The 40,592-nt window shown below is 66.0% G+C and carries 35 protein-coding genes and 1 tRNA gene; 10 read left to right on the plus strand and 26 right to left on the minus strand.

Annotation, left to right across the window (positions count from 1 at the left end; genetic code table 11):
- The 4 genes from EGK63_RS15445 to rpsL form a co-directional block, all read right to left on the minus strand.
- The coding region (locus EGK63_RS15445; RefSeq protein ID WP_125902212.1) for an elongation factor Tu at positions 1-737 on the minus strand (737 nt) is incomplete at its 3' end.
- Positions 738-847: 110 nt separating this feature from the next.
- The gene (gene fusA / locus EGK63_RS15450) at positions 848-2,926 is read right to left on the minus strand and encodes an elongation factor G (protein WP_125902213.1); all 2,079 of its coding nucleotides are present in this window, start codon (positions 2,924-2,926) and stop codon (positions 848-850) included.
- 135 nt (positions 2,927-3,061) lie between these two features.
- The gene (rpsG, locus tag EGK63_RS15455) at positions 3,062-3,535 is read right to left on the minus strand and encodes a 30S ribosomal protein S7 (protein WP_087140773.1); all 474 of its coding nucleotides are present in this window, start codon (positions 3,533-3,535) and stop codon (positions 3,062-3,064) included.
- Between the two features lie 63 nt (positions 3,536-3,598).
- The gene (gene rpsL / locus EGK63_RS15460) at positions 3,599-3,973 is read right to left on the minus strand and encodes a 30S ribosomal protein S12 (protein ID WP_003165508.1); all 375 of its coding nucleotides are present in this window, start codon (positions 3,971-3,973) and stop codon (positions 3,599-3,601) included.
- 371 nt (positions 3,974-4,344) lie between these two features.
- Here rpsL and EGK63_RS15465 point away from each other — a divergent pair, with 371 nt between their 5' ends.
- Positions 4,345-5,196 (plus strand): hypothetical protein, encoded by an 852-nt coding sequence (locus EGK63_RS15465; protein WP_125902214.1) that lies wholly within the window; start codon positions 4,345-4,347, stop codon positions 5,194-5,196.
- Between the two features lie 153 nt (positions 5,197-5,349).
- Here the strand turns inward: EGK63_RS15465 and rpoC are convergent, their stop codons facing one another.
- On the minus strand, positions 5,350-9,543 hold the full coding sequence (gene rpoC / locus EGK63_RS15470; RefSeq protein WP_125902215.1) for a DNA-directed RNA polymerase subunit beta': 4,194 nt from the start codon (positions 9,541-9,543) through the stop codon (positions 5,350-5,352).
- A 99-nt stretch (positions 9,544-9,642) separates the two neighbouring features.
- Complete coding sequence (gene rpoB / locus EGK63_RS15475; RefSeq protein WP_125902216.1) at positions 9,643-13,758, minus strand: DNA-directed RNA polymerase subunit beta; 4,116 nt, start codon at positions 13,756-13,758, stop codon at positions 9,643-9,645.
- 321 nt (positions 13,759-14,079) lie between these two features.
- Here rpoB and EGK63_RS15480 point away from each other — a divergent pair, with 321 nt between their 5' ends.
- From EGK63_RS15480 to EGK63_RS15490, 3 genes are all read left to right on the plus strand, one after another.
- The gene (locus EGK63_RS15480) at positions 14,080-14,595 is read left to right on the plus strand and encodes an FKBP-type peptidyl-prolyl cis-trans isomerase (protein WP_125902217.1); all 516 of its coding nucleotides are present in this window, start codon (positions 14,080-14,082) and stop codon (positions 14,593-14,595) included.
- A gap of 297 nt (positions 14,596-14,892) precedes the next feature.
- On the plus strand, positions 14,893-16,836 hold the full coding sequence (locus EGK63_RS15485) for a M61 family metallopeptidase (RefSeq protein WP_125902218.1): 1,944 nt from the start codon (positions 14,893-14,895) through the stop codon (positions 16,834-16,836).
- A gap of 81 nt (positions 16,837-16,917) precedes the next feature.
- Positions 16,918-18,915 carry a M61 family metallopeptidase gene (locus EGK63_RS15490; protein WP_125902219.1) on the plus strand — a complete coding sequence of 666 codons (1,998 nt, stop codon included), beginning with the start codon at positions 16,918-16,920 and terminating at the stop codon, positions 18,913-18,915.
- 158 nt (positions 18,916-19,073) lie between these two features.
- Here the strand turns inward: EGK63_RS15490 and rplL are convergent, their stop codons facing one another.
- The 7 genes from rplL to EGK63_RS15525 all read right to left on the minus strand — a co-directional run bounded on the left by rplL (position 19,074) and on the right by EGK63_RS15525 (position 23,531).
- Positions 19,074-19,454: a 50S ribosomal protein L7/L12 gene (rplL, locus tag EGK63_RS15495; protein WP_125902220.1), complete on the minus strand. Its 381-nt coding sequence runs from the start codon at positions 19,452-19,454 to the stop codon at positions 19,074-19,076.
- A 55-nt stretch (positions 19,455-19,509) separates the two neighbouring features.
- On the minus strand, positions 19,510-20,025 hold the full coding sequence (gene rplJ, locus EGK63_RS15500; protein WP_125902221.1) for a 50S ribosomal protein L10: 516 nt from the start codon (positions 20,023-20,025) through the stop codon (positions 19,510-19,512).
- Between the two features lie 295 nt (positions 20,026-20,320).
- Complete coding sequence (locus EGK63_RS15505; protein WP_165906634.1) at positions 20,321-20,875, minus strand: DUF2059 domain-containing protein; 555 nt, start codon at positions 20,873-20,875, stop codon at positions 20,321-20,323.
- A gap of 63 nt (positions 20,876-20,938) precedes the next feature.
- The gene (locus EGK63_RS15510; RefSeq protein ID WP_125902223.1) at positions 20,939-21,385 is read right to left on the minus strand and encodes an NUDIX hydrolase; all 447 of its coding nucleotides are present in this window, start codon (positions 21,383-21,385) and stop codon (positions 20,939-20,941) included.
- Entirely contained in the window at positions 21,385-22,386 is a 1,002-nt protein-coding gene (locus EGK63_RS15515) for an inorganic phosphate transporter (protein WP_087139256.1), read from the minus strand. The genes EGK63_RS15510 and EGK63_RS15515 overlap by 1 nt, the downstream gene beginning before the upstream one ends.
- Before the next feature lie 6 nt (positions 22,387-22,392).
- Positions 22,393-23,049 carry a DUF47 domain-containing protein gene (locus tag EGK63_RS15520; protein ID WP_125902224.1) on the minus strand — a complete coding sequence of 219 codons (657 nt, stop codon included), beginning with the start codon at positions 23,047-23,049 and terminating at the stop codon, positions 22,393-22,395.
- Between the two features lie 95 nt (positions 23,050-23,144).
- On the minus strand, positions 23,145-23,531 hold the full coding sequence (locus EGK63_RS15525) for a helix-turn-helix domain-containing protein (RefSeq protein WP_207896405.1): 387 nt from the start codon (positions 23,529-23,531) through the stop codon (positions 23,145-23,147).
- Between the two features lie 93 nt (positions 23,532-23,624).
- Here EGK63_RS15525 and EGK63_RS15530 point away from each other — a divergent pair, with 93 nt between their 5' ends.
- On the plus strand, positions 23,625-24,236 hold the full coding sequence (locus EGK63_RS15530) for an NAD(P)-dependent oxidoreductase (RefSeq protein WP_125902226.1): 612 nt from the start codon (positions 23,625-23,627) through the stop codon (positions 24,234-24,236).
- Between the two features lie 106 nt (positions 24,237-24,342).
- Here EGK63_RS15530 and rplA read toward each other — a convergent pair whose 3' ends face one another.
- From rplA to EGK63_RS15560, 6 genes are all read right to left on the minus strand, one after another.
- Positions 24,343-25,032: a 50S ribosomal protein L1 gene (gene rplA, locus EGK63_RS15535; RefSeq protein ID WP_087139260.1), complete on the minus strand. Its 690-nt coding sequence runs from the start codon at positions 25,030-25,032 to the stop codon at positions 24,343-24,345.
- Positions 25,033-25,035: 3 nt separating this feature from the next.
- Positions 25,036-25,467, minus strand: a complete 432-nt coding sequence (gene rplK, locus EGK63_RS15540; RefSeq protein WP_003165488.1) for a 50S ribosomal protein L11 — start codon at positions 25,465-25,467, stop codon at positions 25,036-25,038.
- Between the two features lie 257 nt (positions 25,468-25,724).
- On the minus strand, positions 25,725-26,300 hold the full coding sequence (gene nusG / locus EGK63_RS15545; protein WP_003165489.1) for a transcription termination/antitermination protein NusG: 576 nt from the start codon (positions 26,298-26,300) through the stop codon (positions 25,725-25,727).
- A 13-nt stretch (positions 26,301-26,313) separates the two neighbouring features.
- A complete protein-coding gene (gene secE / locus EGK63_RS15550) occupies positions 26,314-26,613 on the minus strand; it encodes a preprotein translocase subunit SecE (RefSeq protein WP_165906635.1) in 300 nt (99 codons plus the stop codon).
- A 70-nt stretch (positions 26,614-26,683) separates the two neighbouring features.
- Positions 26,684-26,759: transfer RNA gene (locus EGK63_RS15555), tRNA-Trp, on the minus strand.
- A 138-nt stretch (positions 26,760-26,897) separates the two neighbouring features.
- On the minus strand, positions 26,898-27,428 hold the full coding sequence (locus EGK63_RS15560) for a pyridoxamine 5'-phosphate oxidase family protein (protein ID WP_125902228.1): 531 nt from the start codon (positions 27,426-27,428) through the stop codon (positions 26,898-26,900).
- 102 nt (positions 27,429-27,530) lie between these two features.
- Between EGK63_RS15560 and EGK63_RS15565 the strand changes: the two genes are divergently transcribed.
- Entirely contained in the window at positions 27,531-27,956 is a 426-nt protein-coding gene (locus EGK63_RS15565; protein ID WP_125902229.1) for a hypothetical protein, read from the plus strand.
- Between the two features lie 59 nt (positions 27,957-28,015).
- Positions 28,016-28,756 carry a Crp/Fnr family transcriptional regulator gene (locus tag EGK63_RS15570; RefSeq protein ID WP_125902230.1) on the plus strand — a complete coding sequence of 247 codons (741 nt, stop codon included), beginning with the start codon at positions 28,016-28,018 and terminating at the stop codon, positions 28,754-28,756.
- 61 nt (positions 28,757-28,817) lie between these two features.
- On the opposite strand, the gene EGK63_RS15575 is transcribed toward EGK63_RS15570, so the two are convergent.
- The 4 genes from EGK63_RS15575 to EGK63_RS15590 all read right to left on the minus strand — a co-directional run bounded on the left by EGK63_RS15575 (position 28,818) and on the right by EGK63_RS15590 (position 32,543).
- Positions 28,818-29,471, minus strand: coding sequence for an OmpW family protein (locus EGK63_RS15575; protein WP_243637727.1), 654 nt, complete (start codon positions 29,469-29,471; stop codon positions 28,818-28,820).
- A 190-nt stretch (positions 29,472-29,661) separates the two neighbouring features.
- Positions 29,662-29,781, minus strand: a complete 120-nt coding sequence (gene cydX / locus EGK63_RS15580; protein ID WP_024355286.1) for a cytochrome bd-I oxidase subunit CydX — start codon at positions 29,779-29,781, stop codon at positions 29,662-29,664.
- A gap of 22 nt (positions 29,782-29,803) precedes the next feature.
- Positions 29,804-30,952, minus strand: coding sequence for a cytochrome d ubiquinol oxidase subunit II (gene cydB, locus EGK63_RS15585; protein WP_125902232.1), 1,149 nt, complete (start codon positions 30,950-30,952; stop codon positions 29,804-29,806).
- Positions 30,953-30,977: 25 nt separating this feature from the next.
- The gene (locus EGK63_RS15590) at positions 30,978-32,543 is read right to left on the minus strand and encodes a cytochrome ubiquinol oxidase subunit I (protein WP_125902237.1); all 1,566 of its coding nucleotides are present in this window, start codon (positions 32,541-32,543) and stop codon (positions 30,978-30,980) included.
- Between the two features lie 241 nt (positions 32,544-32,784).
- On the opposite strand from EGK63_RS15590, the gene cydD reads away from it, so the two are divergent.
- From cydD to EGK63_RS15605, 3 genes are all read left to right on the plus strand, one after another.
- Positions 32,785-34,428: a thiol reductant ABC exporter subunit CydD gene (cydD, locus tag EGK63_RS15595; protein WP_165906636.1), complete on the plus strand. Its 1,644-nt coding sequence runs from the start codon at positions 32,785-32,787 to the stop codon at positions 34,426-34,428.
- Entirely contained in the window at positions 34,425-36,089 is a 1,665-nt protein-coding gene (locus EGK63_RS15600; RefSeq protein WP_243637728.1) for an amino acid ABC transporter ATP-binding/permease protein, read from the plus strand. The genes cydD and EGK63_RS15600 overlap by 4 nt, the downstream gene beginning before the upstream one ends.
- 193 nt (positions 36,090-36,282) lie before the next feature.
- A complete protein-coding gene (locus EGK63_RS15605) occupies positions 36,283-36,654 on the plus strand; it encodes a hypothetical protein (protein WP_125902235.1) in 372 nt (123 codons plus the stop codon).
- Between the two features lie 23 nt (positions 36,655-36,677).
- Here EGK63_RS15605 and EGK63_RS15610 read toward each other — a convergent pair whose 3' ends face one another.
- From EGK63_RS15610 to EGK63_RS15620, 3 genes are all read right to left on the minus strand, one after another.
- Complete coding sequence (locus EGK63_RS15610) at positions 36,678-37,991, minus strand: hemolysin family protein (protein ID WP_207896406.1); 1,314 nt, start codon at positions 37,989-37,991, stop codon at positions 36,678-36,680.
- A gap of 125 nt (positions 37,992-38,116) precedes the next feature.
- Positions 38,117-39,709 (minus strand): PAS domain-containing hybrid sensor histidine kinase/response regulator, encoded by a 1,593-nt coding sequence (locus tag EGK63_RS15615; RefSeq protein WP_125902236.1) that lies wholly within the window; start codon positions 39,707-39,709, stop codon positions 38,117-38,119.
- Positions 39,710-40,061: 352 nt separating this feature from the next.
- Positions 40,062-40,592: EF-Tu/IF-2/RF-3 family GTPase (locus EGK63_RS15620; protein WP_243637729.1), on the minus strand; the 531-nt coding region annotated here is incomplete at its 5' end.

The raw sequence follows: 40,592 nt of genomic DNA on the forward strand, positions 1-40,592 counted from the left end.
TCGACTTCTTCACCGACCTTGACGATGCCGCGCTCGACGCGACCGGTCACCACGGTGCCGCGGCCCGAGATCGAGAACACGTCTTCCACCGGCATCAGGAACGGCAGGTCGATCGGACGCTCCGGCTGCGGGATGTAGTCGTCAACGGCCTGCATCAGCGCCAGAACGGCTTCTTCGCCGATCTTCGGATCGCGGCCTTCGACGGCGGCCAGGGCCGAACCCTTCACCACCGGGATGTCGTCGCCCGGGAACTGGTACGAGCTCAGCAGCTCGCGCACTTCCATCTCGACCAGCTCCAGCAGCTCCTCGTCGTCGACCATGTCGACCTTGTTCAGGAACACCACCAGCGCCGGAACGCCGACCTGACGCGACAGCAGGATGTGCTCGCGGGTCTGCGGCATCGGGCCGTCAGCGGCCGAGCAAACCAGGATCGCGCCGTCCATCTGAGCCGCGCCCGTGATCATGTTCTTCACGTAGTCGGCGTGGCCCGGGCAGTCCACGTGCGCGTAGTGACGGTTGGCCGTCTCATACTCGACGTGCGACGTGTTGATCGTGATGCCGCGCGCTTTTTCTTCCGGCGCGTTGTCGATGTCGGCGTAGTTCATCGCCTTGCCGCCGCCGGCCTTCGCCAGCGTCATCGAGATCGCCGCCGTCAGCGTCGTCTTGCCGTGGTCAACGTGACCGATCGTGCCGATGTTCACGTGCGGCTTCGTGCGTTCGAACTTTTCCTTGGCCATTCTCTAGCTCCTGGTGTCCCCAAACTGGGGTCCAAATGGGTTTGGGGATAGGTGGGGCGATTTGTGGTCAAACCGCCCCGTTTTCAAGTGGGTCCGTCAGAAAGACGGACTTAGGCGTACTTCTTGATCACTTCGTCGGCGACGTGTTGCGGCACCGATTCATAATGGTCGTACTGCATGGTGAACTGGGCGCGGCCCTGCGACATGCCGCGCAGCGTGTTCACGTAGCCGAACATGTTGGCCAGCGGCACGAAGGCGTTCACGACGACGGCGTTGCCCCGCATGTCCTGCCCCTGGATCATGCCGCGACGGCCGTTCAGGTCGCCGATGATCGAACCCAGGTACTCTTCCGGGGTCACGACCTCGACGGCCATGATCGGCTCGAGCAGCTTCGGTCCGCCCTTTTCCTTCAGTTCGCGGAACGCGGCGCGCGACGCGATTTCGAAGGCCAGGACCGAGGAGTCGACGTCGTGGAAGGCTCCGTCGATCAGCGTCGCCTTGACGTCGATCACCGGGAAGCCGGCCAGCAGGCCGTTGTCCTTGGCCGACTTCAGGCCCTTTTCGACGCCCGGGATGTATTCCTTGGGCACTGCGCCGCCGACGATGGCCGACTCGAAGACGAAGTCCGAACCCGGCTCGCCCGGCTCGAACACCAGCTTCACGCGGGCGAACTGACCCGTGCCGCCGGTCTGCTTCTTGTGGGTGTAGTCGATCTCGACCTTGCGGCTGATCGATTCACGATAGGCCACCTGCGGCGCGCCGATGGTCGCTTCGACCTTGTAGGTGCGCTTCAGGATGTCGATCTTGATGTCCAGGTGCAGCTCGCCCATGCCCTTCAGGATCGTCTGGCCCGACTCGTGGTCGGTCGAGACGGTGAAGGACGGATCTTCCGAAGCCAGCTTGGCCAGGGCGACGCCCAGCTTCTCCTGGTCGGCCTTGGTCTTGGGCTCGACGGCGATCTCGATGACCGGCGCCGGGAATTCCATCTTCTCGAGGATGACCGGCGACTTCAGCGGGTCGCACAGGGTGTCGCCCGTGCGGGTTTCCTTCAGGCCGGCCAAGGCGACGATGTCGCCGGCGTAGGCTTCCTTGATGTCCTCGCGGTTGTTCGAGTGCATCTGCAGCATGCGGCCGACGCGCTCACGCTTGTCGCGCGACGAGTTCAGCAGCGACTGACCGGTCTCCATCTTGCCCGAGTACAGGCGGCAGAAGGTGATCGAGCCGACGAAGGGGTCGTCCATAATCTTGAACGCCAGAACCGACAGGGGCTCTTCGTCCGAAGCCTTGCGGACGACCGGCTCTTCGGTCTTGAAGTCGATGCCCGGCGTCGGCGGGATGTCCACCGGCGACGGCAGATAGTCGACGACGGCGTCGAGCAGGGGCTGCACGCCCTTGTTCTTGAAGGCCGAGCCGGCGAGGATCGGGTAGAAGGCGCCGGTGATCACGGCCTTACGGATGCAGCGCTTCAGCACTTCAACCGAGGGCTCGTTGCCTTCCAGGTAGGCTTCCATGGCCTCGTCGTCGATCTCGACGGCGTTGTCGACCAGGTACTGGCGAGCGGCGGCCGCGGCGTCGGCCATGTCAGCCGGGATGTCGCGCACGTCGGCCGAGGCGCCGACTTGGTCGGTTTCCCAAACCAGGGCCTTCATCTCGACCAGATCGACCACGCCCTTCAGGTTCGATTCCGAACCGATCGGCAGTTGGATCGGCACAGCCTTGGCGCCCAGGCGGTCGCGGATCGACTCGACCGACTTCTCGAAGTCGGCGCCGATCTTGTCCATCTTGTTGACGAAGACGATGCGCGGCACGCGGTACTTGTCGGCCTGGCGCCAGACGGTTTCCGTCTGCGGCTCGACGCCGGCGTTGCCGTCCAGCACCGTCACGGCGCCGTCGAGCACGCGCAGCGAACGCTCGACTTCAATGGTGAAGTCCACGTGGCCGGGGGTGTCGATGATGTTCAGGCGCTTTTCGCGCCAGAAAGCGGTCGTCGCGGCCGACGTAATCGTGATGCCGCGTTCCTGCTCCTGGTCCATCCAGTCCATGGTGGACGCGCCGTCGTGCGTCTCGCCCATTTTGTGGTTCTTGCCGGTGTAGAACAGGATCCGCTCGGTCGTCGTCGTCTTGCCCGCGTCGATGTGGGCCATGATGCCGAAGTTGCGGTAGTCTTCGATTTTATGTGTGCGGGGCATTGAAGTTGCCTTCCGGGAGCTTCGCGGACGCGGCGAGCGCCCTGGGGTGTCGGATATGACGGCGCGGGCGATTCCGAAAAAACGCCCGCGCCAGATCGTCTTAAATAGCCGCCGCCATTGGCGGTTTTAAGACGCTTACCAGCGGTAGTGGCTGAAGGCGCGGTTGGCTTCGGCCATCTTGTGGGTGTCTTCGCGCTTCTTGACCGCGGTGCCGCGGTTGTTCGAGGCGTCCAGCAGCTCGGCGGCCAGCTTTTCCGTCATGGTGTTTTCGCCGCGGTTGCGCGCGGCGTTGACCAGCCAGCGGATGGCCAGGGCGCGACGACGGTCCGGACGGACTTCGACCGGCACCTGGTAGGTGGCGCCGCCGACGCGGCGCGAGCGGACTTCGACCGACGGGGCGACGTTTTCCAGGGCGGCGTGGAAGGTCTCGACCGCAGTCTGCTCCTTCTTCTTGTCCGCCAGGATGTCGAAGGCGCCGTAAACGATGTTTTCGGCGACGGCCTTCTTACCTTCGTACATGACGTAGTTCATGAACTTGGTGACGATCAGATCGCCGAACTTGGGATCCGGCAGAACTTCACGCTTCTGGGCGCGGTGACGACGCGACATGGGTTATTCCTTCTCGGGCCCGACTGACGTCGGGGAAATCTCTGAAACGTAGGCCGGGGCCGATTACTTCGGACGCTTGGCGCCGTAGTGCGAACGACGCTGCTTGCGGTCCTTGACGCCTTGCGTATCGAGCACGCCGCGCAGGATGTGGTAACGCACGCCGGGCAAGTCCTTCACGCGGCCGCCGCGGATCAGCACGACCGAGTGCTCCTGCAGGTTGTGACCTTCGCCGGGGATGTAGCAAACGGCTTCGACGCCGTTCTTGGCCAGGCGGACCTTGGCGACCTTACGCAGAGCCGAGTTCGGCTTCTTCGGGGTCGTGGTGTACACGCGGGTGCAGACGCCGCGGCGCTGGGGCGAACCCTCCAGGGCCGGAACCTTGTTGCGGACCGGCTTCGGCTTGCGGGGCTTGCGGATCAGCTGGTTGATCGTGGGCATTCGAATTCGTCTCTTTTCGATGTGGAGGCGTGTGTCTTTCGACCGGAGCGCCTCATGAGCCTTCTTTTGAACGAGACCGAAGCCCCGCCCGGGTGTTATCGAGCCGAGGTCACGACGCCCAAACAGAAAAACCGGAACGCGCGCTTCGGGCGTTCCGGCGGGACACAGCCCGTCCGTTCAATTGTCACGATCTCAGCGAGCGGCGAGCCGCCCACGTCTCGAAAGTGCGCGGCTTCTACGCTCGATCCGTTAACAGGTCAAGGGATTCGCGCACGGCGCGCTTCGCCGCACGTTGTTCGCCTTCTTGATCCCTCGCCCACATATCGCCACGCTTGCAAAGCCATGTTCTGCTCCAGGGATGGGGACGTCGCATGACCGTCGTGGTGCTGGACAAATTGGGCGGGCGCGGCAAGGGGGCACGCCATCGACGCGCGGCGACGGCCGGAGCTTCGCTGCTGATCCACGGCCTGCTGCTGGCTCCTCTCGCCTTTTACGCCGTCAAGCCGCCGCCCCGTCTGGGGTCGGATACGCCGCCCGTCGTCTATCTGGACATCGAACCTCGCCCCCTCCTGCCGGACGAACGGCCTCGGCAGACCGTCGTCGTAACCCAGCCCTCGCCTCAGGCGCGGGCGCGGGGCGCTAACAGCACAAGCCAGGCCCAGGCCCCTGCGCCTTCCACGCCGGATCGTCCGACGCCGCCTGCGCCACGCATCGCAAGGACTACGCCCGACGCCGCCTCCTCCGCTTCAGCCGACCCGATCGCCGATCCCTGGCGCGTGACGACGGAAACTCAGGCGGCCGCCACGGCGCGCGCTCTGCGCACGTCGCCTGTCGGCTGCCGCTCCCCCGAAATGCTGACCCGCGCCGAGCGCGTAATCTGCGACGAGCGTTTCAATGAACGGGCGGCGGAGGCTGCAGCACGGCGCCCCATCACCGGCACGGGCGATCCTGATCGAGACACGCGGTTCGCCCGAGAAGGCGCAGCCGCCCTGCGCCGCTATGAAGCCAAACGTCGTCCGCTCAGCGGGGGCGTCGGCGTGCTGGCGCCTCAGGACTGTCCCGGCTCCAACTTCGGCACGGGCTGCGCGGGCGCCCACCTGGATTCCTCGATGCAGATGGACTCCAACCGCAACGTCCAAACCCACCGCGACGGCGCCCCGGCCTCGGGCCGCCCGATGACGCCCGGCGCCGCCGGACCCCGAGAGCCGATGCGGCCGCAGTAGACGCGGCTCCTTCTTTCCACAAAGGGAGAGGGAAGCGAAAGCTCAGTAGAGGCGCATAACCGGCCTCAAGTAGCGCGAAGCGCGATAGGCCACAGAAAAGGGCGGCGCCTTTCGACGCCGCCCTCTTCAGTCTTCGCAGGTCCGAGACCCGGATCAGTCGGCCGACTGCTCCAGCTCCAGGGCCAGATCCGCGGGAAGCGGCTCAACCGCATCTTCGCGGGCCTGGGTCAGCTCAGCATCACGCTCGTTGGCGATCTTCTGCAGGCTGCGCAGGTAAGAGCCCGTACCGGCAGGGATCAGACGACCCACGATCACGTTCTCCTTCAGGCCTTCCAGCATGTCCTTCTTGCCGTGGACCGAAGCCTCGGTGAGGACGCGCGTGGTTTCCTGGAAGGACGCCGCCGAGATGAAGCTGCGGGTCTGCAGCGACGCCTTGGTGATGCCCAGCAGGACCGGCTGCGTGACAGCCAGACGGCCGCCGCGCTTCTCAACCTTGGCGTTTTCCAGAGCCGCTTCAGCCACTTCGACCGTGTCGCCACGGATCAGGGTGGTTTCGCCGGAGTCGATGACCTCGACCTTCTGCAGCATCTGACGGACGATGACTTCGATGTGCTTGTCGTTGATCGGCACGCCCTGCAGTCGGTAGACCTCCTGCACTTCGTTCACCAGATACTCGGCCAGCGCCTCGACGCCCTGGATGCGCAGCAGGTCGTGCGGATCCGGGTTGCCGTCGATGATGTAGTCGCCCTTCTGGATCAGATCGCCGTCGTGGACGGAGATGTGCTTGCCCTTCGGGATCAGGAACTCGACCGCTTCGCCCTGGTTGCCGTCTGCATCGACTTCCGGGGTGATCTTGATGCGGCGCTTGTTCTTGTAGTCGCGACCGAATTCGACGCGGCCGTCCATCTCAGCGATGACCGCGCAGTCCTTCGGACGACGGGCTTCGAACAGTTCGGCCACGCGCGGCAGACCGCCGGTGATGTCGCGGGTCTTGGCGCCTTCGGTCGGGATACGAGCGACGATGTCGCCCGGCTTGACCTCGTCGCCGTTCGCCACCGACAGGATGGCGCCCACGGGCAGCAGGTAACGCGCGTCAGAACCGCTCGACAGCTTGGCGTAGCTGTCGCCCTGGGTCACGCCGACGGCCGGACGCAGGTCCGAACCGCGCGGGCTGGCGCGCCAGTCCGACACGACGCGCTGGGCGATGCCGGTGGCCTCGTCGGTCTCTTCCTTGACCGACAGACCGTCGACCAGGTCTTCGAAGCGCACCACGCCGCCGACTTCCGTCAGGATCGGGGTGGTGTAGGGATCCCACTCGGCCAGGCGCTGGTTCTTGACCACCTCGCCGCCGTCCTTGACGCGCAGGCGCGCGCCGTAAGGCACCTTGTAGGATTCGCGGTCCTTGCCGTCGACGGTCACAGTGACCACGACGTTGCGGCTCATGGACACCGGATCGCCGTGGGCGGCGATAACGGTCGGGCCGACCACCTTGATGACGCCGGCGTTGGTCGCCTCGAAGAACGAGGTTTCCGCCACCTGGGCCGTACCGCCGATGTGGAAGGTACGCATCGTCAGCTGGGTGCCCGGCTCGCCGATCGACTGGGCGGCGATGACGCCGACCGCTTCGCCGATGTTGACGTTGGTGCCGCGCGCCAGGTCACGGCCGTAGCACATGCCGCAGATGCCGGCGTCGGCTTCACACGTCAGGGCCGAACGGACCTTGATGGACTGGACGCCGACCTTGTCGATCAGCTCGACTTCCTCTTCCTGCAGATAGGTGTCCGCAGGGAACAGGACTTCGCCGCCCGGCTCCTTGATGTCTTCGGCCGCATAGCGACCCAGGACGCGTTGGCCCAGCGAGACCAGCACGTCGCCGCCTTCGACCACGGCGCGCAGGGTGATGCCGCGCGTCGAGCCGCAGTCTTCCTCGGTGACGATGGAGTCCTGCGCCACGTCCACCAGACGACGGGTCAGGTAGCCCGAGTTGGCGGTCTTCAGCGCGGTGTCGGCCAGACCCTTACGGGCGCCGTGGGTGGAGTTGAAGTATTCAAGGACGGTCAGGCCTTCCTTGAAGTTCGAGATGATCGGCGTCTCGATGATCTCGCCCGAGGGCTTGGCCATCAGGCCGCGCATGCCGCCCAGCTGCTTCATCTGAGCCTGCGAGCCACGAGCGCCCGAGTTGGCCATCATGAAGACCGAGTTGATGTCGGGCTCCTGGCCCTTGATGAGGACGCGGGGCTGGGCGATTTCGCCCATCATCTCGTCGGCGATCTTGTCCGTGGCCTTGGCCCAGGCGTCGACGACCTTGTTATACTTCTCGCCCTTGGTGATGAGGCCGTCAGCATATTGCTGCTCGTACTCTTCGACCTGGGTGCGGGTTTCGTTGACCAGCTGTTCCTTCTTGGCCGGGATGACGATGTCGTCCTTGCCCACCGAGATGCCGGCCTTGGCCGCTTCGCGGAAGCCCATCTGCATCATCTGGTCGGCGAAGATGACCGTCGCCTTCTGACCGCAGTGACGGTAGACCTGATCGATCAGGTTGCCGATTTCCTTTTTGGTCAGGTTCTTCTCGAGCAGACGGTAGCCGATGTTCGGGTTCAGCGGCAGCAGAGCGCCCAGCTTCATCCGGCCCGGCGTGGTGTCGATCACCTTGGTCACGACTTCACCGTCCGAGTTCATCTCGGTCCAGCGCGCCTTGATCTTGGTGTGCAGCTTGACGACCTGGGCGTCCAGGGCCGCGTCGATCTCGCCCATGTTGGCGAACAGCTTGCCCTCGCCCGGCTGGTTCTCCTTGACCAGCGACAGGTAGTACAGGCCCAGGACGATGTCCTGCGACGGCACGATGATCGGCTTGCCGTTGGCGGGCGACAGGATGTTGTTCGTCGACATCATCAGCACGCGCGCTTCCAGCTGGGCCTCGAGGCTCAGCGGGACGTGCACGGCCATCTGGTCGCCGTCGAAGTCAGCGTTGAACGCCGTACAGACCAGCGGGTGCAGGCGGATGGCCTTGCCCTCGATCAGCTTGGGCTCGAACGCCTGGATGCCCAGACGGTGAAGCGTCGGCGCGCGGTTCAGCAGAACCGGGTGCTCGCGGATGACCTCGTCCAGGATGTCCCAGACGGCGGGCTGCTCGCGCTCGACCATGCGCTTGGACTGCTTGACGGTGCCCGACAGGCCCTTGGCGTCCAGACGCGCGTAGATGAACGGCTTGAACAGCTCCAGCGCCATCTTCTTGGGCAGGCCGCACTCGTGCAGCTTCAGCTCGGGGCCCACGGTGATGACCGAACGGCCCGAGTAGTCGACGCGCTTGCCCAGCAGGTTCTGACGGAAGCGGCCCTGCTTGCCCTTCAGCATGTCGGCCAGCGACTTCAGCGGACGCTTGTTCGCGCCGGTGATGACGCGGCCGCGACGGCCGTTGTCGAACAGGGCGTCGACGGATTCCTGCAGCATCCGCTTTTCGTTGCGGATGATGATGTCCGGCGCGCGCAGCTCGATCAGGCGCTTCAGGCGGTTGTTCCGGTTGATGACCCGGCGATACAGGTCGTTCAGGTCCGACGTCGCGAAGCGGCCGCCGTCCAGCGGCACCAGCGGACGCAGTTCCGGCGGGATGACCGGGACGATGGTCAGGATCATCCACTCGGGCTTGTTGCCCGACTCGATGAAGGCTTCCAGCAGCTTCAGGCGCTTGGACGCCTTCTTGGCCTTCAGCTCCGACGGGTTGTCGGCCAGTTCGGCGCGGTGCTTCTCGGCCTCGGCGTTCAGGTCGATCGCCATCAGCAGGTTGCGGACCGCCTCGGCGCCGATCTCGGCAGTGAAGCCGTCGTCGCCGAACTCTTCCTGATAGTGATAGAATTCGTCTTCCGTCAGCAGCTGGTTCTGCTTCAGCGGGGTCAGGCCCGGCTCGGTGACGATGTAGTTCTCGAAGTACAGGACGCGCTCGACGTCCTTCAGCGCCATGTCCAGCATCAGCGAAATGCGCGACGGCAGCGACTTCAGGAACCAAATGTGGGCGACCGGAGCGGCCAGGTCGATGTGACCCATGCGCTCGCGGCGGACGCGAGCCAGGGTGACCTCAACGCCGCACTTCTCGCAGATGATGCCCTTGTACTTCATGCGCTTGTACTTGCCGCACAGGCACTCGTAGTCCTTGGTCGGGCCAAAGATACGGGCGCAGAACAGGCCGTCACGCTCGGGCTTGAACGTGCGGTAGTTGATGGTTTCCGGCTTCTTGATCTCGCCGAACGACCACGAACGGATCTTCTCCGGCGAGGCCAGGGCGATCTTGATCTGGTCGAAGGTCGGGGTGACCGTGACCGGGTTGAAGATGTTCAGGACTTCCTGGTTCATCTTTATTCCTTCTGCGGGAATGCCCCGCGAAAATCATTCAGAGAGGAGAACAGGCGGACCGCCCTCCCCCGCCGAGGCGGGGAAGGGCGCTTGATCCGGTCAGCTGTTTTCCAGCTCCACGTTCAGACCCAGCGAGCGCATTTCCTTCACCAGCACGTTGAAGGACTCGGGGATGCCGGCCTCGAAGCTGTCGTCGCCGCGGACGATGGCCTCGTAGACCTTGGTCCGGCCGGCCACGTCGTCCGACTTCACCGTCAGCATTTCCTGCAGGGTGTAGGCGGCGCCGTAAGCTTCCAGAGCCCAGACCTCCATTTCCCCGAAGCGCTGACCGCCGAACTGCGCCTTACCGCCCAGCGGCTGCTGGGTGACGAGCGAGTACGGGCCGATCGAGCGGGCGTGGATCTTGTCGTCGACCAGGTGGTGCAGCTTCAGCATGTACACATAGCCGACCGTGACCGGACGCTTGAACTGCTCGCCCGTCTGGCCGTCGAACAGGATCGACTGACCCGAACGATCCAGATCCGCCGATTCCAGCAGATCCTCGATGTCCGAGATGCGCGCGCCGTCGAAGACCGGAGTCGCGAACGGAACGCCCTTGGACAGGTTCTGGGCCAGTTCGATCAGTTCTTCGTCGCTCTGCGGCAGCGGAGTGTCGGCGCCGTAGATCTGGGTCAGACGCGACACCAGGGCGTCGCGCATGCCGCCGTCCATCCACTGCTCGAGCAAGCCCTTGATCTGCTTGCCCAGGCCGGCGGCGGCCCAACCCAGGTGGGTCTCGAAGATCTGGCCGATGTTCATGCGCGACGGCACGCCCAGCGGGTTCAGAACGATGTCGACGTGGGTGCCGTCGTCCAGGTGCGGCATGTCCTCGATCGGCAGGATCTTGGAGATGACGCCCTTGTTGCCGTGACGGCCGGCCATCTTGTCGCCCGGCTGAAGCTTGCGCTTCACGGCCACGAAGACCTTGACCATCTTCATGACGCCAGGCGGCATCTCGTCGCCGCGCTGCAACTTCTCGACCTTGTCTTCGAAGCGACGGTCGAGGGCCTTACGGGCGTCCTCGAACTGCTTCTTCATGGCCTCCAGCTCGCCCATCGCCTTCTCGTCGTCGAGGGCGACCTGCCACCACAGGCCCTTGGACACTTCGGCCAGCTTCTCTTCGGTGACCTCGCCGCGGCCCATGCCCTTCGGGCCGGACACGGCGGTCTTGCCGAGCAGCAGCGGCTTCACGCGGCCGTAGACGTTGCGCTCAAGGATCTTGAGCTCGTCGTCGCGGTCCTTGCCCAGACGCTCGATCTCGGCGCGCTCGATGGCCATGGCGCGCTCGTCCTTGTCGATGCCGTGGCGGTTGAACACGCGCACGTCGACGATGGTGCCGGCGACGCCCGGCGGCAGACGCAGCGAGGTGTCGCGCACGTCCGAAGCCTTCTCGCCGAAGATGGCGCGCAGCAGCTTCTCTTCCGGGGTCATCGGGCTTTCGCCCTTCGGCGTCACCTTGCCGACCAGAATGTCGCCCGGCTGGACCTCGGCGCCGATGGCCACGATGCCCGCTTCGTCGAGGTTGCGCAGGGCCTCCTCGCCGACGTTGGGGATGTCGCGGGTGATTTCTTCCGGCCCGAGCTTCGTATCACGCGCCATCACTTCGAACTCTTCGAGGTGGATGGAGGTGAAGATGTCGTCGCGCACGATGCGCTCGGAGATCAGGATGGAGTCTTCGAAGTTGTAGCCGTTCCAGGGCATGTAGGCGACCAGGACGTTGCGGCCCAGAGCCAGTTCGCCCAGGTCCGTCGACGGGCCGTCGGCGATCACGTCGCCGGCCTTCACTTCATCGCCCACGCGCACGATCGGGCGCTGGTTGATGCAGGTCGACTGGTTGGAACGCTGGAACTTCGACAGGCGATAGATGTCGACGCCCGAACGGCCGGCGTCCACGTCGCCCGTGGCGCGAACCACGATGCGGGTGCCGTCGATCTGCTCGACCACGCCGTCACGACGCGCGATCACCACGGCGCCCGAGTCCACGGCCACGACCGCTTCCATGCCGGTGCCGACCAGCGGCGCGTCCGACTGCACCAGCGGCACGGCCTGACGTTGCATGTTGGCGCCCATCAGTGCGCGGTTGGCGTCGTCGTTTTCCAGGAAGGGGATCAGGGCGGCGGCGACCGAAACGACCTGTTTCGGCGACACGTCCATCATGTCGACCGTTTCCTTGGTCAGCAGCTGGGAGTCGCCGTTGATACGGCCCGGCACCAGCTCCTCGACGATCTCGCCGTCCTTCAGGTCGATGTTGGCCTGGGCGATGACGTGCTTCGCCTCTTCCATGGCCGAGATGTAGACCACCTCTTCCGTCGCCTTGCCTTCGACCACGCGACGGTACGGGCTTTCGATGAAGCCGTACTTGTTCACGCGGGCGTGGGTGGCCAGCGAGTTGATCAGACCGATGTTCGGGCCTTCCGGCGTTTCAATCGGGCAGATGCGGCCATAGTGCGTCGGGTGAACGTCGCGGACTTCAAAGCCCGCACGCTCGCGCGTCAGACCGCCCGGGCCAAGCGCCGAAAGGCGACGCTTGTGGGTGATTTCCGACAGCGGGTTCGTCTGGTCCATGAACTGCGACAGCTGCGACGAGCCGAAGAATTCACGAACCGCCGCAGCGGCCGGCTTGGCGTTGATCAGGTCGTGCGGCATGACCGTGTCGATATCGACCGAGCTCATGCGCTCCTTGATGGCGCGCTCCATGCGCAGCAGACCGACGCGGTACTGGTTTTCCAGCAGCTCGCCGACCGAACGCACGCGACGGTTGCCCAGGTTGTCGATGTCGTCGATCTCGCCGCGGCCGTCCTTCAGGCCGACCAGGATCTGCAGCACCTTCAGCACGTCGTCCTTTTGCAGGACGCGGATTTCGTCTGAAACCTCGGGGGTTTCCAGACGCATGTTCATCTTCACGCGACCGACGGCCGACAGGTCGTAACGCTCGGCGTCGAAGAACAGGGAGTTGAACATGGCCTCGGCCGCTTCCGGCGTCGGCGGCTCGCCCGGGCGCATGACGCGATAGACGTCGAACAGCGCGTCCTCGCGGCCCGTGTTCTTGTCCACGCGCAGGGTGTTGCGCATGTAGGCGCCGACCGTGACGTGGTCGATGTCCAGCACGTCGATGGTGGTGAAGCCGTTGGCTTCCAGCAGTTCGATAGCGGCGGCGTCCAGCTCGTCGCCCGCCTCGGCGTAGATTTCGCCGGTCTGGTAGTTGACGGCGTCAGCAGCCAGGTACTTGGTCAGCAGGGCGTCAGCCGCCAGCGACAGCGACTTCAGACCGCCGTCGGCCAGCTTCTTGGCGGCGCGGGCGCTGATCTTCTGACCGGCAGGCGCGACCACTTCGCCGGTGTCGGCGTCGACCAGGTCGAACTCCGGCTTCACGCCGCGCCAGCGCTCCGGCTTGTAGGGCGTGACCCAGCCTTCGCCGCGCTTCTCGTACGGAACCGTTTCGTAGAAGGTCTTGAGGATTTCCTCGCCGTCCATGCCGAGGGCCAGCAGGAAGGTGGTGGCGGGCAGCTTACGACGACGGTCGATACGAACGTAGACGATGTCCTTGGCGTCGAACTCGAAGTCCAGCCACGAACCGCGATAAGGAATGACGCGGGCGGCGAACAGCAGCTTGCCCGACGAGTGAGTCTTGCCCTTGTCGTGGTCGAAGAAGACGCCCGGCGAACGGTGCATCTGCGAGACGATCACGCGCTCGGTGCCGTTGACGATGAAGGTGCCCTTATCCGTCATGAGCGGGATGTCGCCCATGTAGACGTCCTGCTCCTTGATGTCCTTGACCGAACGGGCGCCCGTTTCTTCCTCGGTCTCAAAGACGATCAAACGCAGCTTGACCTTCAGCGGCGCGGCATAGGTCATGTCGCGCTGGATGCATTCCTCGACGTCGTACTTCGGGTCTTCGAACTCGTAGGAGACGTATTCCAGGACGGCGCGTTCGTTGAAGTCCTTGATCGGGAAGACCGACTTGAAGACCGCTTCGATGCCCTCGTCGTTACGCAGGCCCGGGCGCGACTCGCGCTGCAGGAACTGCTCATAGGAAGCGCGCTGAACCTCGATCAGGTTCGGCATCTGCACGGCTTCAGGGATACGCCCGAAGCTGTAGCGAATGCGCTTCTTGCCGGTAAACGACGTGGCGGCAGCGATCTTACCCAAGGCGAGACCGTCGGTGGACTTGGCCATTCTGTTTTCCCAATCGCGGCCCCTTGCGAGGCCCGCTCTCAATGCAGCAGCCACGGCGCGCCGACCGGCGATCCGTGACCGTAAATGTCTCTCGGCGTCCACCCTCGACCCGCATGCGGATCAGGACGCCTGGATGTATCCGCCCCCTTGGGGAGGGGCGACGCCTTCGCACCGGTCGGAGGGCGACAAACCGGGCCTCGGCGCTTTCGCGCGGGATTCATGGAATCTGCGGAGCGCGCATATATACGCCCTTCTTCGACGAAATAAAGACCCCTCACGCGAGCAGTCGACAGTTTCGATCAGCGTGATAAGCCTAGCCTTATGAAGCACATCGTCCTGCCCGCTCTCGCCGCCCTGTCGCTTGCCGCCTGCGCCTCGACGCCCGATGTCGACTACCCTGGTCTGCGTGAGCCGGTCGGCCCGGCTACCCAGGAAAACTGGGAGGTCGGTCAGGCCGCCTATCTGATGTGGAACGGGCAGCGTCGCGGCTGGACCTCGACGGAATCCGGCCTGCAATACCGCCTGATCGGCAAGGCCAACCCCGAGGGCGAGCAGCCGACGGCGACCGACACGGTCAAGGTCCACTATCGCGGCACCTTCATCGACGGGCGCGAGTTCGACAGCTCCTATTCGCGCAACGAGCCGACCAGCTTCCCGCTGAACCGCGTCATCAAGGGCTGGACCGAGGGCGTCGCCCTGATGCGCGAGGGCGAAACCTATCAGTTCGTCATCCCCGCCGATCTGGCCTACGGCCCCCGCTGGATGGGCACGGAAATCCCCGCCAACTCGACCCTGCGCTTCACGGTCGAGTTGCTTGAGGTGAACCCGGAAGGCTGACGGGTCGCTTTGCATAGATTTGTGGGAGACGAACCTTAATCCCCGCTCATCCCGGCGGATGCCGGGATCCAGTGAGAGCCTCACGCTGAGTTTTATCCGCTGAGCAGAGCGCCTAAAGCCAAAGTACTGGATCCCGGCATCCGCCGGGATGAGCGGGATGGAGACACGGCGTCACGACAGCCCCCCCCCCCCCCCGACACGGAAACGTCATCCGGCTTGACGGCGCCTGCGACACGCTGTCGTCTGCGCCTCCTTGTCGAGGCCGCGAGGGGGCGGCCGTAACCGGGTAATTCTGTGATGAAGCGTTTTCTTCTGGCCGCCAGCGCCTCGGTCATCCTCCTTGCCGTGGGAGCGCCCGCTCTGGCCCAGGTGGGAACGCCCGCCCTGCCCGTCGCCCTGGCGCCGATCCCGGCGGCCAAGGACGAGGCCTATCCCGGCGTCATCAAGCTGGACGTCGACGCCACCGACATCGACCGCCGCCTGATCCAGGTGCGCCAGACCATCCCCGTCAGCGGTTCCGGCCCTCTGGTCCTCTTCTATCCGCAATGGATTCCCGGCAACCACGGCCCGGTCGGCCCCGTCGCCAACGTCGGCGGCCTGACCTTCACCGCCGAGGGGCGGCGGCTGGAGTGGGTGCGCAACACCGTCCAGCCCTGGGCCTATCAGATCGAGGTTCCGGCCGGCGTGACCGAGGTCGAGGCCGCCTTCCAGTGGCTGACGCCGATCGAGGGCAGTCAGGGTCGCGTCGTCGTCACCCCCGAGATGCTGAATATCCAGTGGGAGAAGGCCCTGCTCTATCCGGCGGGCTATTATTCGCGCCAGATCACCTTCCAGCCGACGCTGAAGCTGCCTCAGGGCTGGAACTACGGCGTCGCCCTGGATACCGTCAGCTTCGAGAACGGCCTGGCGACCTTCGCCCCCATCACGCTGGAGCACCTGGCCGACAGCCCCGTCTTCGCCGGCGCCCACTATCGCCAGATCGACCTGGATCCGGGCGGCCGTTCGCCGGTGCGCCTGAACGTCGTGGCCGATGACGCCAAGATGCTGGAGGCGACGGACGAGCACGTCCAACTGCACCGCAACCTGGTCCAGCAGGCCGACCGTCTGTTCGGCGCGCGCCACTTCAACCACTACGACTTCCTGCTGGCGGTGACGGACAAGCTGGGCGGCATCGGGCTGGAACACCACCGCTCGTCCGAGAACAGCGTCGATGTGAAGTACTTCACCGACCGCGAGGCCACTCTGGCCGACCGCGACCTGCTGGGCCACGAATACACCCACAGCTGGAACGGCAAATGGCGCCGCCCGGCCGATCAGCTGACGCCCAATCTAAACGAGCCGCTGCAGAACTCCCTGATGTGGGTCTATGAGGGCCAGACGCAGTACTGGGGCCTGGTCCTGACCGCCCGCGCCGGACTGATGTCCAAGCAGCAGGCGCTGGACGTCCTGGCCATGAGCGCCGCCAGCTTCCAGCACATCCCCGGCCGCCAGTGGCGCGCCATGCAGGACACCACCAACGACCCCATCATCAGCCAGCGCCGCCCGCAGCCCTGGAGCAGCTATCAGCGCAGCGAGGACTATTACCGCGAAGGCGCGCTGATCTGGCTGGACGCCGACACCCTGATCCGCGAACGGACGGGCGGGAAGAAGTCGCTGGACGACTTCGCCAAGGCCTTCTTCGGCGTCGAGGACGGCGACTGGGATCCGGCCCCCTACACCTTCGCCGATGTGGCCTCGACGCTGAACGGAGTGCAGGCGAACGACTGGGCCGCTTTCCTGCGCGAGCGGCTGGACGCGGTCGGCCCCGACTCACGCGGTCCGCTCGACGGCTTCGAACGCGGCGGCTACCGCCTGGTCTTCAAGGAAGAGCCGTCCGGCTACATGGGCGCCCTGTATAAAGAGCTGGGCCGCAACGATTTCACCTATTCGCTCGGCTTCATGATGAACGGCTCGAACCGGATCACCTCCGTCCTTTGGGGCGGCCCGGCCTTCGAACAGGGGCTGACGTCGGGCTGGGAAGTCGTCGCCGTCGGCGGCCGCGCCGCCTCGGCCGACGCGCTGAAAGAGGCCGTCACCGCCGCCAAGGGATCGGCCGACCCGATCGAGCTGATCCTGAAGAACGGCGACCGCTTCAAGACGGTGCGCTTCGACTATCATGACGGTCTGCGCTACCCGCATCTTGAACGGATCGAAGGCGCGCCCGACCGGCTGGGCGACATCCTGTCGCCACGACGGCGATAGACCCACGCGCCGCGCCTCTCCCTCCCCTTCATGGGGAGGGAGAAGGTCGCCCCCAGACAGAAACGCCGCTACAGAGCCGACATGACCCTGACCCATCGCCTGCCCGCCGCCGCCCTCGCCCTGCTGCTGACCTCGGCCGCTTCGACCGCGCTCGCTCAGCAATGGACCGGCCCGCAGGCCCCCGCCGCGCCGACGCCGCAGAACACGCCCCTGGCCCTGCCCCGAGCCCTGCCGCCGATCCCGGCGCCGACGGCCGAGGCCTATCCCGGCGTCATCCGGTATGAGGTCGACGCCACCGACGTCGAGAAGAAGATCGTCCGCGTGCGCCAGACCATCCCGGTCACGCCCGGCCATCTGGTCCTGCTCTATCCGAAGTTCCTGCCCGGCAACCACGCCGCGACCGGCCCGATCCAGCTGGTATCCGGCGTCACGGTGCAGGGCGGCGGCGCCCGCATCGACTGGCTGCGCGACACCATCGACCCCTATGCCTTTCACATCGAGGTGCCGCAGGGCGTCAGCGAGATCACCGTCGACTTCCAGTGGTTGACCCAGCCGGACAGCTCGACCTGGCGCGTGGTCATGACGCCCGAGATGGTCAATCTGCAGTGGGAGAAGGCGCTGCTCTATCCGGCGGGCTACCGCTCGACCGGCATCACCTTCGCCCCGTCGATCCGCCTGCCGCAGGGCTGGAAATACGGCGTGGCGCTGGATACCGAGAGCTTCGTCGACGGCCTGGCGACGTTTGCGCCGACCGACCTCTACACCCTGATCGACAGCCCCCTGTTCGGCGGCGCCAACTTCCAGCGCATCGCCATCGACCCGCGCCGCGGAAACGGCGAAGGCGCCGTCCACCTGAACATCGTCGCCGATGCGGCCAAGGATCTGGCTCCCACGACCGAGCAACTGGGCTGGTTCCAGAACCTGGTCACCCAGACTGACCGCCTGTTCGGCGCCCGCCCCTATGACCGCTACGATTTCCTGGTGGCCGCCACGTCGAAGATGGGCGGCATCGGCCTGGAGCATCATCGCTCGTCCGAGAACTCGGTCCCGACGGACTTCTTCACCAACTGGGGCAAAAGCATGGGAGCCGTCGGCCTCTTGCCGCACGAGTTCGTCCACGCCTGGAACGGCAAGCGCCAGCGCCCGGTCGACGAACTGACCGCCAACCACAACATCCCGACCCAGAACACTCTGCTGTGGGTTTATGAGGGTCAGACCGAATACTGGGGCGATGTGCTGACCGCCCGCTCGGGCCTGGCCTCCAAGGAAGACATTCTGGTCACCGTGGCCGAGAACGCCGCCTTCTATGACAACCAGCCCGGCCGCGAATGGCGCCCGCTGCAGGACACGAACAACCACAACCTGCTCGGCTATCGCACCTCGAACCCCTATTCGTCGTGGATGCGCGGCACGGGCGACTACTACCGCGAAGCCCTGCTGATCTGGCTGGACGCCGACACCCTGATCCGCGAGGCGACGGGCGGGAAGAAGTCGCTGGACGACTTCGCCAAGGGCTTCTTCGGCGGCGACGACGGCTCCTGGGCGCCGCGCGGCTATACGTTCGACGACGTGGTCGCGGCGCTAAACGCGGTCCATCCGCATGACTGGGCGACCTTCCTGCGCACCCGCCTGGACGCCAGCGGCCCGGACGCCAGGGCGCCCCTGGACGGTCTGGCGCGCGGCGGCTACCGCCTGACTTACACCGACAACCTGACGGCCGACGAGAAGCGCATCCAGTCAGGCTGGGCCAACGACTTCCAGTATTCCCTGGGCTTCACCCTGTCCTCGTCGAACAAGCTGACCGGCGTCCGCTGGGGCGGCCGCGCCTTCGAGGCCGACATCGGACCGGGCTGGGAGTTGGTCGCCGTCAACGACATCGCCGCCTCGGCTGAGAAGCTGCGCGACGCCGTCACCGCCGCCAAGGGAACCGACGCCCCGATCCGCCTGCTACTCAAGAACGGCGACCGCTATCGCACCGTCGATTTCGACTATCACGACGGTCTGCGCTACCCGCGCCTGGAGCGGATTCCCGGCACGCCGGATCGGCTGGGCGACATCCTCAGCCCGCGCCGACGGTAGGAGCCAGGACACCGCGCCTCTCCCTCCCCTTCATGGGGAAGGAGAGGCTAACGGCTAAAAAAGAAAAACGGGCCGGAGGTTTCCCTCCGGCCCGTTTCGCTTTGGAAAGCAGTCTCTGGTCCAGCCGGATCGGCGAACTAGAGGCCAGATCCGAAATCTTACTTGATCTCGACCTTGGCGCCGGCTTCTTCCAGCTTCTTCTTCAGCTCTTCAGCAGCTTGCTTCGAGACGTTCTCGACGACCGGCTGCGGAGCGCCTTCGACCAGGTCCTTGGCTTCCTTCAGACCCAGGTCGGTGCGGACGCCGCGGACTTCCTTGATGACGTTGATCTTCTTGTCGCCGCCGTCAACCAGGACAACGGTGAACTCGGTTTGCTCTTCGCCGGCCGGAGCGGCTTCAGCAGCGCCGGCGACAGCGGCGACGGCGACCGGAGCGGCGGCCGAGACGCCCCACTTGTCTTCCAGCAGCTTCGACAGTTCAGCGGCTTCCAGGACGGTCAGGGCCGACAGTTCTTCAACGATTTTGGCGAGATCAGCCATTTTAGTCTTCCTTCGGTAGGATGAGGTTCAGAGAAATATGCAGAGATGACGGGGCTTAGGCGGCGTCTTTGGTCGCGTACGCGTTGAAGACGCGTGCCAGTTGGCCGGCCGGCGCTTGCAGGACGCCGGCAACCTTGGTCGCCGGGGCTTGCAGCAGGCCGATGAGCTTGCCGCGCAGTTGGTCCAGCGACGGCAGCTTGGACAGGGCCTCGACGCCCTTGGCGTCCAGAACCTTGTCGCCCATGAAACCGCCCTGGATGACGAACTTGTCGTTACCCTTGGCGAATTCGGCCGTGACCTTGGCGGCGGTGACGGGATCGGCGGCGTATGCGATGCCCACGGGGCCCTTGAACAGGTCGTGGTACTCGCTGCCTTCCTCGACGCCCAGCGCCTTGAGCGCCAGACGGTTCTTCACCACCTTGAACGCGGCGCCTTCTTTACGAAGACGACCACGCAGGTCTTCCATCTCCACAACGGTCAGACCCAGGTTGTGGGTCACGACCACGGCGCCCGCGTCGGCGAACACGCTCTTCAGCGATTCGATCGACTCGGCTTTTTGTGCGCGGTCCATTGTGGTCTCCAGTTTTGGTATTCGCCGCCGAGCTTATTCCCAGCGACGGATTGGCCATTGCGCCATGCATCGCTGCACAGCGTTCAGGCCGGTCGTATTGTCCGAAGGAAGCGTGGCCCGCCCGCCGGATACCGGCAGGCAAAAGGTCTTTGCATCCCCATCTCCCCACGGCGCCAGAGGGCTCTCTGGACGATTATGACGCGGGCGACCCCCGCATCCCGAAGTTCTCGGACAGGCATCGTCAGAGCCGAGACCCCGACGAGATGCGGGCTCTATACACGGCCCGGCGGGAAAATCAACGCTTGGCGGGCTTGGTCGCGCCCGCCGCCTCCTGCGCCATGGCTCCGCAGTCGAAGGCGCCGCAGAACTTGGTCATCAGATCCTGCAGATAGGACATCTCGAAGCTCTGCATGGCCTGACTCATGGCGCCGCCCATCTCCATCTGCTTGGCGGCGATCGCACGCCCCTCCGGCGTGTCGTAGAAGCCGACCAGGGCTTCCAGTTCGGCCTCGGTGAACCGTGTCTGGATATCGTCGCTCAAGCTCCGGATCAGCGCATCCATATGGGGCCGCATGATGATGACGGTATTGGCGCGAAACCACGCCAGTTGCTCAGCCGGCATCGCGTCCGCCATGCCCGCGAGCTCCTCGCTGATAAGCTGCTGTACGATCTTGTCGATGCCGCCCGTAGTCAGCTCCAGATAACGACGGGTCAGGGCCGCACGATTATCGGAAACCTGCACCGAGGCCTTGGCTTGCCCCTCAAGCGACGCATGGGCCTGGACGGGCGCCGAGAGGGTCATGCCCGTCACGACAAGAGCGAGACAGGCTGCGGACAGAAAGGACGACATCGGATTCTCCATAGCGACGCCGCACTCATAGTGAACAAGGTTCTTTGTTGAAAGCGAAACGCCCTACTCCGCCCCACGAACCGGCCTGAAATCGCGAATCAGTTCGGCCAGTTCGACCTCGTCCACGGCAGCGGCGGCGTCTTCGGTCGACATCCAGCGTCGCTCGCGCTGGGCGTCCTCCGGCCAGGCGCCCAGTTGGATGAAGACTTCCAGCGGATAGACGCTGGCGATGGTCGCCTGAACCCGTCCCGACTTCAGCCGCTTGCCGTACCGGAACCAGCCGATCGGCGCTCCCATGACGTCGCCCTGGACGCCCGCCTCTTCATAGGCCTCGATCACGGCGGCCTCGGCGTCGGTCTTGCCCGCCATGCGGTTGCCCTTGGGGATGACCCAGCGCCGCGTCTCGCGAGAGGTGATCATCATGATCTCCACGCCGTCCGCGCCGTGCCGCCACGGCAGGGCCGCGACCTGGCGCGTCTCGGACGAAAGGGTGCGAGGCTTGTTCGACATCAGGTCAGGAACAGCCCGCCCAGGGCGTAGAACAGGGCGCCGATGGCGGCGGCGGCGGGCATGGTGATGAACCAGGCGGTGACGATGCTGCGCGCCACGCTCCAGCGCACGGCCGAGACGCGCTTGGCCGCGCCCACGCCGACGATGGCGCCGGTGATGGTGTGGGTGGTCGACACCGGAATGCCCATGCTGGTCGCCGCGAACAGGGTGATGGCCCCGCCCGTCTCGGCGCAGAAACCCTGCTGGGGCGAAAGGCGCGTGATCCGCGATCCCATGGTGTGAACGATCTTCCAGCCGCCGAACAGGGTGCCTAGGGCGATGGCCGCCTGACAGGTGATGACCACCCAGAAGGGCACATGGAACTCGCCGCCCAGCATGCCGCGCGAATAGAGCAGGATGGCGATGATCCCCATCGTCTTCTGGGCGTCATTGCCCCCGTGGCCCAGGGAATAGGCCGAGGCCGACACGAACTGCAAACCCCGGAAGACCCGATCGGCGAAGTTGGGATTGGCCTTGGCGAACAGCCAGGACACGATCAGCACCAGCAGCAGGGCCAGCAGGAAGCCGATGGCCGGCGACATGAAGATGGCGCCCACCGTCTTCAGCACCCCAGCGATGACCACGGCGCTGGTCCCCGCCTTGGCGATGCCCGCCCCCAGCAGGCCGCCGATCAGGGCGTGCGAGCTGGACGACGGAATCCCGCCCAGCCAGGTGATGACGTTCCAGCTGATGGCCCCCATCAGGGCGCCGAAGATCACCTGATCCGAGATCACGTCCGGCGAGATGATGCCCCGCCCGATGGTGTCGGCGACGTGAAGGCCGAAGAACAGGAAGGCGATGAAGTTGAAGAAGGCCGCCCACCCCACCGCATAGATCGGCGGCAGGACGCGCGTGGCGACGATGGTGGCGATCGAATTGGCCGCGTCGTGCAGGCCGTTCAGAAAGTCGAACAGCAGGGCGACGCCGATCAGGAAGACCAGGATCAGGAGGGCGTGATCCATGGCGCCCTACAGGTGCTCGACCAGAACGCCGTTGATGCGGTTGGCCACGTCCTCGAAGCGATCGATCACCTTCTCCAGATGATCCAGAAGCTGGCTGCCGATGATGAAGCCCAGGGTGTTGCCGCCCGTCATGTCGTGACGGTGCGCCTCATAAAGCGCTTTCATGCCCGCGTCATAGAGGTCGTCGCTGCGCGCCTCCAGGTTGGTAATCTGTTCGGTCAGGGCGTTCAGGCGGTCGTGGTTCTTGCGCATGGCCGGCAACAAAGCGAAGGCCTCCTGCGTCAGGGCCGCGCATTCGACGGCGATGTCGGCCAGCTCCTGCATCTTGGGCGAGAAGTCGCGCATCTCGTACAGGGTGACGATCTTGGCCGCCTTCTGCATCTGGTCGATGGTGTCGTCCAGCGAGTTGGTCAGGCCGCGAATGTCCGAGCGGTCGAACGGGGTGATGAAGCTGCGGCGCACGGCGAACAGCACCTCGCGCGCGATCTCGTCGGCTTCTTCCTCGTGGGCGACCACCTTGGCGCACCATTCCCCGGTCGCGGGTCCGCCGTTCATCATCTGGCGCAGGGCGCCCGCGCCGTGAGCCAGCGTCTGCGCATGGGCGTCGAACAACCGAAAGAAGTTGTCTTCCTTCGGCAGCAGCGCCTGGAACCAGTTGAGCATGAGGCCTCTCCGATAAGGTCGCCGCTCAGGCGCCCGCGCTCCAAGACCGGATTCAATACCGGCTCGTCAAGTCATCCGCACACGGATTTAGTGGATTAGGCGTCCGCAACCCGTGCTTCATAGGCTGATTGCGCCGCCGCCACTTCGTCCATGCGCGTCTCGGCCCAGTCGATCATCGGTCGCAAGGCCTGAACCAACCCCTGCCCCAGGGGCGTGATCGCATAGGTGACGGACACCGGCACAGCAGCCTCGACCGTTCGTGTGACCAGACCGTCGCGTTCTATCTGGCGCAGGGTCTGGCTCAACATCTTCTGCGACACGCCCTCGATCCGGCGCTTGAGCGCATTGAAACGCATCGGCCCGTCCGCGAGGGTGGTCAGCAGAAGCACCGTCCACTTGTCGGCGATCCGATCCAGCAACAGCCGGGTCGGGCAGTCGGCGGCATAGACGTTTCCCCGCTCGCTGTCGCTGGAAGCGGTCACCGCCGGGGAACCTGGTGAGAGAAAAGTGCCTTCTTGCATGATAACTTCCCATAGCACACCTGGTACCCATCGGTAACTAACAGGAACCATCCCATGAACATAACCGTCCTGGGCGCCAGCGGCCGTGTCGGATCAGAGATCGTCAAGGAACTGGCCCGGCGCGGGCATCAGGTGACGGGCGTGGCCCGCCAGCCCGCCCGCGTGCCCGTCGCCCCCGGCGTGACCGCTGTCGCAGGCGACGTGAACCAGCCCGCCTCTCTCGCCCCGGCCCTGGCCGGCGCCGACGCCGTGGTCAGCGCCATCATGTTCGTGGACAGCGATCCGGCCCTGCTGATCCAGGCGATCAAGGATGCAGGCGTTCCGCGCTATCTGGTGGTCGGCGGCGCCGGCAGCCTGGAGATCGCGCCGGGCCAACGCCTGGTCGACACGCCCGCCTTCCCCGAAGCCTATAAGGCCGAAGCCCTGGCCGGCGGCCGGTTCCTGGACGTCCTGCGCGCCGAGCCGGAGCTGAACTGGACCTTTCTGTCGCCCTCGGCCCTGTTCGCCGGGTCGGAACGCACCGGCGTCTTCCGTCTGGGCGACGACGCCCTGCTGACGGACGACCAGGGGAACAGCCGCATCTCCTTCCCCGACTACGCCATCGCCATGGCCGACGAGATCGAGACGCCGAAGCACCCCCGCGCCCGCTTCACCGTCGGCTACTGAAAGACGCCTCAAACAGCGCAAAGCGCGGTAGGCGTAATCAACAAAGAAAACGGCCCCGGAAGATCGCTCTTCCGGGGCCGTCGTCATTCTTAGCCGTGAAGCCGGATCAGGCGCCCAGCGAAGCCGGATCGATCTTGAAACCCGGGCCCATCGTCGAGGACAGGGCGATGCGCTTCACATAGGTGCCCTTGGCGCCCGACGGCTTGGCGCGGACGAGAGCGTCCACGATGGCCTTGACGTTGGCTTCCAGGGCGTCCTGGGTGAAGGAGGCCTTGCCGATGCCGGCGTGGACGATGCCCGCCTTCTCGACGCGGAACTCGACGGCGCCGCCCTTGGCGTCCTTGACGGCCTGAGCGACGTTCGGGGTCACGGTGCCGACCTTCGGGTTCGGCATCAGGCCGCGCGGGCCCAGCACCTTACCCAGACGACCGACCAGGGCCATCATGTCCGGCGACGCGATCACGCGGTCGAAGTCCATGAAGCCGCCGGCGATCTTCTCGTACAGGTCTTCAGCGCCGACATGCTCGGCGCCGGCGGCCTTGGCTTCATCAGCCTTGGCGTCCTTGGCGAAGACGGCGACGCGGACGTCACGGCCGGTGCCCGAGGGCAGGTTCACCACGCCGCGAACCTGTTGGTCGGCGTGACGCGGGTCGACGCCCAGGTTGATGGCGATTTCGATCGACTCGTCGAACTTGGCCTTGGCGTTGTCTTTCACCAGCTTGATGGCGTCCGAGAAGACCAGCAGGTCTTCGGTGACGCCCGTGCGGGCCTTATGGGCTTTGGTCAGCTTAGCCATGTCTTAGCCCTCCACCACTTGAATGCCGATGGCGCGGGCCGAGCCCTCGATGATGCGCGACGCGGCGTCCAGGTCGTTCGCGTTCAGGTCTTTCATCTTCTTCTCGGCGATTTCGCGCAGTTGCGTCTGCGTGATCTTGCCGGCGAACTCGCGGCCGACGAGCTTTGCGCCCGACTTGATGCCAGCGGCTTGCTTCAGATACCAGGTCGCCGGCGGCGTCTTGGTGATGAAGGTGAACGACTTGTCCTGATAGACGGTGATGACGGTCGGAAGCGGGGTGCCCTTGGCTTCCTTCTCGGTCCGCGCGTTGAACTCCTTGCAGAAGCCCATGATGTTCACGCCGCGTTGACCCAGAGCCGGGCCGATCGGGGGCGAAGGCGTGGCCGAACCGGCCGGCACTTGCAGCTTGATATAGCCGAGAATCTTCTTGGCCATTGGTCTCTCCTATGAATGACCCGGCGACGATGCGCCCGGCCGGTGAGCCGTGGTGCGGCATGGCTGCCTTCCACGGATTTGACGCCGGGCGACTCGAAGGCCGTCCAGCGAAGGCGCGCGTTTAGCAGGGGGAGGGATAGAAGGCAAATGGGCAGCGGGCGCGCCCCTCTCCCAATGGGAGGGGGAAACACCAGTCGAAACGCAAAACGGCGGCCCGGAGGCCGCCGCTGCATACTTAGTAGAAAACGTCAGGCCGATCAGGCGCTGACCTTCTCCACCTGATTGTACTCCAGCTCGACCGGGGTCGGACGGCCGAAGATCGAGACGGCCACGCGCAAGCGGGCGTTCTCTTCGTCGACGCTTTCGACCTGACCGTCGAAGCTGGCGAACGGACCGTCGATGACCTTGACGTTCTCGCCGATGTCGAAGCGGATGGTGGGCTTCGGACGCTCGACGCCCTCTTCCACCTGGCCGATGATGTTCTGAACTTCACGTTCCGAGACCGGCAGGGGCTTGGTGCCGCCCGCGGCGCCCAGGAAGCCCGTGACCTTCGGCGTGTTCTTGACCAGGTGATAGGCCTCGTCGGTCATTTCCATCTTCACCAGGACGTAGCCCGGGAAGAATTTGCGCTCGGCGTTGACCTTCTTGCCGCGGCGGATCTCGATGACGTCCTCGGTCGGAACCAGGATTTCAGAGAAGGCGTCTTCCAGGCCCTGCTGCTTGGCCTGGTCGCGCAATTGCTCGGCGACCTTCTTCTCGAAGTTCGAATAGGCGTGGACGATGTACCACTTGTGGCGGGGGTTGGCCGCCGGCTTGGGCGCTGCATCAGTCATGTGCGCGGCTCCTTTATTGGCCAAGGCCGAGAATAAAGCGGGAAGCGAAGCCCAGACCCGTGTCGACGACCCAGAAGAAGGCGGCGGCGATCAGCACCATGATGAAGACCATCACCGAGGTGATCCAGGTCTCCTTGCGGCTGGGCCACACGATCTTGCGGGCTTCAGCGCGAACTTCGCTGATGAACTGCGGAATGGACGTCTTCTTCTTCGGCGCGGGCGCGTCGACGGCCACGGTCGCTGCGCCTTGCGCGGCTGCTGCGGTCTTGGTCCCCGTGGTGCGGCGGCCGCCCGGGGTCTTCGCCTTGGCCATTTGACGTCTCTTCAACCTCTGGATCCCGCTGCTCCACATGGGAAGTCCCAGGCGATCGCAACAGGGGGAATGGCAGGAGTGGAGGGACTCGAACCCCCGGCCCTCGGTTTTGGAGACCGATGCTCTACCAGCTGAGCTACACTCCTAGTGTCCCGGACAAAGATCAGCGCGCCGTGGATATCCACCCAGCGGCGCGACCCTCGCCAGAGGGGGGCGTATGCCCGAGCCCCACCGTCATTTCAAGGGCCATCTGCGCCGCAGACGCGCGAAGTCGCGGATTTTCCTCAGAACAGACGCGCCACGGCGCTGGGCTCATAGCTCAGCCCTTTCACCAGGGCGTCGGAATCGCCGATCGAGAAGGTCTGGGCCCGGCTGCGGCCGTCCACCACCGCCACCGCCTCGATCTCTTCGGGAATCACCTTGACCACCGCCACGGCGTCGCCGCCCGGCGCCCAGGGGCTGAGGTCGGGCGAGCGGGCGATGATCAGGTCGTTCAGCCGCTTCACCTCGTCGCCGTCCGTGACCTCCTCGGCGCGGCCGTCGATGGAGACGCCGACCGCCTCCCCTTCCTCGCCCACGCCCCGCACGGCCACGCCGACGCGCGGGTCGGCGGTCAGGTTCTTCAGCTTCTCGCTGTCGCGGGCGGTGACGAAATAGAGGTTCAGCCCGTCGTTCAGATAGCCCAGCGTCGCCGCCTGCGGCCGTCCGTCGGCCCGGTTCACGGCCAGGGTCATCAGCTTCTGGCTGTCCAGCAGCTTGAGGATGGCGGCCACCGCGCCGCCGTGGATCGGGGTGATGCGCGAGGTCGAGCTCATGGCGTTTCTCCAGAAGATGACGAGGCAGTTTGGCTGGGCAGCTTCGACGCAGCCTTGACGCAGATCAAGGCGACTGGACGCCGCTTCGGTTCCAATGCCCCCATGACAGAGTCCCGCTTCGCGTCCGATGCGCCTCGCCTGGAGGTGGCCCCCCTCAGCGAAGCCGAGGCGCCCGCCGCCTTCGCCCTGGCGCGGCTGTGGCGGCCCAATCTGAAGCCGGGCCAGTGGGACGCCTTCCTGACCGCCTGGCGCGCCGCCCCGGAAAGCCGGGGCATCCTCAGCGCCCGGAACCAGCGCGGCGGGGTTCTGGGCTTCGTCAGTTGGTGGCGGCAGCCCGATCTGGAGTACGGCGAGACCCTGTGGGCCGGTCCCTTCGTGGTGCGTGAAATGGGCGTGCGCCCCCTGGTGCGGCAGAGCCTGGCCGTCGAACTGACCGCCCTCGCCTGCCAGCTGGGCGCGCGGCTGCGCTACGCCGAGGAAGCCATCGCGCCGGACTGCGCCGCCGAACTGAAGGCTAGGACAGGCTGACCTATTCGGAATCAGCCCCCTATCGCCTAGACTACCGCGCTATTCGGGAGACGACGTTCGTGAACACCGCTGCGGCCCGGGCCGAAATCGAAGAGGTGCGTCTGGAAGACGTCCATCCCTGCTCCACCTGCGGCGCCCGCCCGCTAGGCGTCTGCGCGGACCTGAAGGGTCATGAGCTGCAGAGCATGGCCTGCGCCAGCGAAAGCGTCACCGCCCAGCCGGGCCAGGCCCTGTTCCATGAGGGCGATCCGAACCCCTATGTCTTCAACGTCGTGGACGGGGCGGTGAAGCTGTATCGTCTGCTGCCCGACGGACGACGCCAGATCACCGGCTTCCTGTTCCAAGGCGACTTCCTGGGCCTGGGCGGGCGCGGGCCGTCCAGCTTCACCGCCGAGGCTTTGACGCCGCTGAACGCCTGCCGCTTCCGGCGCGGCGACTTCGATCAACTGCTGAACGCCCTGCCTGCGCTGGAGCACCGTCTGGTGGCCCTGGCCGGGGACGAACTGATGGCCGCGCAGGAGCAGATCGTCCTGCTGGGCCGCAAGACCGCGCGCGAGCGGCTGGCCAGCTTCCTGACCCGCCTGTCCGAGCGACAGGTGCAGCTGGGCGGCGCCGTGGGCCACGTTCACCTGCCGATGACGCGGCTGGACATCGCCGACTATCTGGGCCTGACGATCGAGACGGTCAGCCGGGTCTTCACCCAGTTCAAGACCTCGGGCCTGATCCAGCTTCTGCCGGGCAATGACGTCGCCCTGCCCGATCCGGCCGCGCTGAAGACCCTGGGCGAAGGCGCCGCCTGATCTTGGGCTAAAGGGATAGGGGGACGCGGCCTGACGTTCCGCGCCCCTCCCCGCATCGGCTTTAGAATTTGCGGCCGACGCCCACCGACACGACCCAAGGGTCCAGGCTGACGCTGCTCTTCAGCGCGCCGCCGTTGATCTTGGCGTCTGTGTCGAACCACACCTTCTTGGCGTCCAGGTTCAGCGTCCACGGGCCGGAAATGTTCCAGTCGGCCCCGGCCTGAAGCGCGACGCCGAAGCCGTCGTCCAGATCGACCTCGAAGCCGTTCTTATCCTTGCCGCTGAAGAAGGCCATGTAGCTGACGCCCGCTCCGACATAGGGGCTGACCGTCGCGTTCGGCGTCGGGCGGTATTGCAGCGTCACCACCGGCGGCAGCACCCAGGTCTCATGCACGGCCACATCGGTCGCCCCGCCCTTGGCCCGCACCTCGTGCTGGGTCGCGCCCAGGATGGCCTCGACGGCCCAGTGGTCGGCGACGAAATAGGTGAAGCCCAGCGTCGGCATCCAGTCGTCGCCCACATCGGCCTTCAGGCCGCTGTCGGCCCCGGCGGCGGTGACGATGGCGTCATCGGCCTGCGGCAGGACGCCGGTCATGCGGGCCGTGATGATCAACGAGCCCTTGCCTACCTGTTCAAGCGCGGCGTTCTGGGCCGAGGCGGCGCCCGCGACGGCCAGCAGGCTGACGGAAGCGATCAATGCGGCGGCGGTTTTCATCGGTTCAATCCCCGACATTCGCCGGATCGGGAGAGGGTCCGGCTTCGATGTCTTCATGACCATGCGTCCGCCCTGATCACGCCGCCTTGATCCAGCGCAAGTCATGGAAATTTCGTCGATTTCATCCAAGAAAAATCCCCTCCGGCCAGCGCCGAAGGGGATCTTTCGTCTGTCCGTCAGATGACGGGGGTCAGGGTTCCGAGTGACCCTCGTCGCCTTCATCGAACAGGCGGAACTCGTGCCACAGGCCGTTCAGGACGCCGAAGGCCACCGCCAGGCCGAGGCCCAGGATCCAGGCGAAATACCACATGAGATGATCTCCTTTCGCGGGATCAGTAGAGGTCGGGGTTGGTCTTCAGCTCAGCCTCGGTCGAACGGCCCCACAGCACCTTGTAGACCCAGGAGGTGTAGAGCAGGACGAAGGGCAGGAAGACCGCCACCACGATCAGCATGATGAACAGGGTCGTATGGCTGGACGAGGCGTTCCACACCGTCAGGCTGGACTGGGCGTTGATCGAGCTGGGCAGGATGAAGGGGAACATCGACAGGCCGACCGTCGAGATGATCCCGACCGCCGAGGCCGACGAGCCGCCGAAGGCCATCACCGCCGACTTGCGCCACATCCCCAGCAGACCGACCGCGGCGCCGGCGAAGCCGAGAACCGGAGCGATGATCATCCACGGATAGCGGCCGTAGTTGTCCATCCAGGCGCCGGGCGCGGCCTCGACCGCCGTACGCAGCGGGTTGGAGACGCCGGCCGTGTCCACCACGCCGGTGATGCGGAAGCCCATGTCGCCGAAGGCTGCCATGGCGCCGCCGATGGCGAACAGCACCAGGCTGGCCGCGCCGGCGACGGTGCCGATGGCGCGGGCGCGCTTCAGCACCGGGCCTTCTTCGCCCTTGATCGCCAGCCAGGCCGCGCCGTGCAGCACCAGCATGGAGACCGACAGCAGGCCGCAGATCAGGGTGAAGGGGGTGAACAGGCCCAGCAGGCTGCCTTCGTAGAAGCTGCGCAGGTCGCTATCCAGGCGGAAGGGGGCGCCCAGCAGGACGTTGCCGACGGCCACGCCGAACACCAGGGCGGGAACGAAGCTGCCGATGAACAGGCCCCAGTCCCACATGGAGCGCCAGCGCGCCTCAGGCCGCTTGGAGCGATATTTGAACGACACGGGCCGCAATATCAGTGCGGACAGCACCAGGAACATCGCCAGGTAGAAGCCCGAGAAGCTGACGGCGTAGACCTGGGGCCAGGCGGCGAAGATCGCCGCCCCGCCGACGATAAACCAGACCTGGTTGCCTTCCCAGGTCGCGCTCACGGTGTTGATGACCATGCGGCGCTCTGCGTCCGTCTTGGCGACGAAGGGCAGCAGGGCGCCGACGCCCATGTCGAACCCGTCGGTCAGGGCGAAGCCGATCAGCAACACGCCCAGCAGTCCCCACCAGATCAGGCGGAGGGTGGTGTAGTCGAGGGGAAGTTCCATCTCTCTTTTTCCTTCAACGACCGGGTCAGACGACCGCGGGCTCGCCTTCCGTGATGGCGTCGGCTTCGCGGGCTTCCTGTTCGGCGAACGGTCCCTTCTTGACCGCGCGCAGGATCATGCCGACCTCGACGACGGCGAGCACGCCGTACAGCAGGGTGAAGCAGATGATCGTGGTCAGCAGTTGCGGCACGCCCAGGCTGGACACGCCCAGGAAGGTCGGCAGAACGCCTTCCACGGCCCAGGGCTGACGCCCCACTTCGGCCAGCAGCCAGCCGGACTCGATGGCGATCCACGGCAGCGGGATGGCCAGGACGGCCAGGCGCAGGAACCACTTCGTCTCATGCTTGCGCAGGGTGCACAGGATGAAGGCCGTTCCGAACAGGCCGATCATCAGGAAGCCGATGCCCGCCATGAAGCGGAAGACCCAGAACATCAGCGGCACGTTCGGCACGGTCGACCAGGCGGCCTGCTGGATCTGCTGCGGCGTGGCCGTGCGCGGATCCTCGACGTAACGCTTCAGCAGCAGGCCGTAGCCCAGGTCGTTGCGGACCGTCTCGAACTGACCGCGCGCGGCCATGTCCGTGGGGTCGGCCTTGACCTTCTCCAGGGCGTCATAGGCGACGACGCCGCGTTCGATGCGGTCCTCGGCGACGGCGACCAGCTCCAGGATGCCTTCGACAGGCTTGTCGATGCTGCGCGTCGAGATCAGGCCCAGGACGTAGGGCACCTTGACCTCGAAGTGGGTATGGCGGTCCTCAAGGCTGGGCAGGCCGAACAGGGTCAGACCGGCCGGGGCCTCTTCGGTGCGCCACATGGCTTCCAGGGCGGCCAGCTTCATCTTCTGGTTGTCGGTCAGGGCGTAGCCCGACTCATCGCCCAGAACGACCACCGACAGCGACGACAGCAGGCCGAACGCCGCGGCGACCGTCATCGACCGCTTGGCGAAGCCCTTGTGCTTGCCCTTCAGCAGATAGAAGGCCGAGATGCCCAGCACGACCACGGCGGCGCAGACGTAACCGGCCGAGACGGTGTGCACGAACTTGGCCTGGGCCACCGGGTTGAAGATAACCGCCATGAAGTCGGTGACTTCCATGCGCATGGTGTCGGGGTTGAAGGCGGCGCCGACCGGGTTCTGCATCCAGCCGTTGGCGGCCAGAATCCACAGGGCCGACAGGTTGGTGCCGAGCGCGACCATGAAGGTGACGAACAGGTGGGCGTGCGGCTTCAGCTTGTCCCAGCCGAAGAACATCAGGCCGACGAAGGTCGCCTCCATGAAGAAGGCCATCAGGCCCTCGATGGCCAGCGGCGCCCCGAAGATGTCCCCGACGTAGTGGGAATAGTAGCTCCAGTTCATGCCGAACTGGAATTCCATCGTCAGGCCGGTGGCGACGCCCAGCACGAAGTTGATGCCGAAGATCGCGCCCCAGAAACGGGTGATCGTCCGCCAGATCGGCCGACGGGTCATCACATAGATGCTCTCCATGATGACCAGCATGAAGGAGAGGCCCAATGTGAGGGGCACGAACAGAAAGTGGTATAGCGCCGTCAGTGCGAACTGAAGGCGTGAAAGGTCTACGACCGCCAGGTCGATCATCGTTCCAGGCTCCTGACCGCCAGCCCCCATCGACCGGCGTTCTACTCTAACCTAAAGCAGCGCCGTCTGGCGCGCCTTGATCCTGATCAAAGCCAGAGACAGCGACTTGAACTAGAGGGCGTTTCGCCCAAAGACCTTTCGCCACATAGGCTTTTTGCCCCATCCTCTATCGTCGCCGGTTACGGTGGATGAGGCCGGATCAGGCCCGCTTTCCCAGAACGGCGCACCAGGAGACGTGATGACGGCCCAGCCGGTCGACCCTCAACAGGCGAACCCTCCGAGAATCGCAGAGACGGCTGCGCCTGCGGCCTGGCTGAAATCCGCCCTGTCCCCCTGGCGTCGCCTGATGAGCCTGGGCGGCGCCCTGGTGATCGCCGACACCCTCCCCGCCATCGGCTTCGCCGCAGGACTGGCCCTGGCCGTCGGCGCCCTGCCGCAAGGGCTGGCCGAAGCCGTTCCCGGTCTGATTCTGGCGGTCGCCGCCCTGATCCTGCGCGCCGCGCTCAACCAGGGCGCCGTCCTCGTCAACACCCGCGCCGCTCGCGCCGCCAAGAACGGCCTGCGTCGCCGCGTGCTGACAGGCGCGCTCGGCGGCCGCCTGTCCGACGCCGCCGCCATGACCGCCGCCGCCGAAGGCGTTGAGGCGCTGGACGGCCACGTCGCCCGCTTCACTCCCGCCCGCACGGCGGCGGCCGTCTCCCCCCTGATCCTGATCCTGGCGGCGGGCGTTGTCAGCCCTTTCACCGCCGGCATCCTGATCTTCACCCTGCTGCCCTTCGTGCTGGGCATGGCCCTGACCGGCATGGCGGCGGGCGCCGAGAGCCGCCGTCAGTTCCTGGCGCTGGAGCGTCTGTCGGGGCTGTTTCTGGACCGGGTGCGCGCCCTGCCCGCCATCCTGTCCTTCCAGGCCGAGGCGCAGCAGACCCGCGTCATCGCCCGCGCCTCGGACGATCTGGCCCGCCGCACCGGCAAGGTGCTGAAGGTCGCCTTCCTGTCCTCGGCGGTGCTGGAATTCTTCTCCGCACTGGCTGTCGCGTTGGTCGCCGTCTACTGCGGCTTCAACCTGCTGAAGCTGCTGCCCTTCCCCGCGCCCGACGAACTGAGCCTCGCGCAGGCCTTCTTCGTCCTGGCCCTGGCGCCCGAGGTCTATCAGCCCATGCGCCGCCTCGCCGCCGCCTATCACGACCGTCAGGCCGCCGAATCCGCCGTCCCCAGCCTCAGCCGCCTGGATCAGGTCGACGAGACGCCCCGCGCGCGTCTCTCCCTGCCCGCCTCTGCCCCCGCCGTGCGTTTCAAAGACGTGGCGATCGCCTATGACGACGCGCCGGTACTCAGCGGCTTCGATCTGACGATCGCGCCCGGCTCCATCGTGGCCCTGACCGGCCTCAGCGGTGCGGGCAAGACCAGCCTGCTGAACCTCTTCCTGGGTCTGGCGCCTCTGTCAGGCGGCGAGGTCGAGGTCGGCGACGCGCGCCTGTCGGACCATCCCGACCTGACCGCCTGGATCGCCTGGGCCGGTCAGGCGCCGGTCGTGATCCGGGGAACGCTAGCCGAAAACATCGCCCTGGCCCATCGCAGCGCCACGTCCGAACAGATCGAACAGGCCGCGCGCAAGGCGGGCCTCGACGACGCGCTGGATCGCCGGATCGACGAGCGCGGCGGCGGCCTGTCCGGCGGCGAGCGGCGGCGCCTGGGCCTGGCCCGCGCCTTCCTCAAGCCCTCGCCCCTGCTTCTGCTGGACGAGCCGACCGCCAATCTGGACGCCGCGGCCGAGACCACCCTGCTGCCGCTCATCCGCGAGGCGGCGCGCGGGCGCACGACCCTGATCGCGACCCATTCCGACGCCGTGGCCGAACTGGCCGATGTGGTGGTGCGCCTGTGAAGCCTCAGTCCTCTCCCGGCGTCGTCCGCCTCCAGGCCATGATCCGCGCTCAGGAGCGCGCCCAGTTTCCGCGCCTGCTGGCCGCTTCCGTCACGGGCGCGCTGGTCTCGGCCGGGGCCGTGGCCCTGCTGGGCGTGTCCGGCTGGTTCATCACCGCATCGGCCCTGGCCGGGGCGGCCGGACCGGCCGTGGCCCATGTGTTCAACTACCTGGTGCCCAGCGCGGTCATTCGCTTCCTGGCCATCATCCGCACCGCCTCCCGCTATGGCGAGCGCGTCACCGGGCACGAGGCGGCGCTGAAGGCCCTAGCCGCCCTGCGCCCCCAGCTGTTCGACGGCCTGGCGCGCGGCCCCGCGACGCGCGCCCTGTCGCTGGCGGGCGGCGAGGCCTCGGCCCGGCTGGTGCAGGATGTCGACGCCGTGCAGGACTGCTTCGTGCGCCTTTCCGCGCCGTGGAGCGCAGGTGCAGGCCTGCTGACCGGCATGGTGATGGCCTCGCTGGCCGGATGGCGCGCCGCCGTCGCGGTCGCCCTGGCCGCCGTGGTCAGCGTGGCGCTGGGCGTCGTCCTGGGCCGCCGCCTGGCCGAGCCTGCGGGCCGCCGTCTGCAGGAGGCGATGGGCGACTTCAAGACCGACTTCGCCGCCATGTCCGCCGCCGCGCCCGAGCTTCAGGCCTATGGGATGAAGGACTGGGCGGTGGATCGTCTGGCCCGTCAGGGCGGCGCCGTCGAAGCCGCCGCCGAGGCCCTGGCCCGCGCCGGAGGCTGGCTGATGGCGGGCCAGACCCTGGCCATGGCGCTAGGCGTCACGGGCGCGGCGCTAGCCGCAGGCGCCTCCTCTCCCGCCCTGACGGCGCTGGCCATGCTGGCCGCCGTCGCCACGATCGAGAGCGCCGGAAATCTGCTCAACGCCCTGCGCCAGAACGGCGCCGTCGCGGTCGCCGTCCAGCGTCTGGGCGAACTGTTGGACGGGGAAGCGCCCGTCGCGGCGCCTGCCGCCGCAGCGCCGACGCTTCGCCTGTCATCCGCCGATCTGCGCCTCACGCCGCCTCAACGCCTGGCCGTCGTGGGCCGCTCAGGCGCGGGCAAGACCACCCTGATCGAGCGGATGATGCATCTGCGCGCGCCCATTCCAGGCGAGGTCGCCTTCGCCGATATGGACGGCGCCGCCCTGTCCCCGGATGCGGTGCGGCCGCTGTTCGCCTATGCGCCGCAGCAGACAGTGCTGATGGCCGGAACGGTGCGCGAGAACCTTCGCCTGGCCGCCCCTTCGGCCGATGACGATCAGCTCTGGGCCGTGCTGGAGGACGCCGGCCTGACCGACCGCATCCGCGCCGCGCCCGGCGGCCTGGACGCGCCTCTGGGCGAAAACGGCGCACGGTTGTCAGGCGGCGAGCGGCGGCGCCTGGGCCTGGCCCGCGCCTATCTGCGCCCTGCCCCCTGGCTGGTGCTGGACGAGCCGACCGAAGGGCTGGACGCCGCCACCGAGGCTCAGGCCCTAGACCGGCTGTCGCAACGCCTCCAGCGCACGGGCCAGGGTCTGATCCTGATCAGCCACCGCCCGGCCCCGCTGGCCCTGTGCGATCAGGCCCTGACGGTCAGCGGCATCGCCCCGGACGGTCATGTCCAGGCCTGCGCCGGACCGCTTCAGGTCGCCGCCTGATCTGCGAGACCTTTGATCTCCATCAAGGCGGGGGGCGTCGCGATACGCTCTGCTGTCGGCATAGGAGAACTGCCATGCCCTCAGAAGTCATCGCCCCCGTCGCCGCCATGGGCGCCTTCTTTCTCACCTTCATGGCCGCCATGGCCTATGGCGTGATCAGCAGCAATCTCGCCGACCGCAAGGCGCGCTGACCATGACGCTGCACCACATCCGGCTGGAGCTGGCCCGCGAGGCCGATGCGCCGCACGGCGATCCGCGCGACGGCTATGACCTGGTCATGACGCTGGATCAGCAGGCGCGGCTGGACGCCCCGGCCCTGCTCGCCGCGCCCGAGCGCACGCGCGTCCGCGGTTTCCGCGACGGCGAAACCCTGGCGCTCGGCCAACTGTCTCAGGGCGCCGACGGCCGTTGGGTGCTGGACTTCCCCGGCGAGGACGCCGACGCCGTCGGCTTCCGCCTCGAAAGCGAACGCTTCGTGCCGGGGGAATACGTCTCTCTGGCCGAGCCGGGCGGCCCCATGCGTCCCTATCGGGTCGCCCTGGTCCAGCCGCTGGACCGCCCCTGATTGAGTAAGCGACGCCGCCTGGATCAGGCGGCGTCATCCTCCTGTCCGTGAATCACCGGGCGGAACAGCAGCTTGTCGATGCGTCGGTCGTCCATGTCGATGACCTCGACCTCGAAACGCCCCAGTTGCAGGACGTCGCCCTCGTTCGGCACGCGCGACAGATGGTGCAGCACCAGGCCCGCCACCGTGTGGAAGCCTTCATGCTCGCCGAAGTCTTCGCCCAGGGCCTCGCCCAGTTCATCCAGATCGATCTGACCATCCACGGCCCAGGTGCCGTCGGCGCGCTTGCGCACCGCCGTCTCGACCTCGTCATGGCTCTCGTTGAAATCGCCGGCGATCATCTCCAGCAGGTCCGTCGCCGTGACCACGCCTTCAAAGGCGCCGTACTCATCGACCACGAAGGCCATGTGCACCTTCGAGCCCTTCAGTATCTCCAGCGCCTTCAGCACCGAGGTCGACTGCGGGATGAAGGCCGGTTCGGCCACCAGCTTCTCGACGTTGAACTCGCCATTGTCGAGCAGACTGTCCAGCAGATCCTTTTTGTGGACGACGCCCAGCGGATTATCGATGTCGTTATCGCGCGCCACCACGATGCGCGAATAGGGACAGGTGCGGATCTCCTCGCGCAACGTCTCTTCGGAATCGTCCAGGGCGATCCAGTAGACCTCGTGGCGCGGCGTCATCGCCACGCGCACGGCCCGGTCGCCCAGGCGCAGGATCTCCTCGATCATCTCCTGCTCTTCCGGCTCGATCAGGCCTGCGGACGTGCCCTCGGCCAGAATGCTCTCCACCTCTTCCTGAGTGACGTCCGAACCGTCGCGGTCCTTGACGCCCAACAGCTTGAGGATGCCCGAAGTCGAGGCCGTCAGCAGCAGGACGAACGGCTTCATCACCAGGGCCAGGGTCGAGATCGGACCGGCCATCTTGGAGGCGATGGTCTCGGGGAAGATCAGGGCCAGGCGCTTGGGCACCAGCTCGCCGACGATTAGCGAGACATAGGTGATCAGCACCACGACCACGCCGGTGGCGATGATTTGCGAATAAGGGGCCAGGGCCGGCAGGTTCGCCGTCAGGATGTCATCCAACTCGCCTGCGATGGCGGCCTGACCATAGGCGCCCGCCAGAATGCCGATCAGGGTGATGCCCACCTGAACCGCCGAAAGGAACTGCGTCGGCTCCTCGGCCAGCTTCAACGCGGCGCGGGCGCCGCGATCGCCTCGTTCGGCGCGGCTCTGAAGCTTGGATTTACGGGAGGACACGACCGCGAGTTCGGTCATGGCGAAAAGGCCGTTCAGCACCACAAGCAGCAGCACGACGACGATAGCGATGGTCAACATCGAAAAGGGAGAAGCCCTGAGCGCGGCGCGACTAACGGCGTCCGCGCGGTCGATAGTAAAGGCGAAGCCCCGCCTGCGCCAGCTTTGTTGTCGAAACTGCGGCGTTCAGCGCGCGCACCGGCCCCTCAGGCCGCCGAAAGGACATGTTCGCTCGACCATTCGGCGGCGGCGGCGGCCCCCTGCTCCATGCCCTGCATCAGGATCTCCAGGGTGACGGGCTTGGCCACCAGATGGTCGGCGCCCGCCTGAACCGCTTTCAGATGATGGGTTTCGGTCGTGTTGGCCGTCAGCATGACGATGGGCGTGCGTGCGGCGCCCAGACGCGCTTCGTCGGCGCGGATGCGGCGCATGGCGTCCAGCCCGTCCATGACCGGCATCTGCATGTCCATCAGCACCATGTCGAAACGCTCCTGCTGAAAGCGCTGCACGCCTTCCAGACCGTTGTCGGCGGTGACGATCTCGAAGCCCAGCGGCTCCAGCAGGCAGCGCACGACCATCTGATTGGCCGGGTTGTCCTCGACCGCTAGGACGCGAATCTGCGCGCCCTCATCCGACGCATGCGCCGCTTCAACCGATGTCGCAGCCGGTTCGGTCACGGCCGCCGCCACACGGTCGACCGGCAGGATCACACGGAACAGACTGCCCTTACCCAGCGCCGACTCTGCGGCAATTTCGCCGCCCATCAACTCGGCCAACGACTTGCAGATGGACAGGCCCAGACCAGTACCGCCGAACTGGCGCGATATGGCGTCATCGGCCTGAACGAAGGGATCGAACAGGCGTCGCGCCGCTTCGGCGTTAAAGCCCATGCCCGTGTCCTCGACCTCAATGATCAGATGTTCCCGGTTGTCCTCGACGCGCACGTCGACACGAACAGATACACGCCCCTCAGCCGTGAATTTCACCGCATTGGACACCAGGTTGGAGACGATCTGGGTGATGCGGACGCCGTCTCCGATCACCTGCCCCTGGGCGCTCGGCGCAAAGGCGACGTCCAGCGTCAGCCCCTTGTCCTCGGCGACCGCCCGCCGCATCTCGACCACCGCCTCGATGTCGGTTCTGAGATCAAACGGCGTCAGCGACAGGCTGAACTGACCCGCCTGCATCTTCGACAGGTCCAGCATGTCGTCCAGCACGCGGCGCAGGGCGTCGCCTGCTCCTGTGATCAGCTTCAGCATCTCGGTCTGACGCGGCGTCAGCGCCGTATGCGCCAGGGCCGAGGCCAGGCCCAGCACCGCGTTCAGCGGCGTGCGCACCTCATGGCTGATGTTGGCGAAGAAGCGGTCCCGCACCTCAGCGGCCTGTCGCGCTTCGGCCTGCGCCAGCTCCAGCGCCTTGAGCGCGCGGACGTGGTCCGACACCTCGAAGCGAATGGCCGTATAGGTTTCGGGTTTGCCGTCAGACCCCAGGTTCGGCACGATGGTCGTATCGACCCAGTATGACTCGCCTGACTTGGTGCGGTTCTGGATGGTGCCGCGCCACACCTCGCCCCGCGCGATGGTGCGATACAGATTGCGGAAATAGTCGCGCGCGTGGACGCCCGAGTTCACCACCCTGTGCGTCTGACCGATCAGTTCCTCGCGCGCATAACCGCTGACAGCTTCGAACTTGTCGTTGCAGTACAGAATGCGGCCGGCGCGATCCGTGATCGCCACGATGGCGGCCTCATCCAGCGCGGCGGAGAGGCCGGCGCGACGGGGCCAGTCAACGTCAGTCATAGAGAGTCCTTTCAGCGGCGTCTCATGACCCCCGCATGGCTGAGAAAGCCTTAACCGCTCCGTTCGACCAAAGTCGGGCTTCTTATTTTGATTCAACGCAAAAGGAGCGGGGCGCCCCGAACGACTGACATGCAAAACGGCCCCCGGATGTCTCCGGGGGCCGCTCTGTTACGCTTTACTCTCGGCCTACCGCCCTTGCGGGCTGGTTGAGGCCGGTACGCTTACTCGTACTGTCGAACCGGCGAGGACCGAGGCCCTCGCCCATTCTGACGTCGATCTTACTCGACGATCTTGGCCCCGGCGGGAGCGAGCTCCCGCCTCGGCTTTAGTCTCGCGTGGCGAGGATCGTCGATTACTCGACGATCTTGGCCACGACGCCGGCGCCGACGGTGCGGCCGCCTTCACGGATGGCGAAGCGCAGCTTCTCTTCCATCGCGATCGGCGTAATCAGCTCGACGTCCAGCTCGGCGTTGTCGCCCGGCATGATCATCTCGACGCCTTCCTTCAGGCGCACGATGCCGGTCACGTCCGTCGTGCGGAAGTAGAACTGCGGGCGGTAGTTCGTGAAGAACGGCGTGTGACGGCCGCCTTCTTCCTTGTTCAGGATGTAGGCCTCGGCCACGAACTTGGTGTGCGGGGTGATCGAACCCGGCTTGCACAGCACCTGGCCGCGCTCGACGTCTTCACGCTTGGTGCCGCGCAGCAGCACGCCCACGTTGTCGCCGGCTTGACCCTGGTCCAGCAGCTTGCGGAACATTTCGACGCCCGTGCAGGTCGTCTTCTGGACCGGACGGATGCCGACGATCTCGACTTCTTCACCGACCTTGACGATGCCGCGCTCGACGCGACCGGTCACCACGGTGCCGCGGCCCGAGATCGAGAA

The organism is Brevundimonas sp. 357, from assembly GCF_003938605.1.
Lineage (GTDB): Bacteria > Pseudomonadota > Alphaproteobacteria > Caulobacterales > Caulobacteraceae > Brevundimonas.

Coding starts and splice junctions, on each gene's coding strand:
- fusA (WP_125902213.1), bottom strand. CDS start 2,926: ATGCCCCGCACACATAAAATCGAAGACTACCGCAACTTCGGCATCATG.
- rpsG (WP_087140773.1), bottom strand. CDS start 3,535: ATGTCGCGTCGTCACCGCGCCCAGAAGCGTGAAGTTCTGCCGGATCCC.
- rpsL (WP_003165508.1), bottom strand. CDS start 3,973: ATGCCCACGATCAACCAGCTGATCCGCAAGCCCCGCAAGCCGAAGCCG.
- EGK63_RS15465 (WP_125902214.1), top strand. CDS start 4,345: ATGACCGTCGTGGTGCTGGACAAATTGGGCGGGCGCGGCAAGGGGGCA.
- rpoC (WP_125902215.1), bottom strand. CDS start 9,543: ATGAACCAGGAAGTCCTGAACATCTTCAACCCGGTCACGGTCACCCCG.
- rpoB (WP_125902216.1), bottom strand. CDS start 13,758: ATGGCCAAGTCCACCGACGGTCTCGCCTTGGGTAAGATCGCTGCCGCC.
- EGK63_RS15480 (WP_125902217.1), top strand. CDS start 14,080: ATGAAGCACATCGTCCTGCCCGCTCTCGCCGCCCTGTCGCTTGCCGCC.
- EGK63_RS15485 (WP_125902218.1), top strand. CDS start 14,893: ATGAAGCGTTTTCTTCTGGCCGCCAGCGCCTCGGTCATCCTCCTTGCC.
- EGK63_RS15490 (WP_125902219.1), top strand. CDS start 16,918: ATGACCCTGACCCATCGCCTGCCCGCCGCCGCCCTCGCCCTGCTGCTG.
- rplL (WP_125902220.1), bottom strand. CDS start 19,454: ATGGCTGATCTCGCCAAAATCGTTGAAGAACTGTCGGCCCTGACCGTC.
- rplJ (WP_125902221.1), bottom strand. CDS start 20,025: ATGGACCGCGCACAAAAAGCCGAGTCGATCGAATCGCTGAAGAGCGTG.
- EGK63_RS15505 (WP_165906634.1), bottom strand. CDS start 20,875: ATGTCGTCCTTTCTGTCCGCAGCCTGTCTCGCTCTTGTCGTGACGGGC.
- EGK63_RS15510 (WP_125902223.1), bottom strand. CDS start 21,385: ATGTCGAACAAGCCTCGCACCCTTTCGTCCGAGACGCGCCAGGTCGCG.
- EGK63_RS15515 (WP_087139256.1), bottom strand. CDS start 22,386: ATGGATCACGCCCTCCTGATCCTGGTCTTCCTGATCGGCGTCGCCCTG.
- EGK63_RS15520 (WP_125902224.1), bottom strand. CDS start 23,049: ATGCTCAACTGGTTCCAGGCGCTGCTGCCGAAGGAAGACAACTTCTTT.
- EGK63_RS15530 (WP_125902226.1), top strand. CDS start 23,625: ATGAACATAACCGTCCTGGGCGCCAGCGGCCGTGTCGGATCAGAGATC.
- rplA (WP_087139260.1), bottom strand. CDS start 25,032: ATGGCTAAGCTGACCAAAGCCCATAAGGCCCGCACGGGCGTCACCGAA.
- rplK (WP_003165488.1), bottom strand. CDS start 25,467: ATGGCCAAGAAGATTCTCGGCTATATCAAGCTGCAAGTGCCGGCCGGT.
- nusG (WP_003165489.1), bottom strand. CDS start 26,300: ATGACTGATGCAGCGCCCAAGCCGGCGGCCAACCCCCGCCACAAGTGG.
- secE (WP_165906635.1), bottom strand. CDS start 26,613: ATGGCCAAGGCGAAGACCCCGGGCGGCCGCCGCACCACGGGGACCAAG.
- EGK63_RS15560 (WP_125902228.1), bottom strand. CDS start 27,428: ATGAGCTCGACCTCGCGCATCACCCCGATCCACGGCGGCGCGGTGGCC.
- EGK63_RS15565 (WP_125902229.1), top strand. CDS start 27,531: ATGACAGAGTCCCGCTTCGCGTCCGATGCGCCTCGCCTGGAGGTGGCC.
- EGK63_RS15575 (WP_243637727.1), bottom strand. CDS start 29,471: ATGAAAACCGCCGCCGCATTGATCGCTTCCGTCAGCCTGCTGGCCGTC.
- cydX (WP_024355286.1), bottom strand. CDS start 29,781: ATGTGGTATTTCGCCTGGATCCTGGGCCTCGGCCTGGCGGTGGCCTTC.
- cydB (WP_125902232.1), bottom strand. CDS start 30,952: ATGGAACTTCCCCTCGACTACACCACCCTCCGCCTGATCTGGTGGGGA.
- cydD (WP_165906636.1), top strand. CDS start 32,785: ATGACGGCCCAGCCGGTCGACCCTCAACAGGCGAACCCTCCGAGAATC.
- EGK63_RS15605 (WP_125902235.1), top strand. CDS start 36,283: ATGACGCTGCACCACATCCGGCTGGAGCTGGCCCGCGAGGCCGATGCG.
- EGK63_RS15610 (WP_207896406.1), bottom strand. CDS start 37,991: ATGTTGACCATCGCTATCGTCGTCGTGCTGCTGCTTGTGGTGCTGAAC.
- EGK63_RS15615 (WP_125902236.1), bottom strand. CDS start 39,709: ATGACTGACGTTGACTGGCCCCGTCGCGCCGGCCTCTCCGCCGCGCTG.